53 protein-coding genes and 1 pseudogene (1 of these 54 cut by a window edge) are annotated in these 56,431 nt (G+C 65.7%); 34 read left to right on the top strand and 20 right to left on the bottom strand.

What is annotated here, in order from left to right:
- The 4 genes from tsaD to groL form a co-directional block, all read left to right on the top strand.
- Nucleotides 1–179, top strand: partial view of a tRNA (adenosine(37)-N6)-threonylcarbamoyltransferase complex transferase subunit TsaD gene (tsaD, locus tag HMA55_RS02520; protein WP_181191489.1) — the 3' end only. 871 nt of this gene lie to the left of the window's left edge; the window shows 179 of its 1,050 coding nt (coding positions 872–1,050); its start codon lies beyond the left edge, outside the window; the stop codon is at nucleotides 177–179.
- Nucleotides 180–230: 51 nt separating this feature from the next.
- Nucleotides 231–695 (top strand): hypothetical protein, encoded by a 465-nt coding sequence (locus tag HMA55_RS02525; RefSeq protein WP_181191490.1) that lies wholly within the window; start codon nucleotides 231–233, stop codon nucleotides 693–695.
- A 156-nt stretch (nucleotides 696–851) separates the two neighbouring features.
- A complete protein-coding gene (groES, locus tag HMA55_RS02530) occupies nucleotides 852–1,151 on the top strand; it encodes a co-chaperone GroES (RefSeq protein WP_181191491.1) in 300 nt (99 codons plus the stop codon).
- Between the two features lie 8 nt (nucleotides 1,152–1,159).
- Complete coding sequence (groL, locus tag HMA55_RS02535) at nucleotides 1,160–2,770, top strand: chaperonin GroEL (protein ID WP_181191492.1); 1,611 nt, start codon at nucleotides 1,160–1,162, stop codon at nucleotides 2,768–2,770.
- A gap of 71 nt (nucleotides 2,771–2,841) precedes the next feature.
- On the opposite strand, the gene HMA55_RS02540 is transcribed toward groL, so the two are convergent.
- Nucleotides 2,842–3,153 carry a WhiB family transcriptional regulator gene (locus HMA55_RS02540; protein WP_181191493.1) on the bottom strand — a complete coding sequence of 104 codons (312 nt, stop codon included), beginning with the start codon at nucleotides 3,151–3,153 and terminating at the stop codon, nucleotides 2,842–2,844.
- A 270-nt stretch (nucleotides 3,154–3,423) separates the two neighbouring features.
- Between HMA55_RS02540 and HMA55_RS02545 the strand changes: the two genes are divergently transcribed.
- Both HMA55_RS02545 and HMA55_RS02550 read left to right on the top strand, forming a co-directional pair.
- Nucleotides 3,424–3,999, top strand: a complete 576-nt coding sequence (locus HMA55_RS02545) for a sigma-70 family RNA polymerase sigma factor (protein ID WP_181191494.1) — start codon at nucleotides 3,424–3,426, stop codon at nucleotides 3,997–3,999.
- A complete protein-coding gene (locus HMA55_RS02550) occupies nucleotides 3,996–4,955 on the top strand; it encodes a hypothetical protein (protein WP_181191495.1) in 960 nt (319 codons plus the stop codon). The genes HMA55_RS02545 and HMA55_RS02550 overlap by 4 nt, the downstream gene beginning before the upstream one ends.
- On the opposite strand, the gene HMA55_RS02555 is transcribed toward HMA55_RS02550, so the two are convergent.
- Nucleotides 4,952–5,308: a DUF5319 domain-containing protein gene (locus HMA55_RS02555; RefSeq protein ID WP_181191591.1), complete on the bottom strand. Its 357-nt coding sequence runs from the start codon at nucleotides 5,306–5,308 to the stop codon at nucleotides 4,952–4,954. The two genes, HMA55_RS02550 and HMA55_RS02555, sit on opposite strands and share 4 nt — an antisense overlap.
- Nucleotides 5,309–5,450: 142 nt before the next feature.
- On the opposite strand from HMA55_RS02555, the gene guaB reads away from it, so the two are divergent.
- The 4 genes from guaB (at nucleotide 5,451) to guaA (ending at nucleotide 11,153) form a co-directional block, all read left to right on the top strand.
- Nucleotides 5,451–6,974, top strand: a complete 1,524-nt coding sequence (guaB, locus tag HMA55_RS02560) for an IMP dehydrogenase (protein WP_181191496.1) — start codon at nucleotides 5,451–5,453, stop codon at nucleotides 6,972–6,974.
- 9 nt (nucleotides 6,975–6,983) lie between these two features.
- On the top strand, nucleotides 6,984–8,138 hold the full coding sequence (locus tag HMA55_RS02565) for a GuaB3 family IMP dehydrogenase-related protein (protein ID WP_181191497.1): 1,155 nt from the start codon (nucleotides 6,984–6,986) through the stop codon (nucleotides 8,136–8,138).
- A 20-nt stretch (nucleotides 8,139–8,158) separates the two neighbouring features.
- On the top strand, nucleotides 8,159–9,451 hold the full coding sequence (locus HMA55_RS02570) for a PAS domain-containing protein (RefSeq protein WP_181191498.1): 1,293 nt from the start codon (nucleotides 8,159–8,161) through the stop codon (nucleotides 9,449–9,451).
- A 148-nt stretch (nucleotides 9,452–9,599) separates the two neighbouring features.
- Nucleotides 9,600–11,153, top strand: a complete 1,554-nt coding sequence (gene guaA / locus HMA55_RS02575; RefSeq protein ID WP_181191499.1) for a glutamine-hydrolyzing GMP synthase — start codon at nucleotides 9,600–9,602, stop codon at nucleotides 11,151–11,153.
- A 9-nt stretch (nucleotides 11,154–11,162) separates the two neighbouring features.
- Here guaA and HMA55_RS02580 read toward each other — a convergent pair whose 3' ends face one another.
- Entirely contained in the window at nucleotides 11,163–12,215 is a 1,053-nt protein-coding gene (locus HMA55_RS02580) for a PspC domain-containing protein (RefSeq protein ID WP_181191500.1), read from the bottom strand.
- Between the two features lie 112 nt (nucleotides 12,216–12,327).
- Here HMA55_RS02580 and HMA55_RS02585 point away from each other — a divergent pair, with 112 nt between their 5' ends.
- Nucleotides 12,328–13,455 (top strand): ATP-binding protein, encoded by a 1,128-nt coding sequence (locus HMA55_RS02585; RefSeq protein ID WP_181191501.1) that lies wholly within the window; start codon nucleotides 12,328–12,330, stop codon nucleotides 13,453–13,455.
- Nucleotides 13,452–14,075 (top strand): LuxR C-terminal-related transcriptional regulator, encoded by a 624-nt coding sequence (locus HMA55_RS02590; RefSeq protein ID WP_181191502.1) that lies wholly within the window; start codon nucleotides 13,452–13,454, stop codon nucleotides 14,073–14,075. Before HMA55_RS02585 ends, HMA55_RS02590 begins: the two co-directional genes overlap by 4 nt.
- On the opposite strand, the gene HMA55_RS02595 is transcribed toward HMA55_RS02590, so the two are convergent.
- Complete coding sequence (locus HMA55_RS02595) at nucleotides 14,072–15,946, bottom strand: FAD/NAD(P)-binding protein (RefSeq protein WP_181191503.1); 1,875 nt, start codon at nucleotides 15,944–15,946, stop codon at nucleotides 14,072–14,074. The genes HMA55_RS02590 and HMA55_RS02595 overlap by 4 nt on opposite strands.
- Before the next feature lie 90 nt (nucleotides 15,947–16,036).
- Between HMA55_RS02595 and HMA55_RS02600 the strand changes: the two genes are divergently transcribed.
- From HMA55_RS02600 to HMA55_RS02620, 5 genes are read left to right on the top strand one after another with little or no spacing between them, the layout of a single operon-like run.
- Nucleotides 16,037–17,722, top strand: coding sequence for a TIGR04028 family ABC transporter substrate-binding protein (locus tag HMA55_RS02600; RefSeq protein WP_181191504.1), 1,686 nt, complete (start codon nucleotides 16,037–16,039; stop codon nucleotides 17,720–17,722).
- A complete protein-coding gene (locus HMA55_RS02605; protein ID WP_181191505.1) occupies nucleotides 17,723–18,685 on the top strand; it encodes an ABC transporter permease in 963 nt (320 codons plus the stop codon). It begins immediately after the preceding gene.
- On the top strand, nucleotides 18,682–19,551 hold the full coding sequence (locus tag HMA55_RS02610) for an ABC transporter permease (RefSeq protein WP_181191506.1): 870 nt from the start codon (nucleotides 18,682–18,684) through the stop codon (nucleotides 19,549–19,551). Before HMA55_RS02605 ends, HMA55_RS02610 begins: the two co-directional genes overlap by 4 nt.
- Nucleotides 19,548–21,152 (top strand): dipeptide ABC transporter ATP-binding protein, encoded by a 1,605-nt coding sequence (locus HMA55_RS02615; RefSeq protein ID WP_181191507.1) that lies wholly within the window; start codon nucleotides 19,548–19,550, stop codon nucleotides 21,150–21,152. Before HMA55_RS02610 ends, HMA55_RS02615 begins: the two co-directional genes overlap by 4 nt.
- Complete coding sequence (locus tag HMA55_RS02620) at nucleotides 21,145–22,347, top strand: alkylhydroperoxidase domain protein (protein WP_181191508.1); 1,203 nt, start codon at nucleotides 21,145–21,147, stop codon at nucleotides 22,345–22,347. The genes HMA55_RS02615 and HMA55_RS02620 overlap by 8 nt, the downstream gene beginning before the upstream one ends.
- A 42-nt stretch (nucleotides 22,348–22,389) precedes the next feature.
- Here the strand turns inward: HMA55_RS02620 and HMA55_RS02625 are convergent, their stop codons facing one another.
- Nucleotides 22,390–22,875, bottom strand: coding sequence for a PspC domain-containing protein (locus tag HMA55_RS02625; protein ID WP_181191509.1), 486 nt, complete (start codon nucleotides 22,873–22,875; stop codon nucleotides 22,390–22,392).
- A gap of 147 nt (nucleotides 22,876–23,022) precedes the next feature.
- The gene (locus HMA55_RS02630; protein WP_181191510.1) at nucleotides 23,023–23,439 is read right to left on the bottom strand and encodes a hypothetical protein; all 417 of its coding nucleotides are present in this window, start codon (nucleotides 23,437–23,439) and stop codon (nucleotides 23,023–23,025) included.
- 194 nt (nucleotides 23,440–23,633) lie between these two features.
- Between HMA55_RS02630 and HMA55_RS02635 the strand changes: the two genes are divergently transcribed.
- On the top strand, nucleotides 23,634–24,386 hold the full coding sequence (locus HMA55_RS02635; protein ID WP_257802621.1) for a hypothetical protein: 753 nt from the start codon (nucleotides 23,634–23,636) through the stop codon (nucleotides 24,384–24,386).
- Entirely contained in the window at nucleotides 24,383–25,981 is a 1,599-nt protein-coding gene (locus HMA55_RS02640; RefSeq protein ID WP_181191511.1) for a Y-family DNA polymerase, read from the top strand. Before HMA55_RS02635 ends, HMA55_RS02640 begins: the two co-directional genes overlap by 4 nt.
- Here HMA55_RS02640 and HMA55_RS02645 read toward each other — a convergent pair whose 3' ends face one another.
- Nucleotides 25,982–26,521: an AMIN-like domain-containing (lipo)protein gene (locus HMA55_RS02645; RefSeq protein ID WP_181191593.1), complete on the bottom strand. Its 540-nt coding sequence runs from the start codon at nucleotides 26,519–26,521 to the stop codon at nucleotides 25,982–25,984.
- 186 nt (nucleotides 26,522–26,707) lie between these two features.
- Between HMA55_RS02645 and HMA55_RS02650 the strand changes: the two genes are divergently transcribed.
- Entirely contained in the window at nucleotides 26,708–27,595 is an 888-nt protein-coding gene (locus tag HMA55_RS02650) for a sucrase ferredoxin (protein WP_181191512.1), read from the top strand.
- Between the two features lie 209 nt (nucleotides 27,596–27,804).
- Here HMA55_RS02650 and HMA55_RS02655 read toward each other — a convergent pair whose 3' ends face one another.
- The 5 genes from HMA55_RS02655 to HMA55_RS02675 are packed head-to-tail and all read right to left on the bottom strand — an operon-like array spanning nucleotide 27,805 to nucleotide 32,104.
- Nucleotides 27,805–28,575, bottom strand: coding sequence for an HAD family hydrolase (locus HMA55_RS02655; protein WP_181191513.1), 771 nt, complete (start codon nucleotides 28,573–28,575; stop codon nucleotides 27,805–27,807).
- 5 nt (nucleotides 28,576–28,580) lie between these two features.
- On the bottom strand, nucleotides 28,581–29,282 hold the full coding sequence (locus HMA55_RS02660; RefSeq protein ID WP_181191514.1) for a methionine ABC transporter permease: 702 nt from the start codon (nucleotides 29,280–29,282) through the stop codon (nucleotides 28,581–28,583).
- On the bottom strand, nucleotides 29,279–30,307 hold the full coding sequence (locus tag HMA55_RS02665; RefSeq protein WP_181191515.1) for a methionine ABC transporter ATP-binding protein: 1,029 nt from the start codon (nucleotides 30,305–30,307) through the stop codon (nucleotides 29,279–29,281). The genes HMA55_RS02660 and HMA55_RS02665 overlap by 4 nt, the downstream gene beginning before the upstream one ends.
- Nucleotides 30,308–31,195: a MetQ/NlpA family ABC transporter substrate-binding protein gene (locus tag HMA55_RS02670; RefSeq protein ID WP_181191516.1), complete on the bottom strand. Its 888-nt coding sequence runs from the start codon at nucleotides 31,193–31,195 to the stop codon at nucleotides 30,308–30,310.
- A gap of 12 nt (nucleotides 31,196–31,207) precedes the next feature.
- Nucleotides 31,208–32,104 (bottom strand): MetQ/NlpA family ABC transporter substrate-binding protein, encoded by an 897-nt coding sequence (locus HMA55_RS02675; RefSeq protein WP_181191517.1) that lies wholly within the window; start codon nucleotides 32,102–32,104, stop codon nucleotides 31,208–31,210.
- Between the two features lie 168 nt (nucleotides 32,105–32,272).
- On the opposite strand from HMA55_RS02675, the gene HMA55_RS02680 reads away from it, so the two are divergent.
- From HMA55_RS02680 to HMA55_RS02690, 3 genes are all read left to right on the top strand, one after another.
- On the top strand, nucleotides 32,273–35,449 hold the full coding sequence (locus HMA55_RS02680; protein ID WP_181191518.1) for an error-prone DNA polymerase: 3,177 nt from the start codon (nucleotides 32,273–32,275) through the stop codon (nucleotides 35,447–35,449).
- A gap of 231 nt (nucleotides 35,450–35,680) precedes the next feature.
- Nucleotides 35,681–36,172 carry a PH domain-containing protein gene (locus HMA55_RS02685; protein WP_235961588.1) on the top strand — a complete coding sequence of 164 codons (492 nt, stop codon included), beginning with the start codon at nucleotides 35,681–35,683 and terminating at the stop codon, nucleotides 36,170–36,172.
- On the top strand, nucleotides 36,169–37,557 hold the full coding sequence (locus HMA55_RS02690; protein WP_181191519.1) for a PH domain-containing protein: 1,389 nt from the start codon (nucleotides 36,169–36,171) through the stop codon (nucleotides 37,555–37,557). Before HMA55_RS02685 ends, HMA55_RS02690 begins: the two co-directional genes overlap by 4 nt.
- On the opposite strand, the gene HMA55_RS02695 is transcribed toward HMA55_RS02690, so the two are convergent.
- On the bottom strand, nucleotides 37,504–37,974 hold the full coding sequence (locus HMA55_RS02695; RefSeq protein ID WP_181191520.1) for a tRNA (cytidine(34)-2'-O)-methyltransferase: 471 nt from the start codon (nucleotides 37,972–37,974) through the stop codon (nucleotides 37,504–37,506). The genes HMA55_RS02690 and HMA55_RS02695 overlap by 54 nt on opposite strands.
- A gap of 18 nt (nucleotides 37,975–37,992) precedes the next feature.
- Between HMA55_RS02695 and HMA55_RS02700 the strand changes: the two genes are divergently transcribed.
- From HMA55_RS02700 to HMA55_RS02715, 4 genes are all read left to right on the top strand, one after another.
- On the top strand, nucleotides 37,993–38,865 hold the full coding sequence (locus HMA55_RS02700; protein ID WP_181191521.1) for a bifunctional methylenetetrahydrofolate dehydrogenase/methenyltetrahydrofolate cyclohydrolase: 873 nt from the start codon (nucleotides 37,993–37,995) through the stop codon (nucleotides 38,863–38,865).
- Nucleotides 38,866–38,927: 62 nt separating this feature from the next.
- The gene (locus HMA55_RS02705) at nucleotides 38,928–39,266 is read left to right on the top strand and encodes a DUF3017 domain-containing protein (protein WP_181191522.1); all 339 of its coding nucleotides are present in this window, start codon (nucleotides 38,928–38,930) and stop codon (nucleotides 39,264–39,266) included.
- 117 nt (nucleotides 39,267–39,383) lie between these two features.
- Nucleotides 39,384–40,208, top strand: coding sequence for an ABC transporter ATP-binding protein (locus HMA55_RS02710; protein ID WP_257802619.1), 825 nt, complete (start codon nucleotides 39,384–39,386; stop codon nucleotides 40,206–40,208).
- 81 nt (nucleotides 40,209–40,289) lie between these two features.
- Nucleotides 40,290–40,997 (top strand): ABC transporter permease, encoded by a 708-nt coding sequence (locus HMA55_RS02715; protein WP_235961590.1) that lies wholly within the window; start codon nucleotides 40,290–40,292, stop codon nucleotides 40,995–40,997.
- Between the two features lie 371 nt (nucleotides 40,998–41,368).
- Here HMA55_RS02715 and HMA55_RS02720 read toward each other — a convergent pair whose 3' ends face one another.
- Nucleotides 41,369–41,794, bottom strand: coding sequence for a YjdF family protein (locus tag HMA55_RS02720; RefSeq protein ID WP_235961591.1), 426 nt, complete (start codon nucleotides 41,792–41,794; stop codon nucleotides 41,369–41,371).
- A gap of 769 nt (nucleotides 41,795–42,563) precedes the next feature.
- On the opposite strand from HMA55_RS02720, the gene HMA55_RS02725 reads away from it, so the two are divergent.
- Nucleotides 42,564–42,983 carry a metallophosphoesterase family protein gene (locus HMA55_RS02725; RefSeq protein ID WP_181191524.1) on the top strand — a complete coding sequence of 140 codons (420 nt, stop codon included), beginning with the start codon at nucleotides 42,564–42,566 and terminating at the stop codon, nucleotides 42,981–42,983.
- Here the strand turns inward: HMA55_RS02725 and metX are convergent.
- Both metX and HMA55_RS02735 read right to left on the bottom strand, forming a co-directional pair.
- Entirely contained in the window at nucleotides 42,980–44,116 is a 1,137-nt protein-coding gene (gene metX, locus HMA55_RS02730) for a homoserine O-acetyltransferase MetX (RefSeq protein ID WP_181191525.1), read from the bottom strand. The genes HMA55_RS02725 and metX overlap by 4 nt on opposite strands.
- On the bottom strand, nucleotides 44,117–45,451 hold the full coding sequence (locus tag HMA55_RS02735; protein WP_181191526.1) for an O-acetylhomoserine/O-acetylserine sulfhydrylase: 1,335 nt from the start codon (nucleotides 45,449–45,451) through the stop codon (nucleotides 44,117–44,119). It lies immediately after the preceding gene.
- A gap of 129 nt (nucleotides 45,452–45,580) precedes the next feature.
- On the opposite strand from HMA55_RS02735, the gene HMA55_RS02740 reads away from it, so the two are divergent.
- Entirely contained in the window at nucleotides 45,581–46,519 is a 939-nt protein-coding gene (locus tag HMA55_RS02740; protein ID WP_181191527.1) for a PDDEXK family nuclease, read from the top strand.
- Nucleotides 46,520–46,860: 341 nt separating this feature from the next.
- Here the strand turns inward: HMA55_RS02740 and HMA55_RS02745 are convergent, their stop codons facing one another.
- Complete coding sequence (locus HMA55_RS02745) at nucleotides 46,861–49,047, bottom strand: NADP-dependent isocitrate dehydrogenase (protein WP_181191528.1); 2,187 nt, start codon at nucleotides 49,045–49,047, stop codon at nucleotides 46,861–46,863.
- Nucleotides 49,048–49,107: 60 nt separating this feature from the next.
- Between HMA55_RS02745 and HMA55_RS02750 the strand changes: the two genes are divergently transcribed.
- From HMA55_RS02750 to bsaP, 4 genes are all read left to right on the top strand, one after another.
- On the top strand, nucleotides 49,108–50,022 hold the full coding sequence (locus tag HMA55_RS02750) for an exodeoxyribonuclease III (protein ID WP_181191529.1): 915 nt from the start codon (nucleotides 49,108–49,110) through the stop codon (nucleotides 50,020–50,022).
- A gap of 5 nt (nucleotides 50,023–50,027) precedes the next feature.
- Nucleotides 50,028–50,480, top strand: coding sequence for a hypothetical protein (locus tag HMA55_RS02755; protein WP_181191530.1), 453 nt, complete (start codon nucleotides 50,028–50,030; stop codon nucleotides 50,478–50,480).
- 94 nt (nucleotides 50,481–50,574) lie between these two features.
- On the top strand, nucleotides 50,575–51,639 hold the full coding sequence (bioB, locus tag HMA55_RS02760; RefSeq protein WP_181191531.1) for a biotin synthase BioB: 1,065 nt from the start codon (nucleotides 50,575–50,577) through the stop codon (nucleotides 51,637–51,639).
- Between the two features lie 10 nt (nucleotides 51,640–51,649).
- A complete protein-coding gene (bsaP, locus tag HMA55_RS02765; RefSeq protein WP_181191532.1) occupies nucleotides 51,650–51,853 on the top strand; it encodes a biotin synthase auxiliary protein BsaP in 204 nt (67 codons plus the stop codon).
- A gap of 120 nt (nucleotides 51,854–51,973) precedes the next feature.
- On the opposite strand, the pseudogene HMA55_RS02770 reads toward bsaP, so the two are convergent.
- Nucleotides 51,974–52,144 (bottom strand): annotated as a pseudogene (locus tag HMA55_RS02770) (GntR family transcriptional regulator); the annotation flags it as partial.
- 823 nt (nucleotides 52,145–52,967) lie between these two features.
- Here HMA55_RS02770 and trpS point away from each other — a divergent pair.
- Nucleotides 52,968–53,975 (top strand): tryptophan--tRNA ligase, encoded by a 1,008-nt coding sequence (trpS, locus tag HMA55_RS02775; protein WP_235961593.1) that lies wholly within the window; start codon nucleotides 52,968–52,970, stop codon nucleotides 53,973–53,975.
- A 39-nt stretch (nucleotides 53,976–54,014) separates the two neighbouring features.
- Here the strand turns inward: trpS and HMA55_RS02780 are convergent, their stop codons facing one another.
- Both HMA55_RS02780 and cmtR read right to left on the bottom strand, forming a co-directional pair.
- Entirely contained in the window at nucleotides 54,015–55,907 is a 1,893-nt protein-coding gene (locus tag HMA55_RS02780; RefSeq protein ID WP_181191534.1) for a heavy metal translocating P-type ATPase, read from the bottom strand.
- On the bottom strand, nucleotides 55,904–56,263 hold the full coding sequence (cmtR, locus tag HMA55_RS02785) for a Cd(II)/Pb(II)-sensing metalloregulatory transcriptional regulator CmtR (RefSeq protein ID WP_181191535.1): 360 nt from the start codon (nucleotides 56,261–56,263) through the stop codon (nucleotides 55,904–55,906). Before cmtR ends, HMA55_RS02780 begins: the two co-directional genes overlap by 4 nt.
- Nucleotides 56,264–56,431: the final 168 nt, after the last annotated feature.

A 56,431-nucleotide genomic window follows, 5' to 3' on the forward strand; every position in this document is an offset into this window, starting at 1 on the left:
AGCGGTGCGACGCATCCGGCATCGAGCTGCGGGTTCCCCGCTTCAATCTCTGCACCGACAACGGTGTGATGATCGCCGCACTGGCGGCCCAGCTAATCCATGAGGGGGCCGAGCCGTCCGGTCTCGGCGTGGGCACGGACACTGGCCTGGAGGTCGAGGTTCCGCTCGTCGGCTCGTAGCCAGCGAAACGTGAGGGGTGCGGATAGATTGAGTGTCCGTAACCCTCACCGATGAAAGGACCCCCCGTGACCGAGCAGTTCAACCAGGATCAGGCAGACCGTGAGCGTTTCGGGTTCCTGGTGAATCCGGATCTTTCCTACCGCCGCATCGTGTTCGACGAGGACACCGCCCGCGAGACGCTCGGCGGCGTGGCCGACGAGGTTGTCGACGTGGCATTCGACCAGGAGGGCAACCGTTTCCACGCGATCTTCCGCCCGGACGCGGCCGAACTGGGTGCGGAGCCGAACCCTGTTGCGTCGCTGGCCCGCAACACCGCCGAGACAGCCAACCCGGAATTTCTCACCGACCCCACCCGTGCGATTTCTGGCCCGGTGATCTTCACCGCCCGTGACGGCGCGAGTGTGGACGAGCGCACGATTGACAAGGTGCTGCAGGCCATTCGCGCGGTTGAGAACTACCGCCAGGATAACGCCGAAGAGTTCGAGCTCTGGCGCAACGCGGTAAGGAACCGCTGACCCGGCCGAGTGGCGTGGCCCGCGGTTGTTGGCTGGCACTCTCAGGGGTAGAGTGCCAAAGCAGGTTGTGTGAAGCACAGTTGTTCACCCGCGACGACGGCTGCGCCTCTTCAGACCTGAACTGTTGAATCATTCACCAATGAAAGGTTGCTGATCATGGCAAACGTCAACATCAAGCCGCTGGAGGACAAGGTCCTCGTCCAGATCGCCGAAGCCGAGACCACGACTGCGTCCGGCCTGGTTATCCCGGATTCCGCTGCTGAGAAGCCGCAGGAAGCCGTCGTCATCGCTGTCGGCCCGGGCCGCCTGGACGACAACGGCAATCGTATCGCCGTGGATGTCAAGGAGGGCGACACCGTCGTCTTCTCCAAGTACGGTGGCACGGAGCTGAAGTACGGTGGCGAGGAGTACCTGCTGCTCTCCGCCCGTGACCTGTTGGCCGTCGTCGAGAAGTAAGCGGCAACATGGCAAAACTCATCGCATTTGATCAGGAAGCTCGTGAGGGCATCCAGCGCGGCGTGGACACGCTCGCCGACGCGGTGAAGGTCACCCTTGGCCCGCGCGGCCGCAACGTTGTGCTGTCGAAGTCCTGGGGCGGGCCGACCGTCACCAACGACGGCGTGACCATCGCACGCGACATCGACCTCGAGGACCCGTTTGAGAACCTCGGTGCGCAGCTGGTCAAGTCCGTCGCGGTGAAGACGAACGACATCGCAGGCGACGGCACCACCACCGCGACCCTGCTGGCCCAGGCGCTCGTCGCAGAGGGCCTGCGCAACGTCGCCGCTGGCGCGAACCCGATCGAGCTGAACAAGGGCATCAAGGCGGCGGCCGACAAGGTTGTCAAGGAGCTCAAGGCCCGGGCGACGGAGGTGCAGTCCTCCGCCGAGATCGCGAACGTGGCCACTGTGTCCTCGCGCGACCCGGAGGTCGGCGAGATGGTCGCAGGCGCGATGGACAAGGTAGGCAAGGACGGTGTGCTCACCGTCGAAGAGTCCCAGTCCATCGACTCCTACGTGGACCTGACCGAGGGCATCTCCTTTGACAAGGGCTTCCTCTCCCCGTACTTCATGACGGATCCGGACGCCGGTCAGGCCGTGCTGGAGAACGCTCGCGTTCTGCTGGTGCGCGGCAAGATTTCCTCCCTGCCGGACTTTCTGCCGCTGCTGGAGCAGGCGGCCTCCGAGTCTGTGCCGCTGTTCGTGGTGGCCGAGGACATTGAGGGCGAGGCGCTGCAGGCGCTGGTGGTCAACTCCATCCGCAAGATCCTCAAGGTCGTGGCCGTGAAATCGCCGTACTTCGGTGAGCGCCGCAAGGCGTTCATGGACGACCTGGCCGTGGTCACCGCCGCGACTGTGATCGACCCGGAGGTCGGCGTCAACCTCAAGGACGCCACCCTGGAGCACCTCGGCTCCGCCCGCCGCGTGACGGTGACCAAGGACGACACCGTCATCGTCGACGGTGCCGGCACAGCCGAGGCAGTGGAGGACCGCCGCAACCAGATCCGCCGCGAGATCGAGTCCACCGACTCGACCTGGGACAAGGAGAAGGCCGAGGAGCGCCTGGCCAAACTCTCCGGCGGCGTGGCCGTGCTGCGCGTCGGTGCCGCGACGGAGACCGAGCAAAACGAGCGTAAGCTGCGCGTCGAGGATGCCATCAACGCTGCCCGGGCGGCGGCGGAGGAGGGCATCATCGCCGGCGGCGGTTCTGCACTCGTGCAGATTGCTCGAGAGCTGGAAACCTTCGCGGACGGCTTCGAGGGCGAGCAGAAGACCGGTGTGCTTGCGGTGGCCCGTGCGCTGTCCAAGCCGGCCTACTGGATCGCCGACAACGCGGGCCTCGACGGCGCCGTTGTGGTGTTCAAGGTCGCCGAAATGGGCAACGGTGAGGGCTTCAACGCCGCCACGCTCGAGTACGGCAACCTCCTAGACCAGGGCATCATCGACCCGGTGAAGGTCACCCACAATGCGGTGGTCAATGCCGCGTCTGTGGCCCGCATGGTGCTCACCACGGAAGCATCCGTGGTGACGAAGCCCGCCGAGGAGGACGACGAGCACGACGGCCACGCCCACTAGGGGCATGGCCGAAGGCGACGTCGACAAGCAAAAGCGCCCCAGCAACACCTGGGGCGCTTTTTCGTGTGTGCCTACTTTGCAGAGGCTGCGGCGACCTTCATGCCGCCCGCCGCGCCGCGCAAGACGGCGGAGCGCTCGGACTCGCTCATGCCGCCCCAAATGCCGTACGGCTCGGCGACGCGCAGGGCGTGCTCGCGGCACTGGGACAGCACGGGGCATTCGAAGCAGATGGCCTTTGCGCGGTTCTCGCGCTGGGCACGCGCCCGTCCGCGCTCCCCGTCGGGGTGGTAGAAGATCTCGGAGGCCTCCCCCCGGCATGCGCTGTGTAGCTGCCAATCCCAGAAATCGGCGTTCGGCCCGGGAAGCTGGTGCGGCAAAGACATATTCGGGAGCGCTCCTTTAGAAGTACCTCTGACGTGAAACCGCATTCGAGTGTGGACTGCTCCGGTTAACGTTTGGTGTCGTCGCGGTTACGGCGGGTTGTCGTGGCCCGGGCGGGTGTGAAAGTAATGCCGTTTAGCTGGTTGAACGTCACGGGTTACGGACAGGTGAATTCCTGGCAAAAGCTCGGTAGACGGAAGGAACCGGCGTGTGCGTTTATGATGAACGGGTTACGCGATACGGAGTGCGGGGACCGCAGAAAGGAGTGAGGCGTGGCCGCAAGCGACGAGGATGCCGAGCTCGCTGACCTTGTGCCAGCTGCTGTCCAGGGTGACAGGCGCGCGCTGCAGCGCATCATCGCCATCATTCACCCGCGCGTGTTGCGCTACGCCAGGGCGCGCATCGGCGGCGGGCGGATGCCCACCCCCGAAGACGTGGCGCAGGAGATCTGTCTTGCGGTGGCGACGTCCATCGACCGCTACAGCGACACTGGCCGTCCATTCATGGCATTCGTGTACGGCATCGCGTTTAACAAAGTGGCGGACGCGCACCGCTCCATGGCGCGCGACAAGCTCAGCCCGGTCGAAGACGTGCCGGACACCGAAGTGGCGACAATCACGCCCGAGGACGCCGCGATGGTGTCTGCAGGCAGTAACACTGTGCGGGCGTTACTCGATTCACTCAATGAAAAGGCCCGCGATATCGTGATTCTGCGCGTGTTTGTGGGCTTATCCGCAGAAGAGACCGCGCAGGTCATGGGCAGCACCCCGGGTGCCGTGCGCGTTGCCCAGCACCGGGCGCTGGCGAAACTGCGGGGGCAACTGGAAGGAGGGCAGGCGGAGCTATGACATCGCGCAACGGGTCTTACGAACCTGGCATGGAGGAGTTCGCCGAGAGCGACGCGTTCATCGACGCGCTTTCGCTTGGCGACGATCCTTCGGGCGGCACCGACCCCCTCGCCGCAGCCCTTCTGGAGCTGAAAGCCGATATCGACCGTCCGATGCCGGAGGCACCGCAACTCGACGCACTCGATCCGGCTCCGGAGGCGGGCCGGAGCGTCACCTCCCTCGACAGTGCCCGCGCTCGCCGGAAGCGGCAAGTCAGCCCGTGGCTGGCGGGCCTGATTGGCGCCGCTGCCGCCACTGTGGTCTGCGTCGGCACCGGTTCGGTGCTGTTCGACCGTGGCGCGCAGGAAGACACCACGATGGTCGAGCTCGCGACCACGCTCGACGAGCTCGAGGTGGCCAGCAAGAGCGGCGATGAGGAAGCCACCCGCCAGCTGCTGGAGCAGGCTCGCGGGCTGGTGGCCACAATGAAAGAGCGCGAGCAGCGCCCGGGCAAGGGCGGCCAGGCCGCGACTGTGACCAAGACGGTGACGGATACCACCACCGCCGCTCACCCTGGTGTTGCCGGGGATAAGGCAACCGCTGAACAGGCGCCCGCTGCCCCTGCAGCGCCGGCGCAACAGCAGACCCAGGTGCCGCAGGACCCGGCGCAGCAGCGGGGCGCGGGTGCGTCGCAGCCCGGTCAGGCCGGTCAGGCCACGGGGCAACCCAACCAGGGGGCGCAGTCTGCGGCGAACCAGTCGGGGCAGGACTCGGCAACGGGTGCTCCGTCGCAAGGCACAGCCGCAGCCACGGAGCCGACGGTGGCGACCGGGGCCGAGCGGCAGAACCCTTCTGTGCGGGTCAATGACCCGGCGACGATGGTGCAGCCACCCGCCCAACAAGGGATGGAGCGCCAGCAGGCGGTCGTGGGTGGCGTCACAGTGCCTGCTCCTGCTCAGGGCGCAGGGAGCTCCTAGCGCCCCTCGAGGCCGTCCAGGTAGCCCATGGCATAGTCCCAGGGCACGTACGCCTCGATATTCGGGTTGGCGCTGGGCTCGTGGACCGGGGGCAGCTCGTTGTTCAACGAGGCGATCATGTTTTGCTCCATGATCTCCCAGTCGTAGTAGTGCACCTGGTCGCAGTCTTCGCACAGGAAAGAAACGCCGAGGATGCCGCGGGGCTTCAGCATGCGCTGCGCATCCCGGACGTGGGAGAGATCCTGGATCACCGCGACTCGCTCCTCGGGCGACAGCGGCTCGGCGTGCTCCTCGTCCTCGATGAAGGATGCCGGGTCGTTGGGGTCGTCCGCGAACGGATCCAGTGGCATCATGTCGTCGTAGTTCACCCGTGTAAGCCTATACGGTTGCGCAAACCGGCTGAACCGGGGCGCTGAACTGGGCGGCAAGGGTGGCACTTGCGGTGCGTTATATCATGGCGGAAAACATCCGCGCGGGAGAGGAGACGTAAAGGCGATGGCTAATGAGCGTGTGTGGACTGGTGGGGACGATCCGGACAAGGTGGCGCTGCGTGGCCTGACCTTCGACGACGTATTGCTGCTGCCGGCGGAATCCCACATCGTGCCGTCGGAGGTCAGCACGGCCTCGCAGTTCACTAGGAACATCCGTCTGGGCATGCCGATCGCGTCCGCCGCGATGGACACGGTGACGGAGTCCCGCATGGCGATTGCCATGGCCCGCCAGGGCGGCATCGGCGTGGTTCACCGCAACCTGAGTGCCCAGGATCAGGCGGAGCACGTGGACATTGTGAAGCGTTCTGAATCCGGCATGGTGTCGAATCCCGTCACCGCAACCCCGGACATGACGCTGGAGGAAGTGGACGCGCTGTGCGCCCGTTTCCGTATTTCGGGCCTGCCGGTGGTGGACGAGGATGGTCGCCTCGTGGGCATCATCACCAACCGCGACATGCGCTTCGAGGCGGATTTCCAGCGCAAGGTGGCGGAAGTGATGACCCCGATGCCGCTCGTGGTGGCACCGGAGGGCGTCGATAAGCACGAAGCCCTGGCGCTGCTGTCCTCCAACAAGGTGGAAAAACTGCCGATCGTGGCCAAGGACGGCACCCTGGCCGGCCTGATCACGGTGAAAGACTTTGTGAAAAGTGAGCAGTACCCCAACGCGTCCAAAGATGCGGACGGCCGCTTGCTTGTCGCCGCGGGCGTGGGCACGGGCGAGGATTCCTTCGACCGTGCGGGCTTGCTGGTTGAAGCCGGCGTGGACGCGCTCGTGGTCGATTCCGCGCACGCCCACAACAACCGCGTGCTGGAGATGGTTGCGCGCGTGAAGAAGGAGTTCGGCGACCGCGTCGACGTCATCGGCGGCAACCTGGCCACCCGCACCGCGGCGAAGGCGATGATCGATGCGGGCGCGGACGCCATCAAGGTCGGCATCGGCCCGGGCTCCATTTGCACCACCCGCGTTGTCGCTGGTGTGGGCGCGCCGCAGATTACCGCGATCCTCGAAGCGTCCGTGCCGGCGAAGGCAGCTGGAGTGCCGATCATTGCGGACGGCGGCATGCAGTTCTCCGGCGACGTGGCCAAGGCGCTAGCCGCCGGCGCGTCCACCGTCATGCTCGGCTCCATGCTCGCCGGAACCGCTGAGGCACCCGGTGAGATTGTTGTCGTGGGCGGCAAGCAGTACAAGCGCTACCGCGGCATGGGTTCCATGGGCGCAATGCAGGGACGCGGCTTGACGGGTGAGAAGCGCTCCTTCTCCAAGGACCGCTACTTCCAGGCTGACGTGACCAGCGAGGACAAGCTGGTGCCGGAGGGCATCGAGGGTCGCGTGCCGTTCCGTGGCGAGCTGGACTCCATCACCCACCAGATCGTCGGCGGCCTGCGCGCTGCAATGGGCTACACCGGCGCGGCCTCCATCGAGGAGCTGCAGACGAAGCAGTTCGTCCAGATCACCACCGCCGGCCTGCGCGAGTCCCACCCGCACGACATCACGCAGACCGTCGAGGCGCCAAACTACCGCCAGTAAGGGATACTCATGCGCGACTACGTGGAAATCGGTCTCGGCCGCGAGGCCCGCAGGGCGTACGACTTGGGTGATCTTTCGATCGTGCCGAAGCGCCGCACCCGTTCTTCGAAGGACGTGGACACGAGCTGGAACATCGACGCCTACACCTTCGACATTCCGCTGGCTTCTCACCCGACTGACGCGCTGGCCAGCCCTGAGTTCATCATCGAAATGGGCAAGCAGGGCGGCCTCGGCGTGATCGACGCCGAGGGGCTTTGGGGCCGCCATGCGGACCTCGAGGGTGCGGTGAAGAAGGTCGTGGATTCCTGCGAGGATGCCTGGGGCATCGATTCGCAGGAGAAGTACCAGGATTTCGTCGATTCCGGCGAGCGCTCCGTGCGCACGCTGCAGGAACTGCACACCGCCGAGCTCGACCGCGACCTGCTCTCCGAGCGCATCGCCCAAGTGCGTGACTCTGGCGTGACCGTGGCTGTGCGGGTGAGCCCGCAGAACGCACGCGAACTCGCGCCGGTGGTCATCGCCGCCGGCGCCGAGATCCTGTTCATCCAGGGCTCCATCATCTCAGCCGAGCACGTTCAGCAGGGAGGCGAGCCGCTCAACCTCAAGGAGTTTGTCGGCTCACTGGACGTCCCGGTGATCGCCGGCGGCGTGTTCGACTACTCCACGGCGACGCACCTGATGCGCTCCGGCGTCGCCGGCGTGATCGTCGGCTCCGGTCACATCAGCACTGTGGTGCGGGTGCCCACCGCCACCGCGATCGCGGACGTGGCTGCCGCGCGCCGCGACTACCTGGATGAAACCGGCGGGCGCTACGTCCACGTGCTCGCCGATACGGCCATCTACGAATCCGGCGAGATCGCCGCGGCTATCGCTAGCGGCGCGGATGCGGTCATGCTCGGCCGCAACCTGGCGCAGGCATCCGAGGCTGCGGCGAACGGTGTGTATTGGGAGGCGCAGACCGCCCACCCGCGCTTTCCGCGCGGCGACGTGAGTAAGGACGCCACGACGCGCAGGGCTGTGCCATTGGAGACGGTGCTCTTCGGCCCGTCCAGCGATCCGTGGGGCGGCCTCAACGTTGTCGGAGGTCTGCGGAGGATCATGGCGAAGTGTGGTTATACTGATGTGAAAGCTTTTCAGAAAGCAGATTTGGCTATCCGCAGTTAAGAAATTGGATGAGTGCGCCTATGTCGAGCCGTGTAACCATTCTTCGCGATGCACCCGAGGGTGCCTCCCACGAAGTCGATGTCAACGACATCTTCTTCTCGGTCACAGACGCGAAGGGTGTCATGACGCATGTCAACGACGTCTTCATCCGTTATGCCCAGTACAACGCCGATGAAATGATCGGCAAGCCGCACAACCTCATCCGCCACGATGAGATGCCGGGCGGCGCCTTCAAACTGATGTGGGACACCATTGAGGACGGACGCCCTTTCGCGGCCTACGTGCGCAACCGGGCGAAGAGCGGCTCCGCGTATGATGTGCTCGCCACAGTCACCCCGCTGCCAAACGGCGGTTACCTCTCCGTGCGCACCCGCCCGATGACGGACCGCTTCGAGGCCGCGGGCCAGCTGTACCAGGAAGCCAACCTGGTGGAGCACGAAGCCAAGGCCAACGGTGTCGGCCGTCGTGAGCGTGCCGTCATCGGTGCGGAGAAGATGGGCGAGCTGCTGCCGGACTACGACGCGTTTATTCGCGACGCGTTGCCTGCGGAAGTGCAGGCACTCGAGGACGCCGGCTTCACCCTTCCGGAAGGTACGGGTCCCATCTACGAGGCAGCGCGGGAGCTGTACAGCCAGCTCGATCAGTTCATGGTGACGCAAACCGCGATCAAAAATGCCGCTGAGGAGCTGCGCAAAGCCAGTGCCACCCTAGTGGAGGAGAACGCCGTCACCAACAACGTGAAGGCAGAGATGGAAAACGTCGTCACCGAGGGCGCTTCCCGCACACTGCTTCTTGCTCCACTGCAGGTGTGGGCAACGATGCGTGGCATTATCGACGAGAATGCAGCTTCTCTAGCTGAGGTCGCGGAGGATCTTTACGCCAAGACCGCCAACGCGCGTATGGCGATTGCGCTTGCGCGCCTCCACACCGCCCAGACCGCCCAGTTTTCCACGGAACAGGGCGCCCAGGATTCCATGCACTTGCTGGTGGACGGGCTTGAGGTGGACGTCCGCGAGATGGATGACGCGGTGTTCCTGCACTCGTCGTTCCGCCGCCGCGTGGAGCTGAAGGTCAAGTCCATCTCTGAGCTGACCAAGATCCCGCTCGAGATGATCCGGCGGTGGTCGCAGAACACTAACGATTCGAGCATGGGTGAAGAGGTTGCGCCGCTGGTTGCGCAGGTCAACCACGCCATGGAAGCCGCAGACGCCTCGATTGCCCAGCTGCAGCGTTCTGCCGAGAAGCTGGCCCAGGCACCATCGACTGACGAGGTGCGCGCAGCGCTGGACCGCCTGAGCGAAGCTGTGCGGTAGCCACCTCAGCGTTTGCCGCGCGGTGGGTCACTTTTTCGGCCCGCCTGCGCGGCACTGTTGCCTTTTGGGGCGCGATAGCGTTCCGCGATTTCCCGCAGCACTGCACAGGCAGTTGGGTCTGCGGGGTGATCGACTACGATCAAGGCCTGTGAATACTCCGCAAGCTCGCCCTGTCCTTGTCCTTGATTTTGGTGCGCAGTACGCGCAGCTGATCGCCCGCCGTGTGCGCGAAGCGAACGTGTTTTCTGAGGTGGTGCCCTCCACGATCACCGCTGCTGAGGTCCGTGAGAAAGACCCGCAGGCGCTCATCCTCTCCGGCGGCCCGTCGTCGGTGTACGAGGAGGGGGCACCCCAGTTGGACCCGGAGATTTTCGAGCTGGGGCTGCCCATCTTCGGCATCTGCTACGGCTTCCAGATCATGACCCGTGCGCTCGGCGGCGAGGTGGCCAAGACCGGTGCGCGCGAGTACGGCCGTACGCAGATGCGTATCGACGGCGGCATTCTGCACGCCGGCCTCGCTGAGGAGCACCCGGTGTGGATGTCCCACGGCGACTCGGTCACCCGCGCGCCGGAGGGCTTCACCGTCACCGCATCCACCCCGGGGGCGCCGGTTGCGGCGTTTGAGAACGTCGAGCGCAAACTCGCCGGCGTGCAGTACCACCCGGAGGTCATGCACTCCCCGCACGGCCAGGAAGTGCTCACCCGCTTCCTCACCGAGATCGCCGGGCTGGAGCAGAACTGGACCGCCTCCAACATCGCTGAACAGCTCATCGCGGGTGTACGCGAGCAGGTGGGCGAGGGCCGCGCCATTTGTGGCCTGTCCGGCGGCGTGGATTCCGCCGTGGCGGCGGCGCTGGTGCAGCGCGCCATCGGCGACCGTCTGACCTGCGTGTTCGTGGATCACGGTCTGCTGCGCCAGGGCGAGCGCGAGCAGGTGGAGCAGGACTTCGTGGCCGCCACCGGCGCGAAGCTGGTCACCGTGGACGAGCGCAAGGCGTTTTTGGACAAGCTGGCCGGCGTGACCGAGCCGGAGGCGAAGCGCAAGGCGATCGGCGCGGAGTTCATCCGTTCCTTCGAGCGTGCGGTCGCCGGCGTGCTGGAGGGACAGCAGGTGGACTACCTGGTCCAGGGCACCCTGTACCCGGACGTGGTGGAGTCCGGCGGCGGCACCGGCACCGCCAACATCAAGAGCCACCACAACGTCGGCGGGCTGCCGGACGACGTGGAGTTCGAGCTGGTCGAGCCGCTGCGCCTGCTATTCAAGGACGAGGTCCGCGCCGTCGGCCGCGAGCTGGGCTTGCCCGAGGTGATTGTCAACCGTCAGCCGTTCCCGGGCCCGGGCCTGGGCATCCGCATCATCGGCGAGGTCACCGAGGAACGCCTGGAGACGCTGCGCGCCGCCGACGCCATCGCCCGTGAGGAGCTGACCAAGGCCGGCATGGACGAGCAGATCTGGCAGTGCCCGGTCGTGCTGCTCGCGGACGTGCGTTCCGTGGGTGTGCAGGGCGACGGCCGCACCTACGGCCACCCGATCGTGCTGCGCCCGGTGGCCTCCGAGGACGCCATGACCGCGGACTGGGTGCGCATTCCGTACGAGACCCTCGAGGTCATCTCCACCCGCATCACCAACGAGGTGGCCGACATCAACCGTGTGGTGTTGGACGTCACTTCCAAGCCGCCGGCCACCATCGAGTGGGAGTAAGCCCCGGACTCACTCCCCGTAGTACGCGGACACGGACCCGATTCGCTCTGTCACGTTGATCGTGAGCAGCGCGCTGTCCTTGTCCGCGTTTTGCGTTTCTTCGGGGCAGGCGGTCTCGCCGATGGTGACTTGGCAGTTCACATTGACGGGGACGTTGTTGGGCAGGATCACATCCACCTTGCCGATGGCGTTGCTGACTTCGACGGTTTGCGGCTCGCGCAGCGGCTCGAGCTCGGAGAGGTCAAGGTAGGTCTCGCCGACGAAGCCGTTGACGCCCGGTTGGTCTGGCAGGGTGTCGATGTCGTACACGGTGATGTGCGCGCTACCGAAGCGCCCGTAGTCGCCGTCGCGCACATCGCTGTAAAACGCGAGCGCCATGAGCGAGACCGCTGAGAGAGCAAAGGCGACCGGGATCCAGAACCAGTTGCGTTTCTTCGTCTGCTGCGGCGCCGGTTCGCTCGGCTCCGGCAGATGCCACAGCTCCGGCACCGCGCCGAGCGGGTCCCAGGCGGGCGGGCGCTGGCCGGGGTGTTCGTGACCTTCGGGCACCGTCAGGTGAGAGGTGTCCACAGCGGGGCGGTTGCTTGTACGTGCCCCCTCCGGCTCGCCCACCAGCAACCCAGCCGGCGGCTCGGGCTGGCGCTGGTGCAGGAAGAACCAACCGGTGGCGAAGAGGATGAACGTGACCAGCACTGCCCGCAGATCGCCTGCGACGGAAGCGGACGGTAAAAACAGGAACAGCCCGAGCAGCAGCCACCAGCCGGTGTCACGGTCATCTATCTCCGCTGCGGTCAGCTGCTCTTTCGGAGTGATGATCGCGGCCCACGGGCTGCGGGTCAGCCCGAAGCGGGGCATGTTGATCCAGCACAGCAGGTAGAGGAAGATGCCGCCGCCGAACGCGAGCGAGAGCGCGACGAAAACTACGCGGATAAACGTGGGGTCGATGTGGAAGCGGGCGCCAATGCCTTCGCAGACGCCGCCGATGACGGCCTTGCCGCCCTGGTTCTTCGGGATGCGGGGCGGGCGGGTCTCCCACATCTGCGTGAGTGTGTTGTTTTCCATGGCTCAATCCTCCCGCGGGAGTGCGGGCAGCGGTATCGGGAACGACCCTGATTTTTCGTTTCAGGGTTTCGCCCGATGTGCCCTAAGGCGTGCCCATGCAACGATGGGGGCTATGTCTGCGTTGTATCCCCGGCTGACCCGGAACCGCGCCCGCCGCGTTGTGGCCGGCGTGGCCTCCGGTGTGGCCGACCACCTGGGGGTGGAGGACAAATGGGTGCGCCTGTTCTTCGTCGCGGCCAGCTTCGCGGGCGGGTTCGGCGCGCTGCTCTACGCCGGTTTATGGATGTTTACGCCCCTGGACGACAGCGGGGCGCAGCGCCAGCGCCCGGGGACGATGGATCTCGCGCTTGTGGTGCTCGGGTTCGCAGGGGCGCTTGTTGCGCTGCAGCTGTCTTCGGGCGCGGGTTCCACGGTGGTGTTTGTGCTCGGAGTGCTCATCGTCGGCGCGGTGATTGCGCTGCAGGCCTACGACCGCGGCACGGGGTCGTGGGGCAACATCGCCGCGTTGACCTTGGGTGCGCTGCTGGTGATGGCCGGGGTGCTGGCAGTGGCGTTTGTGGGCGAAAGCGCCGGGGTTGGCGGCGTGGTGGTCTCCGTGCTGGTCACGGTCGTGGGCGTGGCGGTGCTGGTTGTGCCACTGATAGCCAAGCTGGCCAATTCGTTGGTCGCGGAGCGTGAGGCCAAGGCGGTGGCGGACCAGCGCGCGGAAATCGCCTCGCGCTTGCACGATTCGGTGCTGCAGACGCTTGCGCTGATACAGAAGCAGGCGGGCGATGCGGATGAGGTTGCCCGACTCGCGCGCGCCCAGGAGCGCGAGCTGCGGGCGTGGCTTTTCGACGACTCCGTGCCCAACCACACCACCACCTTCGCCGCCCTGCAGAAAGCCGCTGGCGAGGTGGAGGACGCCTTCCGCGTGGTCATCCAACCGGTGACGGTGGGCGAGGATGTCGCCTTCGACGAGCGCACCGAGGCGGTCGTGCTCGCCGCGCGCGAGGCGATGGTCAACGCCGCCAAGCACGCGGGCGTGGACACGGTCGACGTTTACGCGGAGCATCTCGCGGGCAAGCTCGAGGTGTTTGTGCGTGACCGCGGTGCCGGTTTCGACCCGGACGCCATTCCGGCCGATCGGCACGGTTTGCGCGACTCCATCGTGGGCCGCGTTCAGCGGGTTGGGGGAGAGGTGCATGTGGTGTCGTCAATAGGCAATGGCTCAGAGGTGGAGATAGCGTTAGAGCTATGACGAGCGTGTTCTTGGTGGACGATCACTCCGTGTTCCGCGCCGGGGTGAAAGCTGAGCTGGCGGACGCGGTGGACATCGTGGGTGAGGCCGGCACGGTCGCTGAGGCGGTGCGTGGGATCGAACGCACGCGCCCGGACGTGGTGCTTTTAGACGTGCACATGCCCGACGGCGGCGGATTGGCCGTGCTCAAGCGGGCGCCGGGCCCGGCGTATCTGGCGCTGAGTGTCTCCGATGCCGCCGAGGACGTCATCGCCCTGATCCGTGCCGGCGCGCGTGGGTACGTGACCAAGAACATCGCAGGTGCCGAGCTCGCTGAGGCGATTGAGCGGGTGCGCGGCGGGGACGCGTACTTCTCGCCGCGGCTGGCCGGGTTCGTTCTCGACGCCTTCGCCTCCGGGCCGGTGGTGGAGGAGGACGACCCGGCGGTGGATTCGTTGACCCGCCGCGAGCTCGAGGTGCTGCGGCTGCTCGCGCGCGGCTACACGTACAAGGAGATCGCCGAGCGTCTGTTCATCTCGGTCAAGACGGTGGAAACGCACGCGTCGAACATTTTGCGCAAGACGCAGACCTCCAACCGCCACCAGCTCACCAGGTGGGCGGTGGCGCGGGATCTGGGCTAGAGCACGCCTGCCTGGGTGAGCAGCGAACGTGCCGTCTTGTCCGTCTCTTGCAGCATCAGCGGGTCGGTGCCGGGCATGGGGGAGATGGTGGTGTCCGCCCACTGCTTGCCGGTGGGGATGCCCACGATGTGCAAGCGCGGATCCAGCTCGCCGTCGGGGTGGACGGTGCGGCGGGTGTCATCGTCGGTTTCCGGGGAGGCGGTTTCCACGCCACCCGGCGCGAACGGGCGCACGCGGCGGGCCCCGCGCAGCGATGCGGTCAGGGCGTCGGGGGAGGTGCGGATGTCGGGGCCGGGCAGGAAGGCGTCGGCAAGTTCGGTGGCGTGAACCGAGCGGGCGTGGCTGACCGCTGTGTACCCGCTGTCGGTGGCCTCCACCACGGGGCCCGGGCCTAAGAAGGTGACCAGGCCGGCGTCGAAAAGCGCGAGCAGCTCGCGGGTGCGGAACAGCGGCGGGCCGGAGCCGACCATCTGGCCGAACGCCATGTACTGCGCAAGCGCCGCCTCGCGGGGGCCGCGGCCGTTTTGTGTGGCGATCGCACTGGGTTTGCGGCCCGCGGAGATGGCCCACAGGCCGGCCTTGAGCGGGGAGTCCCAGGCGGACACGGCCTCAGTGATGTCGGCTGCCATGCCCTCGGCGACGCGGCGGTTCAGCTCGTCCAGGTCCAGCGACTCGGTCCCGGCGAGCGGGTCCACCCAGTAGGCCATGTCGAACGGCTCGGTGCTCATCCCGTCGAGCGCTTCGGTCAGCGCGTTCGCCACAGGCAGGATGTCGTCGGGGGAGGCGGCAGCGTCGAGGTCGGCAGCGTCGATGGCCGTCAGGATCTCGTCGAGAGGCACGCTGAGCGCTTCCGGACGCACCCGGGAAAGCACGCGGTAGTACTCCGAGTACGCGTCGCGAGCCAGCGCCGGCCACAGGTCGCGGCCGAAGGACACCGGCGCCTCGGACGCGTCGATGGCGGTGCGCAGGCGCGAAAGGTCGGCCTTCGGCGGCAGGGAGTGGTACTCGGATTTGGGCAGGTAGGGGTAGCCGCGGCCGGAGGTGACCACGAAGTGCGGCTCCTTGCCGGTGGCCTCGTAGCGCAGGCCGGAGCGGGCGGAGGCGTCCTCGACGAAGCGGCCGCCGCGGTTTATGGTGGTCAGCGCCATGAGGTCGAAAAAGCCCATGCCCATGCCGCGCACGAGCACGCGCTCTCCGGCCGGCAGCAGTGAGACGTCTTGCTCCACGGGGTTGCCCGGCGGGATGTAGGTCAGGCCCGAGTCGGCGAACGCCTGCTGCGCCGGCGTGGGGGCGGGCAGTACCCAGCCGGAGGCGATGACGGTGGCGTCGGCGTGGACCACGGAGCCGTCGGCAAGCGTGATGGCGTCCTGGGCGCCCTCGGCCGCCAAGGACACGGCGCGGGAGTGGTGCTCGACCACCTCGACCGTGTCCGGAAGCTGCGCGAGCGCGACCTTCCATGCCCAGCGCAGGTACTCGCCGTAGAGCGCGCGCGAGGGGTTGGACTCGGGGCGGGTGGCGCGCAGCTCCTCGTTGTAGTGCTCGGGGAGGGTGGCGCCGAAGGCGTCGATAAGCGGATGGCTCGCCTCGCCGCGCAGCGCCTGGATCCACTCGTACATGGTGGGGCCCTCGACAACTGGGGCGCCGACGGTCGCGCCGGGCTCGGTGAAAAGGGTGACGGCGCCGGCGAGGGTGTTCATGCACAGGGTGCGGGTTTGATCCGTCTCCCAGATGCGGCCGGCGCCGAGCTGGGCGTCGTCGATGATGTGGACAGTGAGCTCACCACCGCCGCTGGCGCCCAGGTATGCCGCGATGCGCTCGGTGATTGAGATGCCGCGCGGTCCTGCTCCGACGATGGCGATCGATGCTGCCACGGTGAAATACCTCCACGATTTCTGTGAAATAAAGGTCGTATGTAGACTGCCTAGTCTATTGCTAAAGAACCGGATTGTCTAACAGTGGTAATGTCCACTGCGCAACCGAAGAAAGAGGACGATAACGTGCCTAAAACAAAGGTAGCCGCGACGCTGGCGCTCGGCGCGGTAGCCGGGCTGCTCGCCGGGTGCGCAGCCGGCGCAGACGGGGCAGACGGCGCAGACGGCGCAGACGGGGACGTGCTGACGTACCTGGAATCCAACTGGTTCAACAGCCTCTACCCGCCGGCCGCCGGGTTCTACCCCAACGGCGGAGTGGTCAACCAGATCACGGACCGGCTGCTGTACCAGGACCCGGAGACGCTTGAGCTTGAGCCCTGGATCGCTACGGACCTGCCGGAGATCAACGAGGACGCCACGGTGTTCACCTTCGACATCCGCACAGACGTGACGTACTCCGACGGCACGCCCATGACTGCGCAGAACATCGTGGACAACTTCGACCTGTACGGCTTGGGTGACAAGGACCGCCTGCTCAACGTCTCCGAGCAGATCTCCAACTACGAGCGCGGCGAGGTGGTGGACGAGGACACGGTGCGCTTCCACTTCTCCGCGCCCTCGCCAGGCTTTGCGCAGGCGACGTCGACCTACAACGCGGGCCTGTTGGCGGATTCGTCGTTGAAGCTGTGCAATGAGGATTTCGGCCCGGGCGGTGCGACGAACGTGATCGGCTCCGGCCCGTTCGTGGTGGACAGCGAGACGCTCGGCACCGACCTGGTGCTGAAAGCCCGCGAGGACTACGACTGGGCGCCGCCGTCGCTCGAGCACCAGGGGCGTGCGCAACTCGATGGCATCCACTACACGCTCGCGGCCGAGGAAGCGGTGCGCTCCGGCGCTTTGCTGTCCGGCCAGGCGGACGCTGCGCGCAGCATCTCCCCGCCGGTGGAGCGCCACCTCAAAGACCAGGGCGTGCAGGTGGTCGCCGCCACCGCCAACGGCATGAACAACCAGCTAGCGCTGCGCTTTGACCACCCACTGTTGCAAGACATCCGGGTGCGTCAGGCAATCATCCACGGGGTGAACCGCGAGGAGATCATCCGCATCCTGCTGTCGGATTCCTACCCGCTGGCCACCTCGTCCATGACGTCGCAGGCCTTGGGCTACGCGGAGCAGCCGGGCGCGTACACCTTCGACCCGGATCTCTCGCGCGAGCTTCTCAACGACGCCGGCTGGACCCCCGGCCCGGACGGCATCCGCGTCAAGGACGGCCAGCGCCTGAGCCTGTGGGTCAACCACGCCCTGCCGCAGCCGCGCTCCAAGGAGATCGTCACCATGATCCAGTCCGACCTGCGCGAGCTGGGCATCGAGCTGAACATGGTCGCCGGCGACCGCGCGACCCAAAACGCGGCGCAAAAAGACATCAACCGCGTCCAGCTCATGCACACCATGGTGGGGCGCGCGGACTACGACGTGATCGAGTCCTTCCTTTCCGTAAACCGCCGCGACACGCTGCTAAACAACGCCGGCGACGGCGAGCCGATCGACGCCGAGCTGGAAGCCCTGCTGGACAAAGTGGTCTCCACCCCGGACGACGCCGGACGCGCCGCCGCCTCAAGGGCGGTGCAGGACCACCTGACGGAAAACGCCTACACGCTGCCGTTGTTTGAAGAGCCCCAGGTCTACGCCTTAGCGCCGCACGTGAAGGGGTTTGCCACCGAGGCGGTGGCGCGCCCGAGCTTCTACTCGGTGTACTTCGACCGCGAGGAGGACAACTAAATGGGTAGATACGTGTTAAAGCGCATCGGCCAGGCGCTCATCGTGCTGCTTTTGGCCTACACCCTGGCGTTCTTCCTGCTGTCCGCGCTGCCTTCCGACGGCGTGGCCGCCCGCTACGCGGACCCAGCGCTCGGCCTGTCCCAGGCGGAGATCGACCAGATCCGCGAGCAGATGGGTGTGGACAAACCCCTGCTGGAGCAGTACTTTTCCACCCTCACGGGACTGTTCACCGGCGATCTGGGCTACTCGGTGGCCTCCGGCACACCGGTGGCCGACCTGATCACCGACGCCGCGCCGCACACGTTCGCGCTGGCCGCGACATCCATTGGCCTGGCCATCGTGGTGGCACTCGCCACGGCGTACGTGGCCACCTTGCCCGGGAGCGGCCCGCTACGCCGGGCGGTGCGCTCCTTGCCGTCGTTCATGGTCTCGCTGCCGGGGTTCTGGATCGCCATCTTGCTGTTGCAGTTCTTCTCTTTCCGCCTGGGCTGGGTCAACGTGGTGGACCCGTCCCCGCTGGAGGGGCTCATCCTGCCTACGCTGACGCTGGCCGTGCCGATGGCGGCGCCGCTGATGCAGGTGCTTATCCGCTCCATCGACGAGGTGCGCGACCAGCCGTTCGTGCAGGTCGTTCGCGCCCGCGGCGCCAGCGAGGCCCGCATCTTCTGGCGCGACGTGCTGCGCAACTCCCTGCTGCCGACGATCACTATGGCCGGGCTGCTGTTCGGCGAGCTGGTCGGCGGCGCCGTGGTCACCGAGACCGTCTTCGGCCGCGCCGGGCTGGGGTCGCTGACCGTCAACGCGGTGTCCAGCCGCGATATGCCGGTGCTGCTCGGCGTGGTGCTCATCGCCGCCACCGCGTACGTGATGATCAACCTCATCGTGGACCTGCTGTACCCGGTGCTGGACGTGCGGCTGCGCGAAGCGCCCGCCAAGACTGCCGTAAAGGAGAACGCCCGATGACAACGACGAACCTTGCGGCGGCCCCCAACACCGCCGCCCAGAGCGAGAAGAAGCCGCGCAAGCACCGCCGGTGGACCTCGCCGGCGACGATCCTCTCGCTCATCGTGCTGGCCGTCGCCGCGCTGTGGGCACTCGCCCCCGGGATTTTCGCACCAGAAGACCCGTACAAGGGCGTGGACGTTGCCCTGCTCGCGCCGAGCGGAGAGCACATCTTCGGCACCGACGCCGTGGGCCGCGACCTGCTGTCCCGCGTCATCTTCGGCGCACGGCAGTCGCTGCTCGGTGCGCTCATCGCGGTGGCCGTCGGCCTCGTGCTGGGCACGCTGATCGGGCTTATCGCCGGCACGCAGCGCGGCTGGGTGGAAACTGTGCTGATGCGGCTTGTGGATGTCCTTCTGGCCATCCCCGGCATCCTGCTTTCCCTCTCCATCATCATCGTCACCGGCTTCGGCTCCCTGCAGGCGGCGTTTGCCGTGGGCATGACCTCCGTGGCCACGTTCGCGCGCCTGGCGCGCTCGCAGGTGATCCAGATCGCGGGCGCGGACTTCGTCGAGGCCGCCTACGGCTCCGGCGCCACCCAAACCCAGGTGCTCGTGCGCCACGTGCTGCCAAACTCGCTCACCCCGGTGTTGGCGCTGGCGGCCCTGCAGTTCGGCACCGCCATCTTGCAGCTGTCCATCCTGGGCTTCCTGGGATACGGCGCACCGCCGCCGACCCCGGAGTGGGGCCTGCTCATCGCGGAGGGCCGCGACTTCATGGCCACCGCCTGGTGGCTGATCCTGCTGCCGGGCTTGGCCATTGTGGCCACCGTAATGTCCGCCAACCACCTGTCCCAGGTCATCCAGCAGGAAGGTGATGTGAAGTGAGTACGCCCCTACTCGAAGTCGACGGCCTCACCGTCGCGTACGGCGATGCCGAGCCGGTGGTGCGCGACATCTCGTTTGCCGTGGAGGCGGGCAAGATGACCGCGATCGTGGGCGAGTCCGGCTCCGGCAAGACCACCTCCGCCATGGCGGCACTGGACCTGCTGGGACCCTCCGGCAACGTGCTGGACGGCAGCATCCGCTTCAAAGGCCAGGAGCTTTCCAACCTGGCCAACGCCGAGTGGCGGAAGCTGCGCGGGCGCAAAATCGGGCTGGTGCCCCAGGACCCGAACAACTCGCTCAATCCGTTGAAGACCATCGGCGCGTCCGTGGAAGACGGGTTGGAGATTCACGGGGTGGGGGACGGGGCGAAGCGGCGTCGTCAAGCAATCGCCCTGCTGGAGCGCGTGGGCATCGACGACCCCGAGTGCCGCTACCACCAGTACCCGCACGAGCTGTCCGGCGGCATGAAGCAGCGCGTGCTCATCGCGGCTGCGGTGGCGCTTGAGCCCGAGGTGTTAATCGCGGACGAGCCCACCTCCGCGCTGGATGTGACGGTGCAGAAGACCATCCTGGATCTGCTGGATGAGATGCGCGCGGAGCTCGGCCTGGGCATCATCTTCATCACCCACGACCTGGCAGTGGCGGGCGACCGCGCGGACGACGTGGTGATCATGGAGCGCGGCCGCGTGGTCGAGCACGGGCCGGTGAGCCAGGTGCTGACTAACCCCACCCAGGACTACTCGAGGCGACTGCTGGCCAACGTGCCCTCGCTTGCGGTCGCAGATGCTTATCGACGCCCTCCGGTTGCCCCCGAGACCCTCCTTTCCGTCGATGGGTTGGCCGTGCGCTACGGCGACTTCACCGCCGTGGAGGGCATTTCCTTCGACGTCGCCCGGGGCTCCACGCACGCCCTCGTGGGTAGCTCCGGCTCCGGCAAGACCACCACCGGCCGCGCGATCGTCATGTTCAACCGGCCCACGGCCGGGCGCATCACCCTGGACGGCACCGAGCTGACTGGGCTTTCCCCGAAGCAGCAGCGGGGCATGCGTGGGCGGGTGCAGATGGTGTACCAGAACCCGTACTCTTCGCTGGACCCGAAGATGCGCGTCGGCGAGATCGTCGCCGAGCCGTTGCGCAACCTCGCCGGCGCCTCCAAGCGTGAGGCACTCAAACGCGCCGACGAGTTCCTGGCGCGCGTGGCGCTGGACCCAGCTCAGTTTGCCAACCGCACCCCGGCGCAGCTGTCCGGCGGGCAGCGCCAGCGCGTGGCCATCGCGCGCGCCCTGATCGTGGAGCCGGAGCTGGTGGTGCTGGACGAGGCCGTCTCCGCACTCGATGTGACCGTGCAGGCCCAGATCCTCGAGCTTTTGGAAGACCTGCAGCGCGAGCTGGGGCTGACCTACGTGTTCATCTCCCACGACCTGGCGGTGGTGCGCCAGATTTCGGATACGGTGAGCGTGTTCAGCCGTGGCCGGCAGGTGGAATACGGCACGACCGACGAGGTGTTTACTCACCCGCGCCACGACGTCACCCGTGAGCTCATCAACGCCATCCCCGGCACCGTGTTCCGGGCCCGACAGTTAGGAGAATTCGTTGTCTAACCGCACCGACATTATTGACGCCCTGGCCGACACTCCGGCGGAGCTCGCCGAGCTGCGCCGCCGCAGGCCGGAGGCGGTGGACAACGCCCAGCGCAGCTTTGAGGCGCTGTTCGAGCCGACCGACGCAACGCTGATCGAGGCGCTGCCGGTTGCCACCCGCTACGCCGTCGCCGCCTTTATCGCAGGTGTTTCCGGCGCACAGCGCGCCGCGGCGTTCTACACCGACCTGCTCGCCGACGAGGACGACACGCTCGTTGCCGTGGTCGAAGACGCGGTGGGCAAAGGCGTGTCCGCCGGCCCCTACGCTGGCGGGGACTTCGTCACCTTCGGCGACGGCCCGCTCGCCGCGGCGTTCGACTTTACGCACCTGCTCACCTTCCACCCGAAGGACGCCTCGCCCGCGGCGATCGGGCACCTGCAGGAGGCGGGCTACAACGAAAACGCGATTGTCTCCCTCGGCCAGCTCATCGCCTTTGTGGCGTTCCAGCTGCGCGTCGTGCACGGCGTGCGGGTGTTGGCTGGAAACGCGGAGGTGCCGGAGGGCGTCGAGAGGCGAGCTGGCGCCGCGGACCCGGGCTGGGCGCCTGCGCCTGCCACACTGCGGCCCGAGGTGGTGGCTCCCGGGAAGTTTGTAGCGCACCCGCTGGGCTGGAAGCCGTGGGTGGCGCCGCTGGAGAAGAGCGAGCTGACCGACGCGCACATCGACGCCCTGATCAAGCCCGAGCGCGCCGACATGGAGTACTTCCGCCTGCTCGCGCGCGACTCGCAGGCGCTGAAGGCCCGCACGCTGACGGACCTGGACATCTTCTACAACACCGAAGGCGGGCTGGGCCGCGCCGAGCGCGAACTCGCCGCCACCGTGGCCTCGCGCCTGAACGGCTGCGAGTACTGCGCCTCGGTGCACCAGGGCCGTTCCAAGGAGGAGGGCGGCGACGCGGAGGCCATTGACAGGCTTCTCGACGAAGGCGTGACCGCCGACCTCGCCTCGGAAGCGTGGAACGCCATCCGCGACGCCGCCGTGGCCCTGACCCGCACCCCGTTCGAGTTCGGTACGTCGGACGTGGACGCGCTGCGGGCCGTGGGGCTGGACGATCTAGCGGTGCTGGATGTGATCAACGCGTCCGCGTTTTTCAACTGGGCGAATCGCCTTATGCTCACCCTGGGCGAGCCGGACGTGCCGAAGCGCTACCGCTAAGCGGGCGGTTTGTGGCGCGGCCTGGCCAGTTCGGTCCTGCCGCTAGCCGCGCCAGACCAGGTCGTTGCCGTTCGGGTCCGCCGGCGGCTCGGGGTTGCTCGCGTAGGTGACGTACCAGACGAAGAAGAAGGCGACGAAGCTGATAAGCGCGCCGCGCACGTCCGCCGCCTGACTCAGTGCGGGCAGGAACACGATCAGGCCGATGAGCAGCCACCAGCCGGGCTTGCGTTCTTCGATCTCGCGCGGGCTGAGCTGCTCTTTCGGTGTGACAATCGCCTTGGCAGGCGTGATGTTCAGCCCCACGCGCGGCATGAACATCCAGCACAAAAGGTAGGCGAAGATTCCGCCGCCGAACGCGAGCCCGAGGATGACAAACGCGATACGCACAGCCACCGGATCAACCTTGTAGCGCTGGCCGAAGCCGACGCATACCCCGGCGATGACGGCGCGTCCGCCCGCGTCCTTCGGGATGCGGTGCGGGCGGGTGTCCCACATGTGCTTGAGCGACGTCGAAGATCCTTGAGTCATGCGCGCCATTATCCGCACATTCGGCGCTTGGCGCAGCCGGGGCAGCTCGATAGCTACTCGAAAGCTACTCGAAACCGAATGTTTCTAGGTTGAGCTGCGGAAACACGTCTACTCGAAAGCCTTTCGAGTAGAACCTTTCTAGTAGAACTACGCGTAGGCGAGGCGCCGGGAGCCGTCCACGTGCGGGTACAGCACCCAAGCCGCCGCGGCCGCCAGCACGCCCGCAACCCACGCGCCCACCGCGGGCCAGTGGGCCAGCGGGGCGAGCATGAACGCCAGCCACCACAGCATGAGCGGCAGCATCATGCCTATCGACGGCACCCGCGCCACGTTCTTCTCCTCCGCGAACGCCCGGAGCTGTTTGCGGTAGGGGTGCAGCAGCGTGACGGCGACGGCGCCAACGACGCACAGGATCGCCACAACCGCCTTGATGCCCAGCGGCGCCTGTGACACCATCACGCCGATGGACCCGCCCACGCCGAGCGAACCCAGCGCTCGAACAGCGGTCGGGGTGGGGATCGGGGTGACGCGGCTTCGGGCCTCTGCTGCGCTGATCGGGATCATGGCGGGGGACGTTACCAGGGCGCAGGGCGTTGAGACAGGATGCTTACTCGTTCCTGCTTACTTCTCAAGTGGTGCGTGGGGTGGTTTTGCCTTCCACTTGAGGGATAAGCGTCCTCGAGTAAGCGCCCTTTGTGCGTAAGTATGTTCGACCAGGAACGTTGCCCGTGTCGGCCCTGGGGTGCATACTATCTGGCGTGAGTGGAACACCTATTCGAGCTGCGTCGACAGCGGCGGCGGACCTGGCGGTTGTGGATGAACCGCCAGCTCAGCAGTCGCGCGCCGACCAGATCGCCGAGCTGCGCGCCCGCATGGCCGCTCTCGGCGGGGAGGTTCCGCAACAGGTCGTCGAGGATGCGGAGACCCTCACTGTAGCGGGCGGGCTTTCGCTCGTGCTGCCGAACGGCGGGCTCCCGCGGCGGGCCGTCACACATGTGAGCGACACCCCGGCGCTGATCGTAGAGATGATCGGCCAGGTGGTGCAGGCCGGCGGGCGCGCGGGCGTGGTGGGGTGGCCGGAGTTGTCGTACGCCGGCATCGGTACAGACGGTGACACAGACGCGCTGGAGCGGGTGGTGGCGGTGCCGGACGCGGGGCTGGACGACCTGAGTGTGGCGGGCGTGCTCGCCGAGGGCCTCGATCTGGTTGTCCTGCGCACCCGCAGCCCGTTCCAACTCACCCCGGTGCGCGCCCGCCCCCTGCTTGCCCGGATCCGCAAAGGCCAGGCCGCGCTGGTGTGCGTGAACGTTCAAGTGCCCTCGCCGGCGCTGACCGTCACGGGCCAGCTCGCGCAATTCCACGGCATCGGCCGGGGTGCCGGGCGCATCACCGGCATCGACTTCGACGTGCGTGCGGAGACGAAAGGGTACCGGCCTGCCAGCGCGAGGGTGACGCTTGGCGCTGTGGGTGCCGGAGGCGTCGAGAAGCGAAGGCTTAGGGCCGTCACATGAGGGCCGCGGCGCTGTGGTTCCCGGACTGGCCGGTGCAGGCGGCGCGGCTGGAATCGGGCGACGAGCTGCGCGAGCCGATCGCGATCGCGGCGCAGCACCGGGTGAAGGTGTGCTCGCACGCCGCGCGCCAGGTGGGCATCCGCCGGGGCATGCGCGTGCGCAACGCGCAGGCGGCCGCGCCCGAGCTGACGGTGATAGACGACAACCCGGACCGCGACGGGCGCATGTTCGCCTCGCTCGCAGCCAGCTTCGACGAGGTCGCCGCCAGCGTGGAGGTGGTGCGCCCCGGGCTCGTGGTGGTGGACGTGGAGGCCGCCGGCCGCTTCCACGGCACCGAGGACAAAGCGCTCGAGATGCTTATCGACGCAGCTTCGCGCCGCGGCATCGACACCCAGGTAGGTGCCGCCGACGAGATCGCCACCGCGCTGATCGCCGCGCGCGCCTCCCAGGTGGTCCCGCCGGGCGGGTCGGCAGCGTTTTTGGCCGCGCAGCCGCTGGGCGTGCTGGTGGCGGAGGAGGCGCTCGCCGCCGACATGGACACCGTCAAGGCTCTTGGCCAGCTGGGCATCTCCACCCTCGGGGAGCTGGCGAAACTGCCGCCGAACGCGGTGACCACCCGATTTGGCACGAAGGGGATGCGCATGCACCGCATTGCGTCCGCTGCGCCGGACCGCCGCGTCGCGCCCGAGCTGCCGGTGGAAGACCTGGCGGTGGCGATCACGCCCGAAGACCCCATCGAGCGCGTGGACGCCGCCGCGTTTGCCGCCCGCGCCCTGGCCGCCAGCCTGCACGAGCGGCTCAAAGCGACCGGCCGCAACTGCCTGCGCCTGAAAGTGGTGGCAGAACTCGGCGACGGCACCCGAGTCGAGCGCGTCTGGCGCACCCGCGAGGCGCTCACCGAGGCGGCCACCGCGGACCGGGTGCGCTGGCAGCTCGACGGCTGGCTGACCTCCCTTCGCTCCGCTCAGGGAGGGCAGGACGGGCAGGACGGTCAGGACGGTCAGGGAGGCGCCATCACCAGTCTCATCCTCGAGCCGCTGGAATTCGCCGCGCCGGAGCCGGTCGGCGAGCTGTGGGCCGACGGCGCGTCCACGGACACCGCGCGGCGCGTGGTGGAGCGCGTGCAATCCCAGCTCGGCATCGACGCGGTGCTCCAACCGCGCCTCGTCGGCGGGCGGGGAGTGGCTGAGCGTGTGCAGATGGTGCCGTTTGGGGAGGAGCCGGAGGACGTCGATAGGCAATCGTGGCCCGGGGCGATCCTCGCACCCCTGCCCGCGCGCCTCGGCGGCGGCATCGACCACCCCGCCTCGCGCATCATGCTTATCGACGCCTCCGGTGCCCCCGTCATCGTCACCGCCGAAGCCCTGCTCAACGCCGAACCGTACGGGCTGGCCTGGGGTGAAAAACGGTACCTGGTTACCGGGTGGGCCGGCCCCTGGCCCGTGGACGCGGACTGGTGGACGCAAACCGACCTGCCCGCGGGCAGGGTGGCGCGCATGCAGGTCATCGGACGCGAGGGCGGGGAAGACGGTGACGCCACAGGGTGGCTGCTGGTGTGGAGCAGGCGCAGCTGGCGCGTGGAGGCGGTGTACTGACTACTTCTGCACGATATCCACGACAACGCGCGTGGGATCTTTGAGCACCTGCACGGAGTAGGGCAGCTCCGAACGCAGGCCCACCACGATCTGGCTGCGGCCCTCGTAGGTGCCGGCGCTGATCACGTCGATGACGTTGCCGGTATCACCCGCCATGGTGACCGGGACGGTGTTGTCCTTGCCCAACTCGAAGGGGTACACGGTGCCGTCGACGTTGATGTTGAGGAACGAGTTGCCCGCCACCTGCAGCGGCTGGCCCACGGTCTCCTGCATGGGGGTGGAGGTGTAATCCACGAACCAGCCGGGCTCGCCCTCGCCTTCCAGGTCGACCACTACCCGGTCGAAACCCTCGTGGGCTCCCACGCGCACCCCGACTACGGCCAGCTGCGCCGGCTCCGACGGGCGTTGCGTCTTCGGGGCCGGGTCCGCGGTGCCGAGTGGCTGCACCTTCGTGGAGGGTGACGCTAGGCTGCCCGACAGCGTTTCTCCGGGCCCGCTGCTGGGGACGCCGCAGGCGCCGCACGCGACTGCCGCCGCCATGCACGCGCCCGCGAACGCCGCGCGGGGGGAACCGGAATTTTTCAGCACTCCGCCACCGTAGCCAGCGGCGCGGAGAGATCAAAAAGAATCTGGCCCAAAAAGAAAATGGTTACATAACCGTTATATCTTGGAGCGTTGTCCAAGAGGGAAATTACAGGTTAGGGCACACTTAGCTATGGTGGTGCCATGCGAGAACTGCCCTGCTCCGATGTCGAGGTCGAGCCGTTGCCGGGAACCGCGAAGCCCGGCTCCGTGTACGTGCTTTTCGAGTGGCCGGAGGCCTGGCCCCGCGACGTCATGGGCGACGCCGCGCTCGGTGGGGAACTCACCGACCAGCTCGCGCCGATGCTCGATGAGCACGACGCCACGCTGCTGCTGATCCGCCATCCAACGCGCGAGGGGCGCAACATCAGCGACCACCACCTCTACCTCGTCTTCGCGGACGAAGGCGTCACAGAGGTCATGCACGTGGACGGCCCAGAGGCCCTCCTGGATCTGGACCTGTCGGGGCCGGGCCGCAACGGGGCCGTTAAGCGCGATCGCCCCTTGCTGCTCATCTGCACCCACGCCAAGCGCGACAAGTGCTGCGCGGTGAAGGGGCGCCCGCTGGTCAACGCCCTGCACGAGCGCCACCCGTTCGGACCAGGCAACGACATTGTGTGGGAAACCTCCCACATCAAGGGCCACCGGTTTGCGCCGACCATGCTGCTTATGCCGTGGGCCTACAGCTTCGGACGCATGAACGTGGAAGCCACTGAGGCCATGCTGGCCGCCGCGGGGGATGGGCTTTACTTCGTGCCCGGCAATCGCGGGCGCGGCACTCTGGCCCCGATTGAGCAGGTGGCGGAACTTGCCGTGGCCGTCGAGGTGCCAGGAGCGCACTACGGGCAGTTCGCTGTCGCTGCGGGGGCGGGCGAGTCTGTGGCTGTCACGGATACCGCATCCGGTGAGGTGTTCGACGTGCAGCTGGAGCAGCGCACCGTCTTTGGGGTGGTGGACTCGTGTGGGAAGGCGCCCAAGGAAGGCGCGGCCTGGGTTGCGGTATCCGTCACGTCTGCGGGTCCGGGGGCATAAGTACTACCGCGGTGTTGGAGGTCCCGTCCGCGGCGGTCTCCCCGCAGATCCGGCGGCGCCGTCGCGGGCGGTATAGCGGCGAATCCCGCCTGCTATACCGCATCGCCGCAATTGGAAACGGTTATCAATTTCACCTGGGAAAACGCTGGCGGCGTGACAGGGTGGTATAGCAGCGCCCGCCCGGTCGCTATACCGCCCTGTGCGAGGGGCTACAGGTACTCGCGCAAGACCTCCGACACGGAGCCGATGACGTGGTCCGTGGCTCCCCGCACCTCGTCCGGGGAGTGGTGGAAGCTGTGGGACACGTCCGCGATGGCGTGCATGGGCAGGTCGTTCCAGGAATCGCCGAATGTGTAGAGCTGGATGGACTGGCGGGGGATGCGGAGCTCGTCGAGAAGCTGCGCGATGCCGACGCCCTTCGAACGGCCCGGCGCCATGAGGTCGATGTAATCCTGGTTCTGGGCGACCTCGACGCTGCCGAGCGCCTGCGCCCACTCGACGACCTCCGCGCGCAGGCGCGAGCGGCCCGGAACCCAGATGGGGATGACGGCGAAGCGGTGGTCGGGGATGTCCGCAAGCGTCATCGGGGTGAAGTGGGCGGTGAAGTCGTGGGAGGCACCCGTGGTGTTGGAGAAGACGCCGTCGACATGGCCGAGAGTGGTGCCGAAGATGGCCAAGCCGTTTCGCTGGCCGAACTGGTCCAGCGCCTGGCGGATGATGTCGCCTGCGACCTCGTGGCCGAAGATGAGCTCGGTGTTCGCACCGTCGGTGGCGGACCCGCCATTGGACAGCACCTGGTAGTCAAACTTGAGCGGGCTGCCGGCCATGCCGTGGGCGAGTGCCGTGCGGGAGCGGCCGGTGGCAGAAATGGCAAGATGCCCGGCTTTGCGCCAGGCATCTATCGCCGCGACGTCCTTCGGGTCGAACCCGTGGGGCGGGTGGTGGAGTGTTCCGTCGAAATCGAACGCCGCTACCTTCATGCGACCTATCGTCGCATAACTTTCTTCGACAGCCAGTTGCCCAGGAACTGCGCCAGCTGCACGATGACCACGATGACCAGCACCGCAGCCCAGGTGACCTGGGGCTCGAAGGCGCGGTAGCCGTAGACGATGGCGAAGTCACCAACGCCGCCGCCGCCGATGTAGCCGGCCATGGCGGACATGTCGATCACGGCGATGAAGATGAAAGTGTAGCCCAGGATGAGCGGGCCAAGCGCCTCCGGCAGGATCACTGAGGAGATGATCTTCCACGGGCTCGCACCCATGGAGCGCGCTGCCTCGATCACGCCTGGGTCGATGGCCACGAGGTTCTGCTCCACGATGCGGGCCACGGTGAAGGTGGCGGAGAAGCACATCACGAACGTCGCTGCCCCGCGGCCGATGGTGGTTCCCACCACCTGCAGGGTCAGCGGGTAGAGCATCGCGATCATGATGATGAACGGGATGGGGCGGAAGAAGTTCACCGCCACGTTGATGATGGTGTAGACCGCCTTGTTCTGCAGAATGCCGCCTGGGCGGGTGGTGTAGAGGAAGATGCCCAGGAGCAGGCCGAAGAAGCCGCCGATGACCATGGTGATGGCCACCATCCACATGGTGTCGCCGATGGCCTCGAGGAAGGTGGGGCCGAGGGTGTCCCAGTTGGGCTCTGCGAGGATGTACTCGGTTACGCCTGAAGTCGTCGGGTTCATCGGGTGATCTCCTCAATCTCGGTGTTTCGCTGCAGCGTGGACACAAACTCGTTGATGGCGTCGTTGTCGCCGTTGAGGCGGACTGTCATTTTGCCGAAGGAGCGCTCCTGCAACGTGGCGATACCGGCGTGCACAGGCTCAACCACCACGCCGCGTTTGCGGGCTTGCTCGGCGGCGCCGAAGAAACCGGAATCCTCCGACAGGTCCACGGTGAACAGGCGACCGGGCTTGGCCAGCAATTCGCGCGCCTCCACCTCGTCCGGGCGGTTGCGCAGGCTGGTGGCGGCGAAGCGCTGGGCCACGGCGGTCTGCGGGTTGGCAAACACGTCGTAGACGCTGCCGTACTCCACCACGCGGCCGTTTTCCATCACCGCGACCTTGTCGGCGATGGAGCGGATGACGTCCATCTCGTGCGTGATCACCACGATGGTGATGCCGAGCTCCTCGTTCACCCGGCGCAGCACGCTGAGGACCTCTTGGGTGGTTTCGGGGTCGAGGGCGGACGTGGCTTCGTCGGCAAGCAGCAGCGACGGGTTGGTGGCCAGCGCACGGGCGATGCCCACGCGCTGCTTCTGGCCGCCGGAGAGCTGCTCCGGGTAGTTCTGCCCGCGCTCGCCCAAACCGACGAAGTCCAATAGCTCGGCTACGCGGCGCTGGCGCTCCTTTTTGTCCATGCCGGCGAGCTTGAGCGGGTACTCGATGTTGCCGGCGGCGGTGCGCGAGGAGAAGAGGTTGAACTGCTGGAAGATCATGCCGACGTTGCGGCGGATCTCCCGCAGCTTGCGCTCGGGCATGCCGACCACGTCGGTGCCGTCGAGGAGCAGCTGCCCGCTGGTGGGCATGTCAAGGCCGTTGATGAGGCGGACAAGCGTGGACTTGCCGGCACCCGAATAGCCGATCACGCCGAGGATCTCGCCCGGTTCGACGGTCAGCGTGACGTCGTCGACGGCTTTGACCTCGCGGTCTTTGGTCTTGAAGACCTTGGATACGTTCCGGAACTCAATCCGGGTGCCGGTGTTGGCCATTTACTTGTACTCCTCCACGAGGCGGTCGAGGATCTCGTTGAGCTCCTCCTTGGAGCGCTGGACCTGCACGGCGGTGCCGTTGGAGTCCTCGTCGAGTGCGGCGGTGACTTCCGGGGACTGCCAGACGTCCACGAGCTTCTCGTAGGTCTGGTTGTCCAGGTCGTCGCCGGAGACGGTGAAGACGTTGATGTACGGCTCCGCCAGCTCGGAGTTCGGGTCGTCCGCGGCCACGGAGGTGGACGGGTCGATGCCGGCGCGCTGCAGCCAGTTGTTGTTGATGATCGCGGGGCGGCCCTCGTTGTACGCGTTCGGCGTCTGGGAGGCGTCCACGGCCACGACCTTGACCTTCGAGGCGTCCTTGTCAATGTCCGCCGGGGTCGGGGTCAGCGTCGGGGCGCCGTCGCGCAGGGTGAGTAGCCCCGCCTGGACCAGCACGTTGATGGCGCGGCCCTGGTTGGACGGGTCGTTGGGAATCGCGACCTCTTCGCCTTCGATGCCGTCGATCGAATCGTGGTCCTTCCAGTACAGGCCGAGGACGTTGATCTCGCCGGAGCCGATGATGCGCAGGTCCTTGCCGGAGGTGGCGTTGTACTGGGCCTGGTAGTTGATGGTCTGGAACTTCGAGATCTCAATCTGGCCCTCGGACTGCGCCGGGTTGACCTGCGGGTATTCCGAGAAACGCACGATGTCCAGGTCGATGCCCGCCTTCTGCGCCTCGTCGGCGAAGACGCTCCACGCCTTCTGGTCGGCGTCGGTGGTGCCGATCTTCACGGTCACAGCGTCGCCATTGCTTGACGACGTCGTTTCCGTCTCCGACGAGCAGGCCACCAGCCCGGTGGCGGCGATGAGAGATGCCGCAGCTGCGGCGATCACGCGGTTGATGCGCATGCGCGTGCTCCTTTACTTCTTGTCCTGCAGGCGGTCGAGGATGTCGTTGAGCTCGGCCTGGTCGCGGTAGACCGGCACGGAGGTGCCCTTGGAGTCCTTGGCGGCGGCCTCGGCGACCTCCGGGGTCTGCCACAGCTCGACCAGCTTGTTCAGGGTCTCGTCGTCGATGTCCTCGGCGCGGGCGGCGAAGACGTTGATGTACGGCTCTGCCTCCTTGGACTCCGGGTCGTCCTGGAACACGGCCAGGCCCGGCTCGATGCCGGCGCGGTCCAGCCAGGTGTTGTTGATGATCGCCGGGCGGCCCTCGTTGTACGCGGACGGGGTCTGGGAGGCGTCCACCGGGACGACGGTGACCTTGGACGCGGCCGTGTCGATGTCGGCCGGGGTCGGGGCCAGCTCGTCTGCAACGCTGTCCCTCAGGGTGAGCAGGCCTGCTTGGACCAGCACGTTGATGGCGCGGCCCTGGTTGGACGGGTCGTTCGGGATGGCGACGGACTGGCCTTCGATGCCGTCGATGGAGTCGTGGTCCTTCCAGAACAGTGCCAGCGGCACGATCTCGGTGGAGCCGACGACGCGCAGGTCGTTGTTGGAGGCCTTGTTGTACTCGGCGAGGTACTTGATGTGCTGGAACTTGTTCACGTCCAGCTCGCCCTGGGCGAGTGCCTCGTTGACCGGGGAGTAGTCGGAGAAGGAGACGATGTCCAGGGTGATGCCGTTGTCCTTGGCCAGGTCCTTGAACACGCGCCACGCTTCCTGGTCGGCCTCGGTGGTGCCGATCTTGACGGTGACGTTCTCGCCGTCCTTGGCGGCGGTGTCTGCGGAGTCATTGGACTCGTTGGAGCAGGCGACCAAGCCGGTGGTGGCCAGGGCAGCCGCGGCAACGGTTGCGAGGGTGCGCTTGATACGCATTGGGGTCTCCTTGGGTATGGGGAATGTATGACGGGTGAGAATCTAGCACCCGATATACCGCTTAGTCTATTTTCTGGCCTGATCGTCTACTGAGCTGTCTGTTTGCCGTGCGGGAGGCTGTTCCCCGGTGACTAGAACGCAGTTTCGAACCGTGCTAGCGTTTGTTGCATGAGATTCAACGGGGGAGCGCCGCTGTCGTGGTCGCGGCTGGAACGCATTCTCTCCGGCCGCCCCGGCCCGGAGCCGGTGCCGGTAGGACACACCGGCACTCCCGCGGGCGGCGCGTACGGCGAAGTGGGGGCAGCGTCCCCGCCGCCGCGCGAGCGACGCTTATCGACGGTCCCGTTCGCGGAGCTGCACGCCGTGAGCTCCTATAGCTTCCTCGGCGGGGCGAGTGAGCCGGAGGACCTTGTCGCCAGAGCGGTCGAGCTGGGTTTAGATGCCGTCGGCCTGCTGGACCGGGACGGATTTTACGGTGCGGTGAAGTTCGCTGAGGCCGCAGCGGCGGCGGGGCTGGACACCGTCTTCGGGGCGGAGCTGACCTTGGGCGACAAGATTTTGCCCGTGATCGCGCGTAGGCCTGAGGGGTACAAGCGGCTGTCGCACCTGATGGCGGATGCGCACATGGCCACACGCGAAAAGGACAAGGTGGCCTACCCGCCGCTGGAGCTCATCGGCGACCGGCTGGGCGGTACGTGCGTGGTGCTCGCCGGGTGGCAGTGGGTGGATGAAATCGATCACCTTATCGACGCCTTCGGTGCGGCCAACGTAGTCCTGGAGTACGAAGTGTCCATGACCCCGGAAGACGCGGACCGGCACGCGGCGCTGGATCGGGTGTTAAACCGAGTGGAGCACCTGCCGGCCATTGTCACCGCCGCCCCCGCCGCGGCCACCCGGGACCAGGCTCGATTGGCCGCGGCGAAACGGGCACTGGCCCGGCGCGAGTCACTACGCCAGGCGCACGGGGACCTGCACCCGATGGGGGCGAACTGGCTGCGCTCCGGCGAACAGCTCGCGCGGATGTTGCCCGGCTGCGAGCCGAAGTTGGCCTACAGCGTGGAGCTTGCTCAAGCGTGCGCGTTCACCCTCGACCTGGTGGCGCCGGAGCTGCCGCGCTACCCCACGCCGGACGGGCGCAGCGAGATGGACCATTTGCGGGGGCTCACGCTGGCAAGTGCCCAGTTTAGGTATGCGGGGAGGGGGCCGGAGGTGCGTCGTCAAGCAATGGCCCAGATCCGCTACGAGCTGGAGGTGATCGAGGAACTGAACTTTCCCGGCTACTTCCTCATCGTCTACGACCTGGTGGATTTCTGCGCGCGCGAGAACATCATGTGCCAGGGGCGCGGCTCGGCGGCGAACTCGGCGGTGTGCTTCGCGCTGGGCATCACCAACGTGGAGCCGATCGAGGCGGGGCTGCTGTTCGAGCGGTTCTTGTCGCCCGACCGCGACGGCCCGCCCGACATCGACTTGGACATCGAATCCGGCCGGCGCGAGGAGGTCATCCAGTACGTATACAACCGCTACGGGCGCGACAACGCGGCGCAGGTGGCCAACGTGATCACATACCGGACGAAGGGCGCGGTGCGCGACGCGGCGCGGGCGCTCGGGTTCGCCCAGGGCGCGGCCGATAGTTGGGCGAAGGGGATGACGGAGGTGCCGGATGCCGTGGAGAAGCTGGCGGCCCAGTTCAAAGGCCAACCCCGGCACCTGGGCATCCACTCCGGCGGCATGGTGATCTGCGACCGCCCCATCGCCGACGTGGTGCCCGTGGAGTGGGCGCGCATGGAACACCGCTCGGTGGTGCAGTGGGACAAGGACGACTGCGCCTCGGCCGGCCTGGTCAAGTTCGACCTGCTCGGCCTGGGCATGCTGGAGGCGCTGCACCACATGGTGGACCTGGTGGAGGAGACCACCGGCCGCACGGTGCACCTGTGGGAGCTGCCGCTGGACGACGCCCGCGTGTACGACATGCTCTGCCGCGCCGATTCCGTCGGCGTGTTCCAGGTGGAATCCCGCGCGCAGATGGGCACCCTGCCCCGGCTGAAACCGCGCCGGTTTTTCGACCTCGTGGTGGAGGTCGCCCTGATCCGCCCGGGCCCGATCCAGGGCGGCTCGGTGCATCCGTACCTGCGGCGCCGCGACGGCCTGGAGCCGGTGACCTACGACCACCCTGTGCTCGAGCGCGCCCTAGGCAAAACGCTGGGCATCCCGCTGTTTCAGGAGCAGCTCATGCAGATCTGCGTCGACGCCGCCGGGTTTTCCGGGAGGGAGGCTGATGCGTTGCGGCGGGCGATGGGCTCGAAGCGTTCACCTGCGAAAATGGCGGCGTTGAAGTCGCGCTTTTTCGAAGGGTGCTGGCGCACCAACGAGATTGGTTCGGACGTCGCCGAAGGGCTGTGGCAGAAGATCGTCGCCTTCGCCGCCTACGGGTTCCCGGAGTCGCACTCCCAGTCGTTCGCCTCCCTGGTGTACTTCTCCGCGTGGTTTAAGCGCCATTACCCGGCGCAGTTTTGCGTGGGGCTGCTGCGCGCGCAGCCGATGGGGTTCTACTCCCCGCAGTCCCTCATCCAGGACGCACGCCGGCACGGGGTGGAAGTGCTGCCGGTGAATGTGAACGAGTCCGGGTGCGAGGCGCGGTGCGTGGATTCCTCCACAATCCGCGTCGGCTTAAACCTGGTGCGGGGCTTAGGCAAAGACGCGGCGTTGCGTGTGGAGGAGGCCGCCCCGTTTGCGGATATCGCGGACCTATCGCGCCGGGCCGACCTGTCCGTGGAGCACGTCGAGGCGTTGGCCCGGGCGGGGGCGCTGGACTGCTTCGGGGTGACCCGTAGACAGGCGCTGTGGCAGGCGGGCGTGGCCGCCACCGAGCGTGAGGGGATGCTGCCCGGGTTGTCGTCCGTGGTGGCACCGTCGCTTCCCGGCATGAACCCGTTCGAGCTGATGGCCGCCGACGTTGCGGCCACCGGTGTCACCCCCGGGCTGATGCCGGTGGAGATGGTGCGCTCGGCACTGTCGGCGCAGGGGGTGGTGCCGGCGTCAGAGCTGCTGCACGGGGTCGAAGACGGCACCCGCGTGCGCGTGGCCGGCGTGGTCACGCACCGCCAGCACCCGCAAACCGCAGGCGGGGTGACCTTTTTGGGCATGGAGGACGAAACAGGTCTGATCAACGTGGTCATCTCCGTTGGGTTGTGGAACAAGCAGCGGGTCTTGGCGCGCACCGCCAAGGCACTGGTGGTGCGCGGGGTTGTGCAGAACGCCTCCGGGGCTGTCTCCGTGGTGGCGGACCGGCTGGAGCCGCTGGCGATGGGGGAGCTGCTCTCGCGCGGGTCCCGGGACTTCCGGTGACGGTGACCTCTCGCACTTGGGCCCAGAAACCAGGCAGGATGCTTACTCCAGGGTGCTTACCGAGGCAGGACGCTTACTCCTAAACGCTTATTGCTCGAGTGGACGCCAACCCCGCCGAAGATCGGATGTCGAAGAGTAAGCATCCTGGGGTAAGCATCTGGGCGGGTAAGCATCCTGCAGTAAGCATCTGCAGCCAGGGCCGCGACAGCCCAGGCTGGTAGCGTAATCGCCATGTCAGATGCGATCCAGCCCCTGCCCACCTCGGTGGAGCAGATGCACAAGGTCTCACCGAAGCTGATGTGGCCGAAGTTTGTGGGCAACACCATCTGGATGCTCATCGTCTGCGGCGGGTTGTACCTGTGTTACCGGGAGTGGGGTTGGGGCTTTCTCATCCCGCTGGGTGCCTTTGCCGTCTTTTTCATCTGGCGGTTCTTCCTCATCCCGTTCCAGGTGCGCAACATGGGCTGGCTGGAAACGGACGCTGAGCTGGTGCTGAGCAAAGGCAAGATGTTCCACACCATCACGGTGATCCCGTACGGGCGCATCCAGTTCGTGGATGTGGAGTCTGGACCGGTCTCCCGCTCGCTCGGCCTGAAAGAGCTCAAGGTGCACACGGCGTCGAGCTCGTCGGACTCAAATCTTCCGGGCCTGCTCGCCGACGACGCCGATGCGTTGCGCGACCGTCTCGCTGTCAAAGCCCGCGAGCGGATGAGCGGGCTGTGAGCCGCCTGCACACCACCCCCGGTATGGAGGGGTACCGTCAGGTTCACCGTCTGACGCCGTTGCTTCGCGTCTGGACGTTCGCCCTGGCACTCGCCACCATCGCCCTGTTCAACTTCACCATGCCCATCTACCACTGGGCGCAGCGGGAGAACGTCGGCGTAAGCGACATCGCGTGGGCGGCCGGCGGGGTGGTGGCGGCGCTGGCGGTGATCTTCGCCGTCTCTCAAATCTGGTGGCGCCGCAGCGGCTTCAAAATTGGCGAGGATGAGGTGGAGGTGCGCCGCGGCGTGCTGACCAACCAGGTGCGCGCCGCGCGGTTTGACCGTATTCAGGCCGTTGACGTGATCGAGTCGTTCGCGCCGCGCCTGTTCGGCCTGGCGTCCGTGCGCATTGAAGCCGCCGGGAACTCCCAATCCGCCATCGACATCACCTACCTGCCGCACGATGAGGCGGAGGAGGTTCGCGCGCAACTGCTGCGCCGCATCGGCGGTGCGCAGAAGCAGTTGCCTATCGACGCCACCTTCGGCCCCCACCTCGTCCCTCCCGTCCCCATCCACAGATCGCTGATCGGCACCGCCTTGCAAATGTCCACGCTGTTTACCATCGCGTGGGCGGTCGTGCCGATCTGGACGGATCTGTCCGCAGCCGCGATCATCCCGGTTGTGGTGGGGTTCTTGCCCCGGATCTGGCGCACCATCGACCAATCCTGGCGCTTTACCTGCACCAAGGAAGGCGAGATGTTCCACCTCACGTACGGGTTGGCCAACCGGCGTCGACAAGCGGTGCCCCGCAGCCGCATCCACGCCGTGCAGCTGCGCCAGCCCATTTTTTGGCGGCTCTTCGGCTGGTGGACGGTGTCCGTCCTGGTGGCCGGCTACGGCTCGGAGCGCAACCAGGCGACAGGGACGTCGAAACTGCTGCCGGTGGGGACGTGGGAGCAGGCCATGGCGGTGGCAGACGCGATCGGGCCACTGACCGGCAGCGACCTGACGGACCTTTCTACGGCCGACTACTGCTCGCCGCGCAACGCGCGGTGGATCTCGCCGATCGACTGGAAGCGCCAGACGGTCAAGGTGCGCGATGGCGCCGTGGCGGTCACCGCGGGCCGGTTGGGCCGCTGGTACCAGATGGTGGAGACCCCGCACATCCAGGAGCTGGCTTTCGAGCAGGGGCCGTTGCAACGCTCGCTGGGCCTGGCCAACGTGGACCTTGATTTGGTCCCGGGTCCGTTCAGCGTTTCACTGCGCGATGTGGGGGAGGGCCAGGCGCGGGAGATCGTCGATAAGCTTCGTGCCCGCAAGCTCCCGCCGATGCAGGTGACGGACCCGCTGTCAGACCCCGCCGACGAAGCCGAGCTGGCGCCACGCCTCGTAAACGGCGACTGACGCGGAGTTGGTCAGGTTCATGCTGCGCCGCGCCGGCAGCATGGGTATGCGCACCTGGCGGGTGATGCGCGGGTGCTCAAGGTGTGCCTCGGGAATGCCGTTGGCCTCGTTGCCGAACAGCAGCGCGTCCCCGTCCTGGTAGGCCACCTCGTGGAAGTGGTGCTCGGTGTGCGCGGTGAACGCAAAGATGCGGGAATCTGGGATGGCGTCGAAGCAGGCGTCGATGTCTGGGTGGATGAGCACATCGGCCAAATCGTGGTAGTCCAAGCCCGCGCGCTTGAGGTGCTTGTCGTCGAAGTTGAAGCCCAACGGCTCAACGAAATGCAGCTGCGCCCCGGTGTTCGCGGCGAGGCGGATGGCGGCGCCTGCGTTACCGCCGATGGCCGGGTTGTCGTAGATCAGGTGGAGCACGCCCAACAGTCTAGGATTGGGGCCGTGACTGCGATCAAACTGGACGGAAAACTCTACCGCGAGGAGATTTTCGCGGACCTGAAGCAGCGTGTTGCCCGCCTCAAGGAGGAATACGGCATCACCCCGGGCCTGGCCACCGTGCTTGTGGGGGAGGACCCGGCCAGCCAGAACTACGTGCGCATGAAGCACAAGGACTGCGAGGAGCTGGGGATCGCGTCCATTATGAAGGAGCTGCCGGGCGACTGTACGCAGGAAGAGCTGGAGCAGCTCATCGGCGAGCTCAACGAGGACCCGGCCGTCACCGGCTACATCGTCCAGCTGCCGCTGCCGAAGCACCTGGACGAAAACCGGGTACTGGAACTTATCGACCCGGATAAGGACGCTGACGGCCTCCACCCGGTCAACCTGGGCAAGCTGGTGCTGAACGAGCCCGCACCGCTGCCCTGCACCCCGAACGGCTCCATCAAACTGCTGGAGCGCTTCGGCGTGGATCTGGACGGGGCGATCGTGTGCGTCATCGGCCGCGGCGTCACGGTAGGCCGCCCGATCTCGCTCATGCTCACCTCCCGCAACGTCAATGCGACCGCCGTGCTGTGCCACACGGGGACGAAGGACCTCACCGCCGAGACCCGCCGCGCCGACGTGATCATCGCCGCCGCGGGTAAGCCGCACATGATTACCGCCGACATGATCAAGGAGGGTGCGGCGCTTCTCGACGTCGGCGTGTCCCGCGTCGACGGAAAAACCGTCGGCGACCTGCACCCGGACGTGTGGGAAAAGGCGGGCTGGGTCTCGCCGAACCCGGGCGGCGTGGGCCCGATGACGCGCACGTTCTTGGTACGCAACATCGTGGAAAGCGCAGAACGCCAGGCCGGGATCGGCCAGGACGCCAGCTAGGGCGCGCCGGTTTGGCCAGCAGCAGGATTCAGCCGCCTGGGGACGACCGGTTGAGCGACCGTTTGAGTACAGAGCTTCCGGACAGGCTCACGCTGGATAACCCTCACGACCGCGGCGCCGTCGCCTCACCGCTGCCGGTGGTGGTGCAGCGCGTGATGATTGGGCTGTTTGTGGCGGGGTTTGTGCTCTCGGGCGTCTACGCCGCCACGGAGCACTGGCGCCGCGCCACGTTCACGCTCGGCACGGCCTTGCTGTGGCTGACCGTGATGCGCCTGACCTGCGATTCGAAGGTGATCGGTCTGGTGGCGGTGCGCTCGAGGCGCTTCGACGCGCTGTTTACCACCGCTCTCGGCGCGGCCATGTTGTGGCTGTCCTGGTCGGTGGACGCCCTAGGGTCGTAGCGTCAAGTGTTCACATTGAATTCACCGAAAAGATGTTGCCGGGACACATAAATTCCGTAATGTGCCCGAGCGAATGTGGACAGTGGCGCAAAAACTAAAGCGAACGACGTAGCGCAGGTGGCTCTGCGCGGGGTGCGCAGGGAGTTCGCGGACGGCACTGGTCTCCACGAAACCTCATTGGACATCGCGAAAGGCGAGTTCGTCTCCATCCTCGGGCCCTCCGGCTGCGGCAAGTCCACCCTGCTGCGCTGCATCGCGGGCCTGGAAACCCCGGACGCGGGCGTGATCGAGTTCGCCGGCCGCGAGGTCTTCGGCCCTTTGGTCAACGTGCCGGTGAACAAACGCAACCTATCCATGGTGTTCCAGGACCTCGCGCTGTGGCCGCACATGACCGTGGCTAAAAACGTCGAGTTCCCGCTGACCACCGGCAAGAAGAAGGTAGCCAAGGCCGAGCGCGAGGAGCGCGTAGCCCGTGCGATGGACATGGTGGGCATCAGCGCGAAGGCCGAGCAGCGCCCGAACGAGCTCTCCGGCGGTCAGCAGCAGCGCGTCGCCATCGCGCGTGCTTTGGTGTCCGACCCGGAGCTGTTGCTTATGGACGAGCCCCTGTCTGCCCTCGACGCAGCCCTGCGCACCCAGATCCGCTCGGAGCTGACCCGCCTGGCCTACGAGCTCAACCTCACCGTCATTTACGTCACACACGACCAGTCCGAGGCGCTGGCCATGTCGGACCGCGTTGCGGTGATGCACGCCGGCAACCGGTGGTCGGGCCGTACTCGCTCGGTGCGCTCATCGTTTTCATCAAGGCCGCGGGCGAATTCGGCACCCCGGTCACCCTCGGCGTATTGGCGTGGGCGGTGCAGCAGTGGGCCGGTCGCGGGGTATTTGCATCCGGCGGGCGGGTGTCGAGGGCGGTCAACCTTCGGCCGTCGAGAAGCATGATGGCCTTTGCCTGGATCTACACCGCGATCGTGTTCGTACTCTGTGTGTTCATCCCCTACATCTCGATCATTTTTGGCGGCGATGACCATCCTGCGCTCCAAGCCGCCGAAACTGGATAACCTCACGCTCGACTACTTCCAGAACGTTTTGACCATGCTGTCCGGCCAGGAGGCGCTGACACGCTCTATCGTGCTCGGCGCGATCGGTGCGACCACCGCCGTAATCCTAGCGCTGGCGGTGACGGTGTTTACCATGCGCAGCCGCCGCTGGCCCGCGCGCTTTTCCGACTTCTTGTCCGTCGCTCCGGACACCGTGCCTGGCATCGTGCTGGCCATTGGCTTCATCCTGCTGTGGAACTCTCCGAAGCTGCCATTTACCCCTTACGGCTCGCAGCTGATCCTCGTGATGGCGTTTACGGTGCTGTTCGTGCCCATGGCGGTGCACAACATCAAGACCTCCGCCGCCGCCATGCCGCCGACGATGTCTGAAGCCTCCGCTGTCGCCGGCGCGTCATCCTGGCAGACCTTTACCCGCGTCACCCTGCCCATGCTTGCGCCGGGAATCTTCGCCGGCTGGCTGCTCGCGTTTTTCGTGGGCATCCGCGAGCTGGTCATGTCCTCGCTGATCCGGCCGACGCGCATCAACCTGCTCGCACCGTGGATTCTGAACCAGTTTGAGCAGGGCCACCGCGCCGAGGCCATGGCGATGACGCTCATCGGTGTGGGCACCTCCACCGCCGTGCTCGTGCTGATCCGGTGGTGGCAGGGGCGTAGCACGTCAGTTCGGTAGCTACACGCTGCGGGTCGGCGGGCTTCAAGACCTAAGTGTTAGATGTCTTTGCCTCTGCCTGAAACAGTTTTATCCTAACTTAGCCACTTATAGTATGCACAGCTTGCAGTAAAGATATTCTAAGTATTACCCCCAATTACCCCCTATTCTTAAGTTCTATTCACCTCTAAAGTGCATGTTCATATTCATATGCCACGGGGAAACGCCAAGCTCAAACGACATAAATCTTCCGATTTGACGCGTCCCCCACCAGGCTAGGGGCGCCCTTTGTCCTTGCAGACATATAGCGGGGATAGTACGTGCACATAAGTTGACTCACGACTACACAGCTTTGCTCGCACTGTATGGCAACTTCGCTTTAACGCCTTCGACTACTTGCCTTTATGTTTGGCCTTCTTTTTCATAGCACGGATCTGAAATTTCCGTTGTGCTTCTTCGCGCCGAGCGATCTGCGAAGCTTTCTTCTTGTTTGCGTTAGCTAGTTCGAAATTTAACTTTGTTGCTTCTTGGGCTTTCGAGGACACCCCTGAAGTCTTACGTTGTTCCTTATTGACTTTCCGCTGTAGGCGTTTGGGATTTCCTCGCTGTGGCTCTTCAATAGTGCCAGGTATAGGTACGGAGCAATGAGCACGTTTGACTAGGGAAGAACCATTGACGAGTAGCCACTCATATAGTTCGGCATTATTAGGTTCTGGGCCGAAAACTACTCGGACGGCGCGGAGTTGGTTGTTACTGGAAGTCTCGTAAACTCCGCACCAAAATTGTCCATCATGATAAAGGGTGAATTGAGCAGGCATAGTTGTCTCCAGGTACGCTAAAGCGGACCTGACGACGCCGGATTCTTTAACTCTCATGAGAGCAAGAGTTAAAGCGACGGATAGCACTGGTTAGTGCTATCGCTCAGACTTCCTACTGAGACTGTGCGTTTCGCGCATCAGGATCTTACGGGGGATAACGCTAACACACCCTAGGGGCAGAGAACGCAGCCAACCGATGTCATGAAAAGTCATTTGTGGCGGGAATGAATACCTAAGCCGGAGAAGAGACAGTGGGTGCCCAGTGTGGGAGTATTGCGAAACTGTAGCGCGCGCATTAACCTAAAAGTGACAGCACAGTTCACCTTTGAATTGCGTCTGCACAATAAAAAGGCCCCAACGAGTGGCTACTCGTTGAGACCCTCGGGCCTTAAAGACCCACGTGAAGCATCACTGCAATGAGCTTCACTGTTACGGTCGCAAGTGTTATGACCTTGATTGCCACATCGAGCCAGCTAAGCTTCCGTGGCGTCAAGGTCTTTTCTTTTGCGACCGGGTGTATTCAATGAGTGTTTACCCATTGTCTACCTCCCTTTGCGTCGTAGGGTTGTCCGCTCGCCCGAAAAGGGCGCGCGGGACGACCCACGTCACGCGCGGGCCTTACCGCGCACCGACGAGGAAGTCACGCCCACACCCCACCACAAGTAGTGGGGCATGATTGTGAACCAGAATCGTCCGCAAGCGCTTCACCGATGCCACATATGGGGAGGTCGCGCGGTTTTTCACGCGCGGGCTCGAGTTGTTCGACACGGTGGTGTTCATCGCTGGCAACCACGACGTGCACCACGACCTCACTGGGATTATCCCGTGCGGCGTGATCGTCGCAAGGCAAGAGCCCCAGACCATCCGGGCGGGTGGGTGGGCGCTGCACACCGCCGCGGTGGAGGTGGACCGAGACCCGCGCCGGCTCGTCCCCGAGTTCCCGGCGCCGGTGGAAGAAGCCCCGAACCTGGGCCTTTTGCATACCTCCGTCACCGGTGAATATTCCAACAACTCGTGCCTGCCGTGCACCCGCGACGAGCTTGCCGCCTGCGGTTACGGCGCGTGGCTGCTCGGGCATGTACACAAACGCATCACGCTTTCCGACGCCCCGTTTGCCGGCTGGGTCGGCATGGACAGGTCCTACCTGGCCACCGCGGACGGTGAAAAGGTGCGGGTAGCGGACCTTTAGATATCGTAGGCGCCGCGCTCGGCGGCAACTTCTCGTGCGGACGGTGTCTCCCGGGTCAAGGTAATGAAGTTGCGCAGGATCCGGTCCATCTGGCGGGCCTCCACCAAAAACGCGTCGTGGCCCACGGGGGAGGACAGCTTCGCCATGGCGAGCAGGGTGCCCAGGTTGCGGGAGAGGTGTTCCTGCTGGTGATACGGGTACAAGATGTCGGTGTCCACGCCCACGATCATGGTGGGCACGGTGGAGGACGCCAGCGCCTTGTTCAGCCCGCCGCGGCCGCGCCCCACGTCGTGGCGGTTCAACGCCTCAGTGAGGGTGACGTAGCAGGCGGCGTCGAAACGCTCGGTGAGCTTTTTGCCCTGGTGCTCGAGGTAGGACTGGACCGCGAAGCGCTGGCCGTCGTCCCGGAAGGGGCCGAGCGGGTTTTCGCCGGGCTGGGCGGAGGTACCGAAGCGCTCGTCGATCTCCAGCTCGCCCCGGTAGGTCAGGTGCGCGATGCGCCGCGCCGCAGCCAAGCCGGCATCGGGTGAACGGCCAGTGCCGTGGTAATCCCCGCCCTGCCAATCGGGGTCGTGGGTGATCGACGTGATCTGGGCGGACTGGATACCGATCTGCCAGGCGCTTGCGCGGGCCGACACAGCCAGCACAAGCGCGTAGTCAACTTGCTCGGGATAGAGCAGCGTCCACTCGAGCGTGCGTGCGCCGCCCATCGAGCCGCCGATGATCGCATGGACGCGGCTGATGCCCAGTTGCTGCAAAAACGCCCGTTCGGCGTGCACCATGTCGCGCATGGTGATCGCCGGGAACCTCGAGCCCCACACGCCGCCGTCTGGGTGGTCGCTGGCTGGTCCGGTGGAGCCGTAGCAGGAACCCAGCGCGTTGGTGCAGATGACGCACCACTCGTCGGTGTCGAGCGCCTTGCCGGGACCGATAGCCTCGCACCACCATTCGGAGGCGTCCGAGTCGCCGGTGAGCGCGTGCTCGACGACCAGGATGTTGTTCTTGCCGTCGAGGTCGCCGCGCGGAACGCCCCAACGTCGATAGGCAATGTGCGCATCCTGGATCACCGCGCCAGCCTCGGTGTGCAGATCGCCGATGGCGATGGTGGCCAGCTCGCCTTCCGCAGCCAGCATTTAGACCGCCGCGAAGCCGCGCTCGAGGTCGGCGATGATGTCGTCGATATCCTCGATGCCCACGGACAAGCGCACGGTGGCCTGTGTGATGCCGGCGCGCGCAAGGCCCGCGGCATCCGACTGCGAGTGCGTCGTGGAGGCGGGGTGAACCACCAGGGAGCGGACGTCGCCGATGTTGGCCAGGTTGGAGTGCAGCTTCAGTGCGTCGATGAACTTCCACGCAGCGGCCCGGTCGTCCGCATCGCCCGCGATATCGAAGCTGAGCACCGAACCGGTGTACTTCAACCCCAGCTTCTCCTGCGTGGCCTTGTACGGCGAGCTCTCCAGGCCGGCGTAGTTGACCTTGGCCACCTTGTCGTGGGCGTTCAGGAACTCAGCGACCTTCTTCGCGTTCGCGTTGTGCTTTTCGACGCGCAACGCCAACGTATCGATACCCTGCAGTGCCACCCAGGCATTGAACGGGGAAATCGCGGCGCCAGTGTCACGCAGCACACCGGCGCGGGCGCGCAACGCGAAGGCGGGCGCGCCGAGGTCCGCGTACTTCAGGCCGTGGTACGCCGGATCGGGGACGGTAAACAGCGGGAAGACATCCTCGCCGTCGCGCTGAACGGTCCAGTCGAACGTGCCGCCGTCGACGATCGCGCCACCGATGGCCGCGCCGTTGCCGGTGTAGAACTTCGTGGTGGAAATGACCACGATGTCCGCCCCCAGCTCCAGCGGGCGTACCAGGGCAGCGGTGGCCATGGTGTTGTCCACGATCAGCGGCACCTGGCTATTGTGGGCCACCTCCGCGACCGCCGGGATGTCTAGCACGTCCGCGATCGGGTTGCCGAAGGTCTCGCCGTAGAACGCCTTCGTGTTCGGCTTGACCGCGGCCTGCCAGCTTTCCGGGTCGTCCGGGTTGTCCACGAACGTGAAGTCGATGCCCAGCTTCGGCAGCGTGTGCTGGAAGAGCGTCTCGGTGCCGCCGTAAAGGCGCGGGGAGGTAACCACGTGGTCGCCCGCCTGCGCGAGGGTGAGAATCGCGGCGGTTTCCGCGGCCATGCCGGAGCCGAACGCGGTGGCTGCCACGCCGCCTTCCAGCGACGCGAGGCGGTCTTCCAGCGCCTGCTGCGTCGGGTTGGTCAGGCGGGTGTAGATCGGGCCCGCGTCCGAGAGATTGAAACGGTTCTCGGCGTGCTGCGCGTCGTCGAAGACGTAGCTGGTGGTCATGTAGATCGGCTGGTTGCGCGCGCCGTAATCCTGGTCCACCTGCTGGCCGGCGTGGATGGCGCGGGTGCCGAACGACCATTCGCTGGCGTTGGAGTTGTCGTACTTCTGCTTCGAGTTCGTCATGGCATGCAATGTAGTCCGCTTAGTCTGTCGTTGCGTACCAAGCGGTCTATTCGGGGTTGCTGCGCTGTGCGTTTGGATGAATATAAACCCGTTAGGGAACCGTGGCGGGGTTCCGTGCGTCTCAATGGCATGGGGATGGACCGAGAAGACACGCATGAACTGGGGCGTTGGGAAAAACGGAAAGAGGAGTTGAGGGCGGAGCTCGTGGATAGGCGAAGGCTCACGCACGACACTTTCCCGGATGGGAAGTTCGTGGAGCTGGAACCTGCCGTGTGGTTCCCGGCCGCGACGTGGGGTGGGTTGAAGTACCACGAACGGCAGTGGCTGCGCGTGGAGGCCGCCGCTATGGTGAGCAACGCCGCCGTACTGGTGGGGCGGTCGGCGGCGCGGAAACTGGGTATGTGGGTGATCTCGCGTGGGGAGGAACCGGTGGAAGTGGCGCTGCCGTCGCGGAGTGTGTCGCAGAGCCGAGCCCAAAGTGGGCGCTACACGTTTCGGTTTTCCAAGCTTCGGCGCGACGAACAGCTGATCTACGAAGGACACTGCATCACCACCCCGACCCGCTCATTCATCGATATCGCCCGCTACCACGGGTTCATCGAAGGGCTCATCGCCGCCGACTATCTGCTGCGTCGCGGCATTGAAAGGGACGCGATTGAAAACGAGATCCGGAAGATGGGACGGGCGAAGGGGATCGGTGTGGCTCGGAAGTGTTTGGAACACGCCATACCGAATTCGGATTCGGCGTACGAATCCCTGGCCAGAGGGTTGTTGATCGAGGCTGGGATCGGGCCGGTGGTCGCCCAAGCCAGGATCGAGCGCTACTTCGCTGACCTTTTGGTTCAGGGATGGCTCATCATCGAGATCGATGGGGAGATCAAATACGAGGGCGACGACGTCGGCGAGGTGTGGAAGAAAGAATTCAGCCGACAGAAACGGATCGGCAACAAGGGGTACGTCATCTTGCGGTTCGAGTCCAAGCTCCTGCGGGAACAACCCCACGTGTTCATCGCGGAAGTTCGGGCTGCGCTGGCCGGCACCGAGGTGCTGGCGGCGCGGCTGGGGTAGATGCTTACTTCAGGATGCTTACCCGTCCCTAGATGCTTACTCTCAAGCGCTTACTTCTCGACGAACCTCCGGCTTCACCCCGCGCGTTACCCGAGAAGTAAGCATCCTCGGGTTAGCATCTAGCCCCGGTAAGCATCCTCGGGTAAGCGTCCTGGGTGAGACGGCCCGGCCAAAGAGCTACAGTTGCTCCTCGACGGCGCCGCAGAGCAGGGCATCGGCTACGAAGTGCAGACCCACAACCCGTGGACCGGGGAGTACTCCGTCCACCCCGAGGCGGGGTAGCAACAAAAAACGGCCGGCCAGGGCGCACAGCCCCGGCCGGCCGATCTCAGATCAGCGAGCTACTTCTCCAGCGCGTCGATGATCTTGTTGAAAGTTGCGGACGGGCGCATGACCGCGGAGGTCTTGTCCTCGTCCGGCCAGTAGTAGCCACCGAGGTCGGCGGCGGAACCTTGGGCGTCGAGAAGCTCACGGTCAATCTGCTCGGCGTTGTTGCGCAGATCCTCGGCGATCGGGCCGAACACGGAAGCCAGCTCGGCGTCGTCGGTCTGTGCTGCCAGCGCTTCTGCCCAGTAGAGGGAGAGCCAGAAGTGGGAGCCGCGGTCGTCGATCTCGCCGACCTTACGCGACGGGGACTTGCCTTCGTCGAGAAGCTTTTCGGTGGCCTTGTCCAGCGCGGCGGCCAGGACGCCGGCGCGCTCGTTGCCGTTCGTGTTCTGCTCGTGGCGGAAGGACTCGGCCAGCGCGAGGTACTCGCCGAGGGAGTCCCAGCGCAGGTGGTTCTCCTCCTGGACCTGCTGGACGTGCTTCGGGGCGGAGCCGCCGGCACCGGTCTCGAACAGGCCGCCGCCAGCCATCAGCGGGACCACGGAGAGCATCTTCGCGGAGGTGCCCAGCTCCAGGATCGGGAAGAGGTCCGTGTTGTAGTCGCGCAGCACGTTGCCGGTGACGGAGATGGTGTCCTCGCCGCGGCGGATGCGCTCCACGGAGGTCTTGGTGGCCTCGACCGGGGAGGCGATGGAGATGTCCAGGCCCTCGGTGTCGTGGTCCTGCAGGTACTTCTGCACCAGGTCGATCAGGTTGCGGTCGTGCGCGCGCTCCTCATCCAGCCAGAAGATGGTCTTCATGCCGGACAGGCGTGCGCGGTTGACGGCCAGCTTGACCCAGTCCTGGATCGGGGCGTCCTTGGTCTGGCAGGCGCGCCAGATGTCGCCTGCCTCGACGTCGTGCTCGATGAGCACGTCGCCGGCGGTGTTGACCACCTGGACCTTGCCGTCGGCCGGGACCTTGAAGGTCTTGTCGTGGGAGCCGTACTCCTCGGCCTTCTTTGCCATCAGGCCCACGTTCGGCACGGTGCCCATGGTGGTCGGGTCGTAGGCGCCGTTTGCGCGGCAGTCGTCGATCACGGTCTGGTACACGCCGGCGTAGGAGGAATCCGGGATTACCGCGAGGGTGTCCTGCTCCTGGTCGTCGGCGTTCCACATGTGGCCGGAGGTGCGGATCATCGCCGGCATGGAAGCGTCGATGATCACGTCCGACGGCACGTGGAGGTTGGTGATGCCCTTGGCGGAGTTGACCTGCGCCAGTGCCGGGCCGTCCTGCAGGGCCTTGTCGAAGGCGGCGCGGATCTCCTCGCCGTTCTCCAGCTCGGACAGGCCCTCGTAGATGGCGCCGAGGCCGTTCTCGCCGTCGAGGCCCGCTGCGAGGAGCTGCTCGCCGTACTTGTCGTAGACGTCCTTGAAGTAGGCGCGCACGACGTGGCCGAAGATGATCGGGTCGGAGACCTTCATCATGGTGGCCTTCAGGTGCGCGGAGAAGAGCACGCCCTCGTCTTTGGCGCGCTTGACGGCGTCCAAAAGGAACGCGTCCAAAGCACGAGCGGACATGTAGGTGCCGTCGATGACCTCGCCGGCTTCAACCTTGAGGCCGTCTTTCAAAACCTCCTCGCCACCGTCAGCCTTGACGAGCTTGATGGTCAGGGTGTCCGCCTCCGGCATAATCACGGACTTCTCGTTGTGGCGGAAGTCGCCAGCATCCATGGTGGCCACGTTGGTCTTGGAATCGGAGGACCACTCGCCCATGGAGTGCGGGTGCTTCTTGGTGAAGTTCTTCACGGCCTCCGGGGCGCGGCGGTCGGAGTTGCCCTCGCGCAGCACCGGGTTAACAGCGGAGCCCTTGACTGCGTCGTACTTCTCCTGCGCGTCCTCGTAGTTCGGGATGTCAAAGCCGGCGGCCTGCAGCTCGGCGATGGCCTTCTTCAGCTGCACCAGGGAAGCGGAGATGTTCGGCAGCTTGATGATGTTGGCTTCCGGGGTCTTGGCCAGCTCGCCGAGCTGCGCGAGCGCGTCGTCGACCTTCTTGTCGCCGAGGCGGTCCGGGAACTGCGCGAGGATGCGGCCGGCCAGCGAGATGTCGGCGGTGTCCACGTCGATGCCGGCGCGGGACGCGAACGCTTCCACGATCGGCTTGAGGGAGTACGTCGCAAGCAGCGGCGCTTCGTCGGTACGGGTCCAAATGATCTTCGCCATAATGCTCCTCAGGTTTAAGGTGTCTGACTTCAGCCAACCAGACTACTAGGGTCGTCACACATGAGTCTCACAATCGCGTCGGTCAACGTCAACGGCATCCGCGCCGCCACCAAAATCCGCAACGAGGACAATCCGGGCATGCTCGCCTGGCTGACAGAAACTCCGGCGGACGTGGTGCTGATGCAGGAAGTTCGCGCCACCGTTGACCAGGCTCACGCGGCGTTGGCGCCCGCCCTTGAGCAGGGGTGGAACCTCGAGGTCGCACCGGCTGAGGCTCCGGGCGCTAAAGGGCGCGCGGGTGTGGGCATCCTGTCGCGCACTCCGCTTGACGACGTCACCTTCGGCATCCCCACCTTCGAGGACGCCGGCCGCTTCATCGCCGCCACGCTTCACGACGGCACCCGGGTCGGCTCCCTCTATCTCCCGTCCGGTTCCGCCGGTACGGCCAAACAAGACGAGAAGTACCGTTTCCTCGACGAGTTCGAGGCGCTGCTGGAGCGGTGGGCGGACGAGTATCCGAACATGGTCATCGGCGGCGACTGGAACATCTGTCACCGCCGCGAGGATCTGAAGAACTGGAAGACGAACAACAAAAAGTCAGGCTTCCTGCCCCACGAGCGCGCCTTCATGGACGCCATCTTCGGCTGTTTCCCGGACGATGAACCGCAGGACGCGGAGTTGAAGGCCGACCCGGTCTGGGCTGGGGCGGTGGGGTACGGGGCCGAAGGACGTCGAGAGGCAAACGGCGATCCGAAGTGGTTCGATGTGGCCCGCAGGCTGCAACCGGAGGATGCCTCGTTCACGTGGTGGACCTTCCGTGGGCAGGCCTTCAACAACAACGCGGGCTGGCGCATCGACGTTCAGGCGGCCACCGCCAATATGCTTGAGCGGGCCGAGCACACTTGGGTGGATAAAGCGCCCACGGTAGAACAGCGCTGGTCGGACCACTCGCCCCTGGTGGTGGAGTACCGTTAAGAAGTGTGAAGAAGACGAAATTTTCCCTGATTGTGGCGCCGGCCATTTTGCTGACGGCGTGTGATTCGGAACCGCACATGCTTCAGGACGCGCTCGACGATGCGACGCAGGGCGACACTGACGCTGTCACGCTGAATATGGCTGAGGTGTACCCCTCCGGCAAGAGCCTGTTTATTGTCTGCACGAGCGACGACGCGGCCCTGGCCGACGTGTTTGGCAAAGACGTCCTGGAAGATCCCGAAGACGGGCAGAACTGGATGGTGCAGCAGCGCTTCGACAGCGCCATCATCACTGAGGCGTACCAACGCGACGAGCTGGATGTGTGTGGCGGGAACCGCGACGAGATCCGCGAGGTGACCAACGACGAGCTGACGTTCGAGCAGCGCGACGGGGCGTGGGCGCTGGTGGGCGAGCGTGGCACTGACGTGGAGAATTTGATCGGCTCACCTGTGGATTAGGGCGTCGTGGGGTGAAATAGCTGAACACTGTTCAATGACGGTTTACACTGACACTCGCTTGTGAAGTGGAACACGAAGAACGGAGTGCAGCACAATGACCGACATCCTTGACATTGCCCGCGAAAAAGCGCTGGAAAACGGCGAAGGGTTGAATAAGGACGAACTCGTCCAGATCCTCAACATCGAAGACGAGCGGCTGCCTGAACTGCTCGACCTTGCCCACCAGGTGCGCATCAAGCACTGCGGCGTCGACGTTTCGCTCGAGGGCATCATCTCCCTGAAAACCGGCGGCTGCCCCGAGGACTGCCACTTCTGCTCGCAGTCCGGCCTGTTCGAATCGCCGGTACGAGCCGTCACCCTGGACATCAACGAGCTGGTGGAGGCCGCAAAGCAGTCCGAGAAGATGGGCGCGTCCGAATTCTGCATCGTGGCCGCGGTCAAAGGCCCGACCCAGCAGCTGCTCGACCAGGTGGCAGAGGCCGTCACCGCCATCCAGGAGGAGGTAGACATCTCCATCTCCGCCTCCCTGGGCATCCTCACCCGCGACCAGGCGCGCCAGCTGGCCAAGATGGGCGTGTCGCGCTACAACCACAACTTCGAAACCGCCGAGAGCTTCTTCCCCAGCGTGGTGACCACCCACACCTGGCAGGAGCGCAAGGACACCCTGGAAAACGTGCTGGCAGAGGGCATGGAGACCTGCTGCGGCGGCATCATCGGCCTGGGCGAGACCATCGAGCAGCGCGCCGAGTTCGCCGTTCAGCTCGCCGAGATCCAGCCGCACGAGGTGCCGATGAACTTCCTCGACCCGCGCCCGGGCACCCCGTTCGCCGACCGTCCGCTGGTCCCACAGGGCGAGGCACTGCGCGCCGTCGCCGCGTTCCGCCTCGCCATGCCGTCCACCCAGCTGCGGTTCGCCGGCGGCACCGAGCTCGCGCTTGGCGACGACGGTACCGAGGCCGGCCTCATGGGCGGCGCCAACGCGATCATCGGGGGCAACTACCTGACCACGTTCGGCCGCCCGATGGAAAAGGACCGCGACGCGGTGGACCGAGTGATGGAAGGCGGCGCCCGCCCGGGGCTGAACCTGAACATCACCCCGGTGGGCCAGAAGGCCAACTCCGGCCACGGCGTGCTCTACGACACCATCAAGTCGCTGTAAATTTCGCCCGATGAAGATCCCCGACAACACCGACCTCGCCGACGCCGTACTATCCGGCGAGATCCCCTGGCCGCTTGACCCGACCCGGCCTTACGATGCCCCGCGCATCTGCCCGCTGTGCCAGCGCCGGATGGTGGTAAAGATTTCCCCGATGGCGTGGGAGGCGGCCTGCTCGCGCCACGGGATCTTGCGCTCTGAATGGCTTGAGCGCTGAGGCTACTGCGCGGGCTATTTGACGAACCGCGGGGTGTGGGCGATCGTCGCGATCGCGGTTCCGGCGACTAGGAGCGCGCCGATACCGACCACAGCGGCGAGGAACAGGAACGCGAACGAGGCCCTCGTTGAACAGCTCGGTAAGTGCTTTGGCGGACGTGGTGGGGTTGACCGAGTGGTACGCGGAGAGCTCGTTGGTGGACGGCACTCGGTCTCCGGGCGCGAGCTCGCCGGAGGAGATCACGTCTCGGAGCTGGTCCGCGATCTCTTGGTATATGGGTTTACCACTCATGTGGGAAACCACAGATGTGTCGGAGTCTTCAGGCCGAAAAGAAAACCAGGCCTTCACGCGGATGGCGGCGAAGACCTGGTTTTTGCGAAGCGTTTACGAAAGCTCGTGGGCGGCGAGCTCACGAATCCTTTCGGTGATTACTACGCGACCTTTTCCTTCCTGATCACGCTTGAGTATCAGTTTCGCGGCAGCGATTTGGCCTCGCGAAGGGCGATTCCCGGCGCGCTTCTGAACTGCCTCAGACGAGTGTGTGGGCGTGGACATGCTTTCCTCCCTACCTTTATTGCTGACCATCCTAGATCGATCACCACGTCAATTAACGTCATTTATGTCCTCGTGATCCAACGTTGCCTGATGTAACAACTTGTCTATCAGTACGTTTTGTTCCTCTGAAAGGAAGGGAAGATCATCCAACGCATCCAAAGCGGCCACCCCAATTTCCACTGAGCGTTCTTCGCTCGAACTGCACAACTCGGCAGCCCATCTCAGGGTCGCGTACCACTCCTTTGACTGATCTAACCTCTTTGTGTTGCGTATTGTGTGGTCAACGCCCGCCCACGCAATAAGGGCAGCTCCAATTGGGCCGAGAAGCTTTCCAAGAAAATCGAGAGTCAACCTGACCCCGTCGGGAGTCCCAACAGCCAAAAGGGTTGCGAAACCCGTTGACGTAGCCACTGATACGCCCGTAATAAGCCAAGGAAGATGAGACTTCCACCCGGTTTGGCCTGGCTTTCCCATCTCTGAGACTCCAAAAGCTGTCCGTAACCAGTCAGCGGAAATCCTAGTGATATTGTGCCTGCTGTCCACAGATAGACTGATGCGCATGTCTCAGCAACGCGTGCTTTCAGGAATCCAGCCCACCGCCGACTCCTACCACCTGGGTAACTACCTCGGTGCGCTGAAGCAGTGGATTGACCTGCAAGACGGCTACGACGCGTTCTACTTCATCCCAGACCTGCACGCGATCACCGTCGAGCAGGACCCGGAAGAGCTGCGCCACCGCACGCTCGCCGGCTGCGCTCAGCTGATTGCGCTGGGCATTGACCCGGACAAGTCCACTCTTTTCGTGCAATCCCATGTGCCGGAGCACGCTGAGCTGACTTGGGTGCTGCAGTGCCTGACCGGTTTTGGCGAGGCCGGCCGCATGACCCAGTTCAAGGACAAATCCGCCAAACAGGGCCAGGATCGGACCTCGGTGGGCCTGTTCACCTACCCGGTGCTCATGGCCGCGGACATTTTGTTGTACTCCCCGCAGCTGGTGCCGGTGGGGGAGGACCAGCGCCAACACTTGGAGCTCACCCGCAACCTGGCGGAGCGCTTCAACGCCAAGTACGGCACGACCTTCACCGTGCCGGAGGGCATGATCGTCGAGGGCGCGGCGAAGATCTATGACCTGCAGGACCCCACATCGAAGATGTCCAAGTCGGGCGCGAACCCGAAGGGCATTGTGAACCTGTTGGACGAGCCGAAGACGTCCGCCAAGCGCATCCGCTCTGCGGTAACCGACAACGACGGCGTGATCGCCTTTGACAGGGAAAACAAGCCGGGCGTGTCCAACCTGCTGGTCATTCAGTCGGCGCTCACCGGCACGCCGGTCGATGAAATTGTCGCGGGCTACGAGGGCCAAGGCTACGGCGCGCTCAAGGTGGACACCGCAGAAGCACTCGAAAGCTTTACGACGCCGCTTCGCACCCGCTACGACGAACTCATGTCAGACCGCGCAGAGCTGGAAGCCATCCTGGCCCGCGGTGCCGAACGCGCCCGCGAGGTTGCGGCCCCGCTGTTGGCCGACGTGTACGACAAGGTCGGTTTCCTCGCACCGAAGCGCTAGGGGCTCACGGCGGGGCCGGTGTCCGCTTCCGGCGTAGCCTCAGCGCTTCGCTCGTGCGGCCCGCAGGCCGTTCAAGATGACGATGACTTCAGCGACCTCGTGAACCAACACGACCGCAGCCAGGCCCAGCACGCCGCTGATCGCAAGCGGCATCAACACGATGATGATGGCCAGAGACAGCACGATGTTCTGGTTGATGATTCTGCTGCCTCGGCGGGCGTGCTGCAGCGCCTGCGGGATCAGTCGGAGGTCGTGGCCGGTGAAGGCGACGTCAGCGGAATCGATCGCGGCGTCAGAGCCGGTCGCTCCCATCGCTATGCCCACCGTCGCGCCCGCCAGTGCCGGCGCGTCGTTGATGCCGTCGCCGATCATCGCTGTCGGTGTCTTGGAGGAGAATTCGGCGACGATGCTTGCCTTGTCCTCAGGGCGCAGCTCGGCGCGCACGTCGTCGATTCCGGCGATTTCAGCCAGCGCTCGGGCGGTGCGAGTGTTGTCGCCGGTGAGCATGCTCACTTCCACGTCGTTGGCGCGCAGGGTCTGCACGGCTTCGGGCACCTCGGGCCGCAGCTCGTCGCGGACCCCGATCGCTCCGGCGAGGGTGTCATCGACGGTGACCAGGACGCAGGTCTGGCCCTCGGATTCCATGCGCTCAACGTCTGCCTTCAGTGGCCCGGCGTCGATCCACCGGGGGCTGCCCACCAGCACCCGTCGACCTTCGACGGTGCCGCCGATGCCATGCCCAGCTTCCTCGCTGATGTCCAGGGCGGCGGGCGCTTCGGGCTCCGCTGCCGCGATCGCCGCGGCGAGGGGGTGCGTCGATTGCTGCTCAACCGCCGCCGCGAAAGCAAGCACTTGAGCCCGATCGAACCCGTCTGCCGGGACCACGCCGGTAACCTCGGGCTGGTTGCGGGTGAGGGTTCCGGTCTTGTCCACCGCCAGGTGACGGATGCCGCCGAGCCGCTCAAACGCCGCGCCGGACTTGATGACCACGCCGAACTGGCTGGCCGCGCCGATCGCGGCCACGACCGTCAGCGGCACGGAGATTGCCAGCGCGCACGGCGACGCTGCGACCAGAACCACTAACGCACGGGTGATCCACGTCTCGGGGTCGCCCAGCAGCGAGCCGATCACGCCGACCAGCACCGCCAGGATCATCACCCCGGGCACTAGGGGTTGGGCAATCCGGTCGGCGATCCGGGCGCGGTCGCCCTTTTCCGCCTGCGCCTGCTCGACCAGGTCCACGAGTGTGGTGAGCGAGTTGTCCGTTCCAGCTGCGGTCGTCTCGACTTCCAGCACACCGGCGGAGTTGATCGCTCCCGCGGGCACCTCGTCGCCGGGCGCAACCTCCTCCGGAATGGATTCTCCGGTGATCGCTGAGGTGTCAAGGCCGGAGCGCCCAGACCGAATGATGCCGTCCGTGGCGATCCGCTCTCCGGGGCGCACGAGCATCAGCTCGCCAGCCACGAGGTCCTTCGCTGCGACCTCGACCGACGTGCCGTCGCGCAACACCGTCGCGGTCTGCGGTACCAACTTCAACAGTGCCCGCAGTCCGCCCTGTGCCCGGTCCATAGCCTTGTCTTCCAGCGCCTCGGCGATCGAGTACAGGAACGCTAGCGCCGCGGCCTCTCCGACGTAACCGAGGATCACCGCGCCGACCGCGCTGATCGTCATCAGCAAACCAATGCCGAGCTTGCGCTTCGTGACAAGGTTCCGGATCGCGCCGGGTGCGAACGTATACGCCCCTAGCAGCAGGCCGACCCAGAACAGTACTGTCGCGGGTGTCTCTAGCCCGGACCAGTTCAGCGCCAGACCTATGCAGAGGGCTACGCCGGAGAAGATCGGCAGTAGCAACTCGGGGTCCTTCCACCATGGCCGATCGAGCTCTTCGATCTCCGTGGCGGGTTCTTGTTCGCATCCACACGCCGAGCTCATGCGTCCGCTCCTTTCTCGCCGCAGCCGGGCACCGAGCATTCAGGGTCGATGCACGGGGCGTTTTCGTCGACAGCCAACGTCGCGTTCACCAGCGCGTTGAGCGCTGCCGCGAGGTGCGGATCGGCGATTTCGTAGCGTGTCTTGCGGCCCTCCGGCTCGGCGACGACGATGCCGCAGTCACGCAGGCAGGTCAGGTGGTTCGAGACATTTGAGCGGGTCAGGTCCAGGTCGCGCGAGAGTACGGCCGGGTAGCTCGGGCCGTCGAGTAGTGTCACCAGGATTCTGGAACGCGTCGGATCCGCCATGGCCCGGCCGAGCCGGTTCATGACGTCGAGGCGTGAAGCAATGGTCAGCATTCGCTGAACAGTACAGTATTGACTGAACTGACGCAAGGTGTGAAGAGCCTGCCGGCGCCCCGTTGACGCTGGCCGCAGTCGTGAGCAGTCTGCAGCAACCGCGACGACCAGCAGAAATTAGTCGATGGGATAGTCGGCGACTGGGCCTGGCATCCACGCCAATCCCGG

This window comes from Corynebacterium wankanglinii, from assembly GCF_013601005.1.
Lineage (GTDB): Bacteria > Actinomycetota > Actinomycetes > Mycobacteriales > Mycobacteriaceae > Corynebacterium > Corynebacterium wankanglinii.

Coding starts and splice junctions, on each gene's coding strand:
- HMA55_RS02660 (WP_181191514.1), bottom strand. CDS start 29,282: ATGAACCCGACGACTTCAGGCGTAACCGAGTACATCCTCGCAGAGCCC.
- HMA55_RS02715 (WP_235961590.1), top strand. CDS start 40,290: ATGACCATCCTGCGCTCCAAGCCGCCGAAACTGGATAACCTCACGCTC.
- HMA55_RS02570 (WP_181191498.1), top strand. CDS start 8,159: ATGTCGAGCCGTGTAACCATTCTTCGCGATGCACCCGAGGGTGCCTCC.
- HMA55_RS02630 (WP_181191510.1), bottom strand. CDS start 23,439: ATGATCCCGATCAGCGCAGCAGAGGCCCGAAGCCGCGTCACCCCGATC.
- HMA55_RS02650 (WP_181191512.1), top strand. CDS start 26,708: ATGCGAGAACTGCCCTGCTCCGATGTCGAGGTCGAGCCGTTGCCGGGA.
- HMA55_RS02745 (WP_181191528.1), bottom strand. CDS start 49,047: ATGGCGAAGATCATTTGGACCCGTACCGACGAAGCGCCGCTGCTTGCG.
- HMA55_RS02675 (WP_181191517.1), bottom strand. CDS start 32,104: ATGCGTATCAAGCGCACCCTCGCAACCGTTGCCGCGGCTGCCCTGGCC.
- HMA55_RS02605 (WP_181191505.1), top strand. CDS start 17,723: ATGGGTAGATACGTGTTAAAGCGCATCGGCCAGGCGCTCATCGTGCTG.
- HMA55_RS02740 (WP_181191527.1), top strand. CDS start 45,581: ATGGGGATGGACCGAGAAGACACGCATGAACTGGGGCGTTGGGAAAAA.
- HMA55_RS02750 (WP_181191529.1), top strand. CDS start 49,108: ATGAGTCTCACAATCGCGTCGGTCAACGTCAACGGCATCCGCGCCGCC.
- HMA55_RS02735 (WP_181191526.1), bottom strand. CDS start 45,451: ATGACGAACTCGAAGCAGAAGTACGACAACTCCAACGCCAGCGAATGG.
- groL (WP_181191492.1), top strand. CDS start 1,160: ATGGCAAAACTCATCGCATTTGATCAGGAAGCTCGTGAGGGCATCCAG.
- trpS (WP_235961593.1), top strand. CDS start 52,968: ATGTCTCAGCAACGCGTGCTTTCAGGAATCCAGCCCACCGCCGACTCC.
- HMA55_RS02590 (WP_181191502.1), top strand. CDS start 13,452: ATGACGAGCGTGTTCTTGGTGGACGATCACTCCGTGTTCCGCGCCGGG.
- HMA55_RS02645 (WP_181191593.1), bottom strand. CDS start 26,521: ATGGCGGCGGCAGTCGCGTGCGGCGCCTGCGGCGTCCCCAGCAGCGGG.
- HMA55_RS02655 (WP_181191513.1), bottom strand. CDS start 28,575: ATGAAGGTAGCGGCGTTCGATTTCGACGGAACACTCCACCACCCGCCC.
- HMA55_RS02780 (WP_181191534.1), bottom strand. CDS start 55,907: ATGAGCTCGGCGTGTGGATGCGAACAAGAACCCGCCACGGAGATCGAA.
- HMA55_RS02670 (WP_181191516.1), bottom strand. CDS start 31,195: ATGCGCATCAACCGCGTGATCGCCGCAGCTGCGGCATCTCTCATCGCC.
- groES (WP_181191491.1), top strand. CDS start 852: ATGGCAAACGTCAACATCAAGCCGCTGGAGGACAAGGTCCTCGTCCAG.
- HMA55_RS02565 (WP_181191497.1), top strand. CDS start 6,984: ATGCGCGACTACGTGGAAATCGGTCTCGGCCGCGAGGCCCGCAGGGCG.
- HMA55_RS02550 (WP_181191495.1), top strand. CDS start 3,996: ATGACATCGCGCAACGGGTCTTACGAACCTGGCATGGAGGAGTTCGCC.
- HMA55_RS02555 (WP_181191591.1), bottom strand. CDS start 5,308: ATGATGCCACTGGATCCGTTCGCGGACGACCCCAACGACCCGGCATCC.
- HMA55_RS02525 (WP_181191490.1), top strand. CDS start 231: ATGAAAGGACCCCCCGTGACCGAGCAGTTCAACCAGGATCAGGCAGAC.
- bioB (WP_181191531.1), top strand. CDS start 50,575: ATGACCGACATCCTTGACATTGCCCGCGAAAAAGCGCTGGAAAACGGC.
- HMA55_RS02720 (WP_235961591.1), bottom strand. CDS start 41,794: ATGCCTGCTCAATTCACCCTTTATCATGATGGACAATTTTGGTGCGGA.
- HMA55_RS02685 (WP_235961588.1), top strand. CDS start 35,681: ATGTCAGATGCGATCCAGCCCCTGCCCACCTCGGTGGAGCAGATGCAC.
- metX (WP_181191525.1), bottom strand. CDS start 44,116: ATGCTGGCTGCGGAAGGCGAGCTGGCCACCATCGCCATCGGCGATCTG.
- HMA55_RS02580 (WP_181191500.1), bottom strand. CDS start 12,215: ATGGAAAACAACACACTCACGCAGATGTGGGAGACCCGCCCGCCCCGC.
- HMA55_RS02640 (WP_181191511.1), top strand. CDS start 24,383: ATGAGGGCCGCGGCGCTGTGGTTCCCGGACTGGCCGGTGCAGGCGGCG.
- cmtR (WP_181191535.1), bottom strand. CDS start 56,263: ATGCTGACCATTGCTTCACGCCTCGACGTCATGAACCGGCTCGGCCGG.
- HMA55_RS02600 (WP_181191504.1), top strand. CDS start 16,037: ATGTCCACTGCGCAACCGAAGAAAGAGGACGATAACGTGCCTAAAACA.
- bsaP (WP_181191532.1), top strand. CDS start 51,650: ATGAAGATCCCCGACAACACCGACCTCGCCGACGCCGTACTATCCGGC.
- HMA55_RS02585 (WP_181191501.1), top strand. CDS start 12,328: ATGTCTGCGTTGTATCCCCGGCTGACCCGGAACCGCGCCCGCCGCGTT.
- guaB (WP_181191496.1), top strand. CDS start 5,451: ATGGCTAATGAGCGTGTGTGGACTGGTGGGGACGATCCGGACAAGGTG.
- HMA55_RS02665 (WP_181191515.1), bottom strand. CDS start 30,307: ATGGCCAACACCGGCACCCGGATTGAGTTCCGGAACGTATCCAAGGTC.
- HMA55_RS02540 (WP_181191493.1), bottom strand. CDS start 3,153: ATGTCTTTGCCGCACCAGCTTCCCGGGCCGAACGCCGATTTCTGGGAT.
- HMA55_RS02625 (WP_181191509.1), bottom strand. CDS start 22,875: ATGACTCAAGGATCTTCGACGTCGCTCAAGCACATGTGGGACACCCGC.
- HMA55_RS02610 (WP_181191506.1), top strand. CDS start 18,682: ATGACAACGACGAACCTTGCGGCGGCCCCCAACACCGCCGCCCAGAGC.
- HMA55_RS02680 (WP_181191518.1), top strand. CDS start 32,273: ATGAGATTCAACGGGGGAGCGCCGCTGTCGTGGTCGCGGCTGGAACGC.